This window comes from Mesorhizobium sp. M0058, assembly GCF_040323095.1.
Taxonomy (GTDB): domain Bacteria; phylum Pseudomonadota; class Alphaproteobacteria; order Rhizobiales; family Rhizobiaceae; genus Mesorhizobium.
The window spans coordinates 113,212-167,669 of the sequence record NZ_JAMYUQ010000005.1 but is presented as its reverse complement, the minus strand read 5'-3'; the positions used below and the strand labels follow the sequence as shown (position 1 = coordinate 167,669).

Below are 54,458 nucleotides of genomic sequence, written 5' to 3'. Positions count from 1 at the left end.
TGCCGTCTCTCCCGATTGGATGGCTCCAGCTCTCGGGGTTTGCTATGGCCCTGTCTGGTTCGCGCAGTGGTTCGGCTTCGTCCTTTTTGCAGCCTTTCTGCGCAATGACAGACTGAGAATCCGTTACCTGCTGTCGTTTGCCGCAACGTTGCTTGTGCTCGGCACCATCCTGCGCGCCGTGGGTGCGTCGGCTGGTCCGATCTTTTACGACCGGATGTTCGGCGGAGATCGGTTTGCCGATCTTTCGGCGGCACTTGCGTCGACATCGTCAGGATCAGCAGCGCTTGGCGCCTCAAACTACCTCTATGCCTCCTACATTGATGACACGGCAGTCTTCGGCGTTGGGATTTCGGCAATGCCGAGCATCCATGTCGCGATGGCGTTTCTTAACGCCCTGTTTCTGTCCGAACTCAATCTCCGGCTGGCTATTGTCGGATGGTTGTACGCTGCGTTGATCCTGTTTGGCTCAGTCTATTTTGGCTGGCATTATGCGCTGGATGGCTACGTCTCAATTATCGGAGTGCTGTTGATATGGCGTTTGGCGGCGCAATCTTTTTTCTTAGAGCCAGCTTGCCGCGCACACCCGCTTCACATTGCTGGTGGCAGCAGAGAAGCCAGCATCGTTGGTCTTGACGTATTCGGTCGTCAGGCAGGAGAACAGACCAACGCCAGTTGTGGCCTCCAGCGAAAGCTGAGAATCCTTCACCAGCGTGTCAGCGCCGTTGTAGACCGCGCTCATTGTTTCAGTCGCCGGCTGGACGCCAACGACGATCAGGAAGCCGCCATTGCGGACTTCGACATCGGCGCCGGTGATCGAGGTCGTGGTGGTATTGTCGGTTCCGGTATCGACTGCCGTCAGCGTGCCGCGAGGCCGCGTGTCGTAGACGCCTCCACCGAGGCGCACACAAGTGCCGCTCATGTTGATGACGATATTACCCGTCGTGCCGGCCGCCACGGCATAGCGATAGATCGCGCAGCCGCCGGTGCCGCTGCCGGAGAAGGCAACCGCTGTTGCGGCATTGCCGTCGACGGTGACGCTCGTGACCGTGCGCCCTGATCCTGACGCCCAACCGAAGCAGATCAGGATTTGCCGATTGACATTGGCCACACCAATGCCTTGCGCATTGAACGTATAGATCGAGCCGTCGGTGCCATCGGAAAATGTCGAAGCGAGATTGGGCGCGTAGGCCGAGCCGGTAAGCGGGAAATACGAAACGCCACTCAGCCAGAACGCCTGATTCAGCGCCGTTGTGAAAGTAAAATCGTTGGTATCGACGTTTTCCGTGGTCCGAACCGAGCACGAGGAATAGCGGTTGCCCTCGCTGTTTCTCTCGTCGTCGACAACCAGCGGGTCGGCTCCATTATAAGCCTCAGTCGTTCCAGCAGTCCCGGTAGTTCCTGCGAACACCAAGGCCACACCGCCGGGCCTGACCGCCAAATCCGCCAGCGTGAGAGTGTTGACGGAGCCCGTCCCGACAACGTTGGAAGCGGTGTCCAGGAGCCCCAAGCTGGCGATCGTCGTCCTGTAGAGCGACAGCAGGCATTCGTTTGATGTGCCGCTCGCCGTTACCACAACCGTCGCCGTCGCACCGGTCGGTACATCAGCAACGAATATCGCGCCAGAACGATTGCTAGTGTTGGCCTCGATGATCTTGACAGCTGCGACCCCACCGATGATGACCGACGACACCGTGATGCCGGTGTTGTTGACGCCGACGCAGGCAAAGACCTTGCGATTGGCATCTGCCGTGCCGACATCGAGGTTGGAAAATGTGTAGATGTTGGTGTTGGTGTTGTCGGTTTGCGTCGACAGATATTGCACGGGCAGCGCATCGACGAACTGGTCGATGACGATCGAGAACGGCCCCGCATCGGCGTTGTTGAACCAGAGCGCGATGCCGAATGTGGTCACGCCGGAAACGTTGGTGAAGGGGTCCGGCGTCGAGCCGGAATATTCGACGTTCCAGGCCGCCCCGTTGCTGCTGGTTTCGAAAAGATAGGTCGTGCCATCAACCGATGTCGTCAGGCGGATGTAGTTCGGCCCTGCCTGCGTTCCGGCGGCCGCCGCACCACCGTCTGATGTCGTGTGGCCGCTATCCTTGTTCCAGCCATTGGGCGGCGTGCCATAGACCTTGTATTTGTGCAGGCCAGTGGTGCCGTCTCCACGCAGGCCGACGATGTGGAAATCGTTGGAATTCTTCAGCCCGAAGCCGACCATCGCCAGCTTGCCCTGCTGGGACAGCCGGGAGAAGTCCGGCGTGTAGCGGAAGGTGTATTGCCGCCCAGCCTGGATCGTCGCCAGCGGGAACACGAACTTGCCGAATGATCCCGGCTTGACCTGGCCCTTGATCGTGGTGTCGCCGGTCGATGTGGTGGTGACGACCGGCGGATCGACAAAGCCGCCGTCTCCATCCCCGGCGCCGCCGCCGATGACAATGGCGCGACCGCGTGGAACGCCGCCACTGATCATGTGAACAAACATCGGGTTCTCCTAAAAAGGCCACCAGGCCAACACGAGGATGGCGGTGCTTGCGGCGGTGAAGGCGAGGTGATCGGCGGTCATGCGTTGCCGTCCAGTTCCTTAGCTGCAAGCTGACGCTGCCCCATCTCTTCAATGCAGCCGGCAAGCTCGGCAAAGAACTGCTCCACCATCTGATCGGACAGCGCGAACTTGTGCGTTGAGCCGTCCGGCCGCTGGAGTTGGAAAGCGAGGTGCTTCCCGTCCATCGACGTGCCGAGCCAGTACGAATCGAATTCGACCGCTTCGAAGCTGCCGAACTGCGCCTTGAACTTGAGCCGGTTCTGTTCGGCCCGGCCTTCATGTTCCGGCGGCGGTCGCCACCATGCGAGCTTGTCGGTCATTTGCCACGCCCCGGCTTTCTTCCGGTGGTTTGGAGTGCGCTCTTGACCGCAAACCGATGCAGCTTGTTGACCACGTGGCTTTCGCCGATCAGATCGAACACGTCTTGTGCGCCGAGACCGAAGTCGAGCCGGACATTTGTCATGCCGGACGCGCTGCCTTTTGATGCGGCAGCAATACCTACCGAGCCGCCGCCGGCAAAGCGCGGGACCGACATGGTCTGTTGAAGTTGTCGACCGCGCCGCCGATGCTGAAGCCGCGCATTGCCCGGAGCGGGTCAGCACCCTGGTTCAACGCGTGAAGGAAATTCACGCCCAGGCGCCGCACCGCCTTCGCCTGCAGAACGAATTCGCCGACTGAAAGCCGAGCCATGATCGAATCGGATGTCGACGTGCCTGGTCCGTTGGCGAGATAGCCTCCGCGTGCGAAGCCTTGGCCGCCGCCACCACCGCCAGACGATCCCGCGCTGTTGCCGAGCCCGACGAGTTCCTTGAGCCGGGCAATAGCGGCCGAGATCCTGGAAATCATCCCGTCGATAAAACTGCCGATGCGCCCGAAGGCTGCTCTCGCGGTTTCGGCGATTGAGTTCCAGATTCCGGCAATGCGTTCCTTCAGGCCAGAGAAGGAACCGAAAATTCGGTTCACGATAGCATCGGAAATCTGCCCCAGGCGGTCGCGCAATGCGTCCCATGTCTGCACCACGGCATCGACCACTGCATTGAAGGCGTCCAGAGCGGCTTGCTGGCCTTCCTGGAAGGCGCCGACGATCTGCCCCCACAAGTCAGTTGCGCCCTGTACGATGGCGCCCCAGGCCACCGCAGCACCATCCTCAATGAACTGCCATGCGGCAGCGGCACCCGCTTGGATATCGGTCCAGAACACGCCGATCAGGACGCCGGCCGTAACTGCCGCCGCCGCAATGGCCAATGGGATTCCGCCGACCAGCGTGGCCAGGAGGCCTATACCGGCCACAACGACGCCAACGGCTGATCCGAGCAGAGTGAACGCCCCCGCGGCAGAAAGGATGGCAGCGCCGAGGGCCAATTCCCCCGCGGTGATGTCGGTTCCGAAAACCCGGTTGATCTGGTCGGCAACGAATTTCGCGCCTTCCCGCAGCGCATTGAAGGCCGGCAGCACCAGCCCGTTGAAGACGCCCGCGACATCGTTGCCGAATTGCTTGATCGCGATCGACCACTGCAAAATCCAAGGATTTTTTATGGCTGCGGTGTTGCCGCTCAACAGGTGCAGCAGATCGCCGAGAACGCTTGCCGTTATCCTCGCGGCGGCAGCACCGAGTTGCAGGATTGCGTCCTTGTTCTGGACGATGATGTCTGTGAGCGCCTGCGCGCCGGCCAGCACGATCGGCGCGAACAGCAGCCCGAGTTGAACCTTGATGGCCTTGATGGCGGTTGACACAGAATCAAGCGAATCGCCCAGCGCGTCGCCGAGCTTGAACTGCTCTGGAGTGAACAGGATTCCGAGCTTCGCGGCCTCGTCGCCGAGTTCGCGCAGACCTTGTTTGCCCTGGTCGAGGAACGGCAGAAGGTTGGCGCCTGCCTTGCCGAACGCCTCAATTGCCAGCGCCGACTTTATGGCGCCGTCCGGCATTCGGGCGAAGGCTTCGGCTATGTCTTGGACGATCGCCTCGTTCGAGCGCAGTTTGCCATTTGCGTCTTTGATCTTGACGCCGAGTTTGGTGAAGATGTCGCCAGCGGCCTTGACCGGCTTGGCAGCGTCCTTGGTCTTCTGGCCGAAGCGCGTGACGTGCACGCCGGTATCTTCGAACGCCTTGCCAGCCGCTTCGGTGCCCTGTGCCGCCTCGCCGATCGCCTTGTTCAACTTGGACATGCCGGCGACGAATTCCTCTTGGGAAACGTTCGCCATCTTGGCCGCGAACTCCAGTCGCCCGTATTCATCGATCTGAAGTCCGGTCTTCTGCGCTGCCTTGCCGGCCGCGTCCGCAGCGTCCGCGCCGGATTTGGCCAGACCTAGAACGGCAGCGCCGGCACCGGCAGCAGCAGCCGCAATGCCAGCACCGAACAGTGCGAAGCGTTGGCCGACTGCGGCGAGGTCAGAGCCGAAGGTCTTCACACTGGCGCCGAATTTGGCGAGGTCAGCCTTGATTGCGGCGGCGCGGATCTTGGCGAATGCCTTCTCGCCTTCAGCGCCGAGATCTTTCAGCTGCTTCTCTAGGTCCTTGCCGCCGTCGAGTGCTATTCTTTGTCGGATTGTTTTGCCGGCCATGCTGGCTTCCTTCTAGGGACAGGCGCGTCGTCACGAGGGGCCGAATTGATGTGAGCTATTTGTTTCGGCGGGCGTAGATGCCGGCAGCCAGGTCGTTGAAGCCCTCGTTCGTTTTTGCGATGGCCTTGTCCCACGCCTTCGAAATGGTCGTGACTGGTTTGCCCGGTTCGGCAGCATCGAAGGGCGCCCGCTTCATGGCTTCGGACGTTTCGAACTTGGCCCGATCTTCGGCCCGAGCCTGAGCCAGGGCAGCGGCGTATTGCTCTGGATGACGGTCTGCCAGGTCGAGATAGTGCTTCTCTTCCTGGGAAAAGAGGGCGGTGACGAAGCGCGCCTTGTAGAAAAAGCTCACCATGTCGCCGGCGGTGCGGAAGCCCGTGGCGGCACCCGTGGCGAGCGCGCTTTTCCAGTGGTCGGGAAAGTGGCTTGGAATGGTCAATGTAGTTCTCCTATGGCGGAAGCCGCGCGGGCTTCGAAAATTGCAATTGTGGTTGGCATCGCGCCTTCGAGCGCATGGCGAATCAACATCTCGGCGAGCTCGAAATCGCCCGAGCGCTGTGCTTTCCGGATTGACGGCCAGACGTGGGAAATCGCGTCTTGCAACGGCGCCGCCAGGACCGAAGGAAGATCGGGCCCATTGAGCATTTGCTTCAGGTGTTTCATGCCTTCGCCTTTTTGGTCTGGCGCCGGGTGGGCGGTTCGCCCTCGTCCGCGCTTTCGTTGTCGGTTTTGGATTCAGCGCCGATCAGTCTGACGAGCGTGTCGTAGCCATCAATGACGATGCCTTGCCTCCGTGCCTTGGAGGCGGCGCCAAGCATCATCACGTCGCCTTCATGGCGCAGCGAGATGAGCCATGCTTGAACCTCGCCCGCGATGAGATGGTCGTCTTTCACTCCCCGGCGGCGAAGGTCTTCAAACAGCCATGTGGCAATCGGTCGAATGTGCAGGAACCACCAAGTCGAGATGGTGCCGATAAAAATGTCCTGAAAATCAAGATCGGCCTCGGTGCCTTCGCGGACCAGATTGTCGAGTTCGATGCGGCGCCGTTGTGCACGCATGAGCGCGATCTTCTCCCTGCGGAGTTCGTCGGACTCGTCGGTTTCCTGTGCTGCAATGTAGGCTTGCACGGAACCGGCAAGCGGGTAGCGGCCACGGCCAGCGCGTTCGAAGACGCCTTCCTCGGCAAGCTGCCGGATGCGCCGATCGGTGAGGTTTAAAACATCCCCGAGTTCCGCAGCAGTGACTGTCGAGGTCAAGAAATCCAAGGGCTTGCCCTCGAACCGGAAACGGAAATGAAACTTTCGAAGCTATGGCTGGAGGCGTTCCACGCTGTCGCATTCCCCTCATACGTCAGCCGCCCACTGGGACCCGTTGACTTGCTGGGCATCGGTGCGGGCCGAGCAGTCGGCATACCGCCCGACCCGCGACGCAAGACCATGCTCTCCGAGGACATGGCCGCGCCTTTCGTTGAACTGCCGAGCCGGACAGTAACCGCTGTGAAACTGCCCGGCTCTTTGCCATACCCAGACTGACAGGAAGGGGCAGGCAATAGGTTGAGGCCGGGCAGCCGAAGCCGTCCGGTCTCTTTGTCGTCAAGGTGAAGGGTCGTGTCCATGCTCACAAATTCACAAGGGGAGGTATTCGGTCTTGGGCTCCCGCTGTTGCGGGTTGCCTGGCTTCATGCTGGCGATCTCGGCCAAGCGAGAGAGGATGAAACGTGACTCCATCGCGTATCCCTTGGGGGACCAGAACGGGGGATCTCCGTCCATCAGCCCAGGCAATGCAATCTCAGAGAGGGGCTGCGGCCTTGAGGCGTTGACGCGAGGCAGAGTGGTTCTACGGATGAACCGGCGCTTCACGGCGGCATAGCCATGCATCGGGACTTGGACGATGCCGTTGTCGTCTGCGCGGTAGCCTGCGAGCTTTTGCTGCACGTCATCGCTTAGGATTGAGTTGCTGCCGCTACCGTTGGCATGGCACCAGAGCTCTACCTCGTTCTCCTCAAGGATCTGCTCCGGAAGCTCAGGCAGGCAGCGCGCCATAGGCTCTGGAGGAGTGAGTGGAGCGGCGTCGGCCGGCAGGTGTTCATTCGCGGCGTGGACCGCCATGTCAGCCTCAGCGACAAGGCGAAGGAGATCGGCAAAGCGGCGCCCGAGTTCGGGGTATTCCTTCCTCAGCATCTTGGCTGCGGCGTCGGCCTTGGCCTTGGCGATCCTGTAAGCGTCTGCACGTTCCGTCTCGGTCGCGGTCGCAGCGGCGTCTTCCAGGCGTTTGGTCAGTTCGACCTTCGCAGCATAGGCGCGCTCGACGTCGCGGTTCGCTGAGGCGATCTTGGCCTCTATCGCCTCGACATCCTTGTCGGTTCCGTCGAGCAGGACGCGCCGTCGGTCAGCTTCTAACTGTTCAGCGGTCTTTTCGAGACTTTCTATGTCGATGCCGTCAAGCGCTTGTCGAAGCTGGTCGACAGAATTTGGCTGACCGCGAAGCTGCTTGATGATGGTCTGCATGTTCATTGGTTCGAACCTTCATGGCTGACTGATGCAGGGAAGATCGCAAACCAAAACCGACAGACGAAGCCATTGAAAACCGACAAAACCGCCAAAGCCGACATCCTACCAAATGTTGAGCCTTGCCCGCACTTTCGTGATTGAGACGAGCCAGCGACCACCGTACTTCCAGCCGAAAGTGCGATCGCGATCACACCAGCGCCAAATCGAATCTTTGGACCGTTGAAAACGGGTTGCGGCCACTCCGATGTCGACCCACTCGATGCCTATCAAGTCGACCCGCCTCTCTGGTTCGACGATGATCCGAGCGGCGGGTTGAGGAGGCGCCGGCAAAAGAACATCCTCTCCTTGCAGGCCTCGGACATCCGCCAAGGTGCGATCAACGTCCTGGGCGATCGCCGTGAGCCGAACAATGATGCTGGCGAGGTCGCTCATGCCGTCTCCACGAAGCTTGCGAGGCTGGGGACGGTGGGAACAAACGTCGCCGGCCGCCGTTTGTTGGCATGACGATGCTGTTCCAACCTTTGGATTCGGACGGTCGCAAGCGCAGCCAACTTTACCATGCTGCGCGGTTGTCGATGCTCCAGTGTCGCGTGCTGATGCGCTTCGATAGGGTCGAAGAGGCCGCCGACAAGGTCCAGGCAGCGGCCGAGTTGTTCGCTGAGGCGGCTCGACCCGTAGGAAGCACTCAAACGTTGGGCATGTAAGCCGCTTTCTATGGAAAGTTCTTGGCCTGAAGCTTTCTTCTGAACCTTCCTTCCTTCCAAAGCGGACGGGTTTAAATTCTGTTTTTTGTTCTTTTTCAGTTCGGTGTCAGGTCTATGTTCTGGTCTCTGTATCCGTTCGGTCTCTGTCTCTGTGTGTCGAGAGGCTGTGCACAGGGCTGTAGACAGGGCTGTCATAGCCTACCCCCTCCACCCCGCATTAAGCGGGTATTGGCCAGCCTATCGCCGCCGATCACGTTCGTAGGTTGGTCGGGCTGGTCGGGATCGAAGGTCCGCTTCGCCCATTCGGTCGCCATGAAATCGGCCTCGACGATCTCTCTGATTTCATCGCTGTCGATATGCTCGATGATCTTCATGGTCCCTTTGGCGTGATCCTTGTTCGTCGGGATGTTGCCTTTGTGCTGGAACCATTTTTTCACATAGGTTTCTTCCGTCGCCGGATCATGCGCGACCAGATCGGCCGCCACGACATTGGCGAGAGCTCGCCGGTATTGCGCGGGCTCCCAAATCAGATCGGCCAGAACATAGCCCTCACGAATCCGGCAGCAGCCGGCGCTGTTCTGATGAGGTCCGCAGATGAAAAACAGCATCAGTTGCCGGCCATCGCTGTCGAGCGACAGGAACGACCGGGATCCCCAGACTGCGGGTGCGACGGGCGCGAAGTCGCGGCTCATGCGGCCCTCCCGTACATAAGCCGGGCAGTGACCAGCGCTACCGGGACGGACATGGGAAAGCGGCGAAGGAGGCGAGCCGCTTGCAGGTGGGTGAGACTTTCGGTATTCTCGCCGATATCGATTGCTGCCAAGCTTTTCGACATTTCCAGCGAGCCGACCTTTGCCGAGGTCGGCTTTGCCGTATCAGGAAGCAACATAGGCGGCCTCCTCGTCGGAGGTATTCGGCCAATCCAAACGCAAGTTGGCGAGGCGCATCACGCTTACTGCGTCGAGCGCACTGAGGCCGAACCGGCGGCGGATCGCCGGGACGAACGGTCGCTCACATGTCGTTTGATGCTCAGCGAACCAGGCCACTGCCTCTTCGAGATAGCCAGCATCAACATGGTCGGTTGTTGGGAAAGAGCGACCCATTATGCAGCCTCCCTGACTTCAGGATTGCAGTTGATCGCTATGAAGCGGCGAAGTTCAGGGGTATCGAGGAACCACTCGCAGCTAGGATGACGTGAAGTCTTGTAGAGCCTGAAGCGCGCATGAATGCAGGCCTCGACCTCGATGTCGCCGGGGATGGTGCCCAGCAACTCGATTGGGCGACGACCACCAGGAGCCGGCCGGATGTATTTCAACTGGTTCAGCCGCCCCGGTAGGTTGGCGCTATAGCCAATCTTGATTGTCGGGCCGGACTTCGCGAAATAGACGACGCTCTCCATTACGCCGCCTCCGACTTTGCGGAACCGGCTTCGCAGGCCTTGCGCCAGTCAGACGCGGCATCCTTCGAAATCAGGACGCGCCCGCCCACCTTCATAGTGCGCGGTGCGTGACCGTCATGGATGAGGTTGTAGAAAGTCGCGCGGCTGATCCTGTGCGCTGCACAAAATTCAGGAATGCTGTAGGCTTCGAACGTGTAGTCCATTTGGGTTCTCCTGTGTTGCTACAGGCCCAAGATGGACGCGGCTTTTCGGTGTCGCTAATTGTCGATGGTTGGAGTTAGTTTTAGTGTAACTCCGACAATTCTTTCCGGGCGCGCCGGCAAGTGTCGCGCGATGCGTTGAACTCCGCCACCATCTGCTCCTCCTTCATCCCGTTGAGAACGCTTCGGTCAAGACGCAGCATCTCGGTCTTGACGCGCATTAGCTGTTTGGGTTCGGGTCCTCGCTTTCGAGAAGCCTGTAGCTTTGGCGGCTGGCCGGCGGCAGTCGACACCGAATTGGCGACGCGAACTCTGGCGCGAATTGGATGGTCGGCAGGCACATCTTTCTGGAACGCACACCGGACAGCTCGAAATTCGCCCGCCTCGCCTTTTGCGGTCGCGTGTTCCAGATCAAGGGTTAGGAATGGCCAATAGCGACGAGGAATGACTTCCTCACCCGCTTCGATGCTCCGGTATCCAACGGCAAACCAGTTGCCCCCAACGGCTTGGGCCATCATAAGCCGGTGAACCCCAACTTGGGCTTCATCAATTTTAGACCGCCACGCGGCCAACCGTGCCTCATAAACCGGCCTATCTTCGGGGGATTGGTCTGAAGTGCTCCAGGCGAGATCCTCTAACTTCAGCATTTCTTTGCAGCGGGCAATCAGATCGACAACAGATTCGCCGCCGATAATTTTTTCCGCCTCCTCAAGGATTGCCAGAAATATCTCGCTCGGTGATTTCCAGAAGGAAGCCATTTTTATGCCTCCCCCTGCATCGAAACGACGTTGCTCTTCGTGACCGTTCCGAAACGTGGCGCCCCTGCCCTGACGGCGTCGGCGACGTAGGACGGCGAAAGATGGCCATAGTGTTTCTCGACCATCCTCGTGTCGGTGTGGCCAAGGTTTCTCGCAACGACCATCAGCGGCATACCGTTCATTACGGACAGGCTGGCCCACGTGTGGCGAAGGCCATGGAAGCCGATCGCTGGGATGATCTTCGCGTTCTTGCACGCCTCGTTCATCGGCCGGAATTGGTGAGACTTCTCCCAAGTCCCGCCGGCTGGCGCTGTCAGCAGCAACTGATCGCCGCGCTTCCCGGCTGCCAGTTGGCCGAATAGTTCGCTGCCCTCGTCGGTCAGCACGACGTGACGGGCCTTGCCGGATTTGCTCTCCCGAATTGTCAGTGTGCCGACATCGGTGTTGAAGTCCTCGACGCGAACCCGTGCTAGTTCGCTGTACCGGGCGCCTGTCTGCAAGGCTGCCTGGACAAGATCCCGGAAGCTGCCGCTGGAGGCGTTCACCAGTCGTTGCGCTTCGGTGATCGTCAGATAGCGGACGCGGGCACTCTCGACATCTTCGAACGGCTCGACCCGGCGCCATTCCTTATCCGAAGCCGCCTTGCCCTCCCGCCATGCGTAATTTAGCGCCGCCTTTAGGATCGTCAGGACGCGGTTTGCGGTGGCGCGGCGCTGCCGGATCGATTCGGCATCGGTTCCGAGTTCCTGAAATTTCTGCTCCGCATCCTTCTTGCTACGGAGACGCGGCGCCGTGGCGGCAACTTTGCTATGCCATTTCCGAATCTGGGTGGCTGTCAGCTTGGAAACGTCAACGGTGCCGAGCTCCGGCAGGATCAACGCCTCGGCGCGGTAGCGGGCATCCTTGGAAGATTTCCGGTTGCCTTCCATCCATAGCAGGTAATCAGCCATGGCCTCATTGACGGTGAATGCGCCGGCCACCCCGCCGCTGTCCCCAGACAGGCGCTTGTGAAGCTCCCTGGCCTTGTCCTGAGCCTGCCAGAACGAAAGCACGGCCTTGCCGTCTGCGTCCGCTCTGTCGTCAGCACTAGCGATCGTCTCGACACGGTAGTCCTGATCGCCGACATACATGCGGACGACCCACCGGCCAGCTTCCTTGCCCTTCCGGTATCCGACATGGAGCCCAGGGCCGATGCTCTTGTAATACGGCTTGCCGCGCGCCTTCAGTTTCGCCCGAGCTTCCTTGCTGTCGAGCGTCGCGTCACGAACTCTCTTTGCCATGCCCCTGCCCTGCCGTGTCCAACACTTTGTCCAATATACCGGCGTAGACGCCATTGGACAAGCACAAACGCAACTGGGCACGAGACCATGGCCTTCAAGGGGTTCAGTAAATATGGCTGGACGGCGTTGGACGGATTAGAAGCTCTTTCACGGCGGTAACAGGGGTTCGATTCCCCTTGGGCGTACCAGATCTTTCAGGAAAACAAGAAGCCTCGCGGCAGCCGCCGAACTAGCAGCGGCTGGAACGGTGGCGCGGCGAATCGGTTGAAACGGCGAACAGCGGCTGTTTCCCTCGGCGCCTGCTCGCGGCAATCTCCGGCCACTCATCCCTGGTCGTGCGCCACCTGTGGCCAGCGCTGCAACGCCGCATGGCCGCCTTCGGTCAGCGCGTAGACGCCGCGCTCGGCCCTGGCGAACCAGCCATAGACATTGTCCAATAGGATGCTGGGGGCGCGCGGCGAAATCGCTTTCAGATCGCGCGGGCGTTTCGGCCCGTCGGTCATGGCTGCGGCGCAGGCCAGCGCATCCTGCCGGTAGGCGGTCATGATCGGCGCGCGCGAACCGCCGCCCACCACCGGGTCGCCGCGCCGGCGCCGGTGTTCCTCCATCAGCCGCGAGCGCCGCTTTGGATCGCGACGCGGCGGCAGAGCGGCCGGGCTGAGCAGCAATTCGACCTCCCCCTTGCCGCTGACAGCCAGAAGCCCGAAGCCGAGCCGCCGGCACAGCGCGCGAAAACGGCGGTCGTGCTCGCGGCCTTTGCCACGCGCCGACATGCGCGCGGCCAGCCACACTTCGTCGCATGCCGCGGCGCGATCGACACCTTGCAGCACCAGTTCGAGGTTGAACTGCAATTTCAGTTCGCAGATGACCAGCACAGGCGGCTCGCCGTCGCGCACCGCCACGATATCGCAGTGCCCGACTTCGCCCTTGACCGTGAATTCCAGGCTCTCGAGAAACCGCTTCACCGGGATGTAGAGAGACGTTTCCTGCATCGCGCAGGCATAGCCGATTCGGATCGGGTCGGCACAGGGATCGCCGAGAGGCCGACGCCTTGCGCTAAGCCGCCTTGAGACCCACTGTTTGCAAGGCGGCCGTCAGGCAGGTCTCCGGCATGATAGTCCCGCCATAGCGCTCGACGATTTCCTTGGCGATGACCGACGTCGCCAGGGCCGAGCGCGACCAGTATTTCATCGCCTGTCTCGCGTTCAACAAGGCGCTCGCCGTGGCTGGGACGGCACAATCGACAGCGTAAGACCCGAGATCCGTCGACGCCAAGACCGGTCCACGGTTGGCCACACAATGATGAGCGCGTGTGTTTTGAGGCTAAGGGCGGGTGCGCGTCCGGCGCTGCCCTGGTGCGGCATCGTCCGCCTTGAAATGCATCTCGTCCTGGACCGCGGCGAAAAACCGGCGGACATCGTTGGCCGCCGAAGCCGCATCGCAGCCGGCCGCGACCGCCTTGTCGAGGAGTTCGCGCGCCGTGGCCTTCCAGAACGACGTGGCCGTGTCGCCGTGCAGTCTGCCCAGCCTTGCGGCGACCTCGCGCACCAGCACGGTCTGCCGATCTAGCGGGAAGGTACGCACATTGGCTGAAGACATGTTCTGCACCATGAAACCGACGCAACGAATCAGACGCTGCTCTATGGCTCATGCCTAGCTGTGAAGTCGGAAACGGAACCTTAACGCCGCGGAGTCCGCGCCGATTGGAACGAGTCGGTTGGCCGGCCTCCAGGCCAAGCAGAACTCTAGACCCTCAGGCCCCTCGCCTCGCCGGCGCGCTTGGCCGTAACCATCATATCCCTGGCCAGCAGCCCACTGACCCGGCAAAACGCCATGAAGGCGCGCCAGGCGTCCTCAGTCTTGACCACATCCACCGTGGCCCCGAAGCAGGCATTGAACGCCGCTTCATAGACCTTGCCCTGTCGCTTCTTTGGCCAGTCATGCAGGATATCCAGCGCCTGTTCGACGCTGTATATTTCCTCTACCGGCAGCCCGGGCGCGGGCGCGATGCGCACCGGCACCTCGAATTGCAATCTGTCCATTCTATATCTCCCGAACTGGCGTCGACCACAGCAACGCCGTTCGTCGTCAAAAGTTGCTTTGGCTGCTTTTGCGCGAAAATGTGTCGTCAGTGCGATCTCGGCATTCGGAGGAGATCGCGCACCTGGATGTCATCTGAGCGGCCGCGCAAGCCAGGAATATCGCCAGTATCAGTCCATTGCCGGCAGTTCTTCCTTGAACCTTGCGGCTTGCAGTGCCAAATCTGGGGAAATTTTCTAACGGGCTGGTATGCGCCGCCCGCTTACAGGCAAACGGACACTATGGTCACCTATCTCGACGCCGCCACGGCACCCCTCAGGAACACCGGCCAGATCCGCCTCTACGGCGAAGAAGGATTTGCCGGCATGCGCAAGGCCTGCGATCTCACCGCGCGCTGCCTTGATGAACTGGTGCCGATGGTCCAGCCGGGTGTCACCACCGAGACCATCGACCGTTTCGTCTTCGAATTCGGCATGGACCAAGGCGCGTTACCGGCGACGCTCAACTACCGCGGCTACACCAAATCGTCCTGCACCTCGATCAACCACGTCGTCTGCCACGGCATTCCAGACAACAAGCCGTTGAAGGATGGCGACATCGTCAACATCGACGTCACCTACATCCTCGACGGCTGGCACGGCGATTCCTCGCGCATGTATCCCGTCGGCACCATCAAGCGCGCCGCCGAACGCCTGCTCGAAGTCACCCACGAGTGCCTGATGCGCGGCATCGCGGCGGTCCGGCCCGGCGCCCGCACCGGCGCCATCGGCGCCGCCATCCAGACCTATGCCGAGGCAGAGCGCTGCTCGGTGGTGCGCGATTTCTGCGGCCACGGCGTTGGCCAGCTGTTCCACGACGCACCCAACATCCTGCACTATGGCACCGCCTCGGAAGGCGTCGAGATGCGGCCGGGCATGATCTTCACCATCGAGCCCATGATCAATCTTGGCCGGCCGCATGTGAAAGTGCTGTCGGACGGCTGGACGGCGGTGACGCGCGACCGCTCGCTGTCGGCGCAGTACGAACACACGATCGGCGTCACCGAAACCGGCTGCGAGATTTTCACCCTGTCGCCAAACAAGCTCGACCGCCCCGGCCTGCCGGCGGTCAGCTGAAAACAAGATCGCCTCAAGCCGCGGCTTTGAGGCGCCGTCGCCGAAAAAACTCGACCGCGCGCTGCTTACCGCTCTAATCTGCCGTCGAAGCCTTCGGGGAGTGTGGGGGGTCGATGGGGAAGAGTGGCGACGACGAACGGGGGTTCTTCTCCGAGCGGTGGCTTGAACCGCCGGCGAAGGACAAGGCGCCCAAGGACAAACTGACCGAGACGCCACACTATCACGGCCATCGCGACCGTTTGCGCGAGCGCTTCGTTGCCGGCGGCGCAGACGCCCTGCCCGACTACGAGCTTCTCGAACTGCTGCTGTTTCGCCTGATCCCGCGCGTCGACACCAAGCCGATCGCCAAGGCGCTTTTGGCGCGCTTCGGCACTTTTGGCGAAGTGCTTGGCGCACCGGTGGCGCTGCTGCAGGAGGTGAAGGGCATCGGCCCCGCCGTGGCGGTCGACCTGAAGGTGATTGCCGCTGCCGCGCAGCGCATGGCGTGGACCGAGGTTCGCGACCGCGAGGTGCTGTCCAACTGGACGCAGCTTCTTGCGTACTGCCGCTCGGCGATGGCGTTCGAGAACCGCGAACATTTCCGCATCCTGTTCCTCGACAAGAAGAACGTGCTGATCGCCGACGAGGTACAGCAGGTCGGCACCGTGGACCACACGCCGGTCTATCCGCGCGAAGTGATCAAGCGCGCGCTCGAACTGTCGGCCAGCGCCGTCATCCTGGTGCATAACCACCCTTCAGGTGATCCGACACCATCGCGCGCGGACATCGAAATGACCAAGCAGATCATCGACAGCGCCAAGCCGCTCGGCATAGCCGTCCACGACCACATCATCATCGGCAAGAAAGGCAACGCCTCGATGAAGGGCCTGCTGCTGATCTGAGCCTGATGGGCGCCGGTGCCGTCATCCCAAACGCCACCGCTCGCGAGCCAATCAGCAACATTCCGCTTTGGCTCAAATGCCCACGCTTGCGGTGTAGAAGTGATATTGCGACGGAAGCGCCCGCTTCGGCGACAATGTGGTAGACCCGCGAATACGAAGCAGCCACAGCCATTGCAGGAGATCTATTCAATGACGCTCGAATGCATAAATCCAAATGATCTGCCGATTCCGGAAATGTACTCCCAGGTCGTCGTTGCGACAGGAAGCAAGCTGGTGTTCGTCTCGGGCCAGCAGCCAGAAGACATACACGGCAAGCTCGTTGGCCATGGTGATTTCGCAGTCCAGGCGCGCCTGGCGTTCGGGAATCTCGGCCGAGCGCTTGCTGCCGCCGGCGCTCGGCCCGAGCAAGTCTGCAAGATCACGATCTACATCGTCGATTACAAACGCGACGAACACGTGCCGATCATCGAAGCGGCCCAGGTCGAGCTGTTCGGCGATCACAAGCCAGCAAACGTAGTGGTCGGGATAGCAGTGATGTCTCCCGGCTACCTGATAGAGATCGATGCGATCGCGGTCATCGACCCGTAGGCCAAGCGAGGACGCGTCAAGTCGCCCAAACAAATCCCGGCACTCGCTGCGAGATTGCCACGACCTTGATCTCTCCATCCATCCACGATCACATCGTCATCGGCAGGAATTGCGATGTCTCGATGAAGAGCCTGCTGCTCACCTGATCAACGTCGGAAACAGGAAACACGCAATGCCCCAGCCCGGCGACGAACCATGGGCGTTCGACAAGCAACGCGCAGCCCTCCTGGTCATCGACATGCAAAGCGACTTCGTCGATGAGGGCGCCGTCATGGAAGTGGCCATGGCCCGCCATCGCATTCCGGCGATGCGGCAGGTGGTCGAGCTTTGCCGCGCGCAAGGCGTCCCGGTTATCTACACCCAGCATGTGCTCAGCGACCATTTCGATATCTCGCCGCTGGAAACCGGCTATCAGCCGAAGCTGAAAACCAAAGGAATGCGGGAAGGCAGCGCCGGCGCCGAAATCGTCGCCGCGCTTGCGCCCTTGCCTGGGGATGTCGTCATCAAGAAGCACCGCTACGATGCCTTCCACAACACGCAGCTCGAGACGGTGTTGCGTAACATCCGTGGCGCAGGCCGGGTCGACACGGTGATCATCATCGGCACCGTGACCAGCATCTGCTGCGAATCCACCGCGCGGAGCGCCTTCATGCGCGACTACAAGGTGGCTTTCATCAGCGACGCCAATGGCGGACTGGACGAGCCATCGCACAATGCAACCCTCGACATCATAGGCAAGGTGTTCGGGCGCGTGATGACCGTCGCAGAGCTTGGGAGCTTGTTGCGGAGTTGAGCCCGCGCGTCAGCTGGCGTGCGTCTCGAGCCTACCGCCGCCGAGCCTGCCCTCAAGAAGGTCGCGCCGCTGCTGCAATTCGCCGGAGACGAATTTGGTGAAGGCGTGGACGCGCGCCGTGCGGCGCAAATCGTCGTGCACCAGCACCCACAGCGCCGAGCCAATCTCCTCGATCAGCCCTCCGACCCTTACAAGCCCGGGCAGGCTGTCGCCGAGATAACAGGGCAGCGCCGCAACCCCGATACCGGCGCCCGCCGCATACGACATCGTCACCAGGGAATCGGCGCGCATGGCGACCTCGACATCGGGCAGCGACGACCGCATCCAGCGGGCGACGCCGGTGTTGGCCAGGCTGTCGTCGGGCGCGATCCAGCGCAGCGCACCCAATCTCGGCTCCGGGGGTAGCGTTTCGGCATAGGAACGTGTCGCGTAGGCGGCGAAGGCGACGCCCGAAATGCGCCGGCCGACCAGGATTTCCTGCGGTTGCGACACCGGCCTGATCGCCACGTCTGCATCCCTTTGCGTCAGGTTGGCGATGGAATTCTGCGTCATCGCCTCGACCCGTATGCCGGGATGGAGCTTATGAAACGCCGCCAGGATCGGCGGCAGCACCGACGCCATCAGCGTATCGGTGGTGGTGACCCGCAACCTGCCTTCGAACCTGAGATCCTGCCCCGACAGTTTGCGCGCCAGTTCATTGACCGTCTCGGCCATTGTGCGTGCCGCGCCCAGCAGTTCCTCGCCGCCCGCGGTGAGGGCATAGCCAGTCGGCAGCCGATCGAAAAGGCGGATACCCAGCCGCGCCTCGAAGGCGTTGACGCGCCGCAGCACAGTCGTGTGGTTCACGCCCAGGATCCGAGCCGCCGCCGCCAGCGAAGCGCCATCGGCGACGGCCAGCACCATGCGCAGATCTTCCCAGTCGATATCGCGTGAGCTGTGCATTCTTGCAGAAAGATAAAAGAAAGCGCTGCGCTCTGCGAGCCAAAATGACGCTTCGCTGTGCAAAAACGCAGAGCAAGCGGGCGAATCGGCATGTCGATCTACGCATGCACGCACGCCATATGGAGTCCGACGACGAAAGAACGGTCGCGGAGAAGAGCCATGACGCCGATAGAACTCTACACCTGCCAGACACCCAACGGGCACAAGGCCTCGATCATGCTGGAAGAGGTCGGCCTGCCCTACTCGGTCCGCTTGGTCGACATCGAAAAGGGCGACCAGACCAAGCCTGATTTCCTGGCGCTCAATCCCAACAACAAGATCCCGGTGATCGTCGACCGGGACGCCGGCCGCACGGTCTTCGAATCCGGCGCCATCCTGCACTACCTGGCGCGACGGTCGGGCAAGCTTCAGCCGGTGGGCGCGCAGGAGGCGGACGATACGCTGACCTGGACCTTGTTCCAGGCGGCCCATGTCGGCCCGACGCTTGGCCAATTGTGGAATTACAAAATCTTCGCGCCGGAAAAAATCCCTTATGTGATCGAGCGTTTTGAGCGCGAAACCGGACGCGTCTTCCGAGTGCTCAATAGCCGGCTCAAGAACTATGAGCACATCGTCGGCAAAAGCTACGGCATCGCCGATGTGATGACATGGCCATGGATCAACGCGGCCGTCACCAGGCTCGGCCTCAGCCTCGATGACGCGCCAGACCTGGCGCGTTGGTATGCCGCCATAGGCCGACGCTCCGCAGTTGTCAGAGGCATTGCCGTTCCCGCCCTGCCCGAAGCATCGGCTGCCGCTTAGATCATGATGAGATTTGGTTGAAATCTCATTATGACCTAACCCTTTGTTGTAGCATGATTTTTTCCAAAAACCGGCACCCACTTTTTGGGATCATGCCCTAGCCGCCGCACCTCGCATTCAAGGAATACGATCGTGGAAATCCTCTTCATCCCTCTGGCGCTTGTCGCCGGTGGCCTGCTTGCGGTGCAAGCCGGCGCCAATGCCCAACTTTCAAAGGCGGTCGGCTCACCCTTTGCCGCGACCACGCTTCAGCTCGCGGTCGGCGCCATCGTGCTGTTGTCGATCACGGCCCTCACCGGAACGACACCGGCTCTGCTTGCCGTTCGGCAAGCCGAATGGTGGCATGCGATCGGCGGCATGGCTTCGGCCTTCTACGTCGTTTCGACCATTCTTGTGTTCCCTCGCCTTGGCGCCGTCGTGTCCGTCGGGCTCTTCATCGCCGGGCAGATGCTTGCATCCTTCGCCCTCGACACGTTCGGCTGGCTCGGGATCCCCGAAGCAGGACTGCGAGCCGGGCCTGCCTTTGGCATGCTGGTCGTGCTTGCCGGTGCTGCCCTCATCGTTCTGGGACAAAAGGGCGCGGCGGACAATCTGGCGCCCTCGAAACTCGGCTGGATCGGACTGGCGCTGCTGGCAGGCGCCGTGCTTCCGGTGCAAGGCGCTGTAAACGCCTTGCTTCGGCACGACCTTGGCGGCGCGCCGTTTGCGGTCGGCACCATCTCGTTCCTGGTGGCGATGCTGGCCATGGCCGCGGTGCTTCTGATCGCGCTTGCCCTGACGAAGACGCCCCGCCCTCGCCTCGCCGGCCTGTCGTCGATGCCCTGGTGGGGCTGGCTCGGAGGTTTTGCCGGCGCCACCTATGTCACGACCGTGTTCACCGCCATCCCCGTCATCGGAGCGGCAGCTGCCGTCAGCCTGACGGTGGCCGGCCAGCAGGTCGCCGGCATCTTCGTCGACACCTTCGGCTGGTTCCGCCTGCCGCAGCGGCTTGTCTCCGGCATGCGGCTCGCCGGCGTCGTGCTGCTTTTGGCCGGCTGCATCATCATCAAGGCGCTTTGATCCCGCTGGAACAAGGCAAGCCGAATCAAACCAGCCCCTGCCCTCCCTGATTTGGGGGGTCAGGTGTCGCTCCGGCGTCACCAACGAAGCAAGGTCCGGGCGCCGCAGAAGCAATTTTTCGCTCCTTCCACAACCGGCTCTAGAATTTCGATCGCAAATCACGCATGATGCACTTGGTATTTTCCCGGGACGGCTTCGCGCCCCCTGAAATACCGGGAGGAACGGGACATGCCCATAGTGGTTGTACTCGTTTTGATCGTCGTGGGCTCGGTGTTGTTCCACTTCCTGAGCCCATGGTGGTGGACTCCGATTGCCTCGAATTGGGACTATATCGACAACACCATCATCATCACCTTTTGGATTACCGGCGTCGTCTTCGCCGCAGTCGTCCTATTCATGGCCTATTGCGTTTTCCGCTTCCGTCACCACGAAGGCAACCAGGCGGCCTACGAACCGGAGAACAAGCGGCTCGAATGGTGGCTGACGATCGTCACCGGAGTGGGTGTTACCGCCATGCTGGTTCCCGGCCTGTTTGTCTGGAGCCGGTTCGTCAACGTTCCAAGCGACGCAACCGTGGTCGAAGTCGTCGGCCAGCAATGGCAGTGGAGCTTCCGCTTGCCCGGCAAGGACGGCAAACTCGGCACATCCGACACCCGCGACGTCACCGCTGAAAATCCGCTGGGCGTGATCGCCAAGGATCCCAGCGGCCAGGACGACGTCGTGGTCGAAGCGGCCGACCTGCATCTGCCGGTCGGCAAGCCGGTCAAGATGCTGCTGCGCTCGATCGATGTGTTGCACGATTTCTACGTTCCGGAATTCCGCGCCAAGATGGACATGATACCGGGCTCGGTCACCTATTTCTGGTTCACCCCCACCAAGACCGGGACCTTCCAGGTTCTGTGCGCCGAACTGTGCGGCCAGGGGCATCCGATGATGCATGGCATCGTCATGGTCGATACCGAGCAGGACTATGTGGCCTGGCTCGACCAGCAGCAGACGTTCGCGCAGTTGTCGGCGCCGCAGCAGACGGGCTCGGTGGAACAGGCGCCGGGCAACGCGACGGCGTCAGCTCTAGAAGTTGCGGCAAAACTCGAAACTGTCGGGTCCCGCTGAAGGGCACGGAGGTGCTCCGCCTATGGTCGATATCACGCCTGCAGATGCCGTCCCGCCCGCCGAAGTCGCGGAAATGGAGCTTTACCATCCGCACAGCTGGTGGACGAAGTATGTGTTCTCGCAGGACGCCAAGGTCATCGCCATCCAGTATTCGGCGACCGCAACGGCCATCGGCCTGGTCGCGCTGGTGCTGTCCTGGCTGATGCGGCTGCAGCTCGGCTTCCCCGGCACGTTCGATTTCATCACCCCCGAGGCCTACTACCAGTTCATCACCATGCACGGCATGATCATGGTGATCTACCTGCTCACGGCACTCTTCCTCGGCGGCTTCGGCAACTACCTGATCCCGCTGATGGTCGGAGCCCGCGACATGGTCTTTCCCTATGTCAACATGTTGAGCTACTGGATCTACCTCCTTGCCGTGCTGGTGCTGGTGTCGAGCTTCTTTGCGCCCGGCGGACCGACCGGCGCCGGCTGGACGCTCTATCCGCCGCAAGCCATCATGACCGGCACACCTGGCGGCCAGGAATGGGGCATCATCCTGATGCTCGTCTCGCTGATCCTGTTCATCATCGGCTTCACCATGGGCGGTCTGAACTATGTCGTGACGGTGCTGCAGGCCCGCACGCGCGGCATGACGATGATGCGCCTGCCGCTGACCGTCTGGGGCATCTTCACCGCCACCGTCATGGCGCTGCTCGCCTTTCCGGCGCTGTTCGTCGCCTGCGTGATGATGCTGCTTGACCGCGCGCTTGGAACCTCCTTTTTCATGCCCGCGGTCGTCGAGATGGGGGAACAGCTACAGCACAATGGCGGCAGCCCAATCCTGTTCCAGCATCTGTTCTGGTTCTTCGGCCACCCGGAAGTCTACATCGTGGCGCTGCCGGCCTTCGGCATCGTCTCCGATCTGATCAGCACGCATGCGCGCAAGAACATTTTTGGCTACCGGATGATGGTCTGGGCCATCGTTGGCATCGGCGCGCTGAGCTTCGTGGTCTGGGCGCACCACATGTATGTCAGCGGCATGCACCCCTATTTCGGCTTCTTCTTCGCCACCACGACACTGATCATCGCCATCCCGACGGCGATCAAGGTCTACAATTGGGTGCTGACGCTGTGGCGGGGCGACATCCATCTCACCATACCGATGCTGTTTGCCATGGCTTTCATCGTCACCTTCGTCAATGGCGGGTTGACCGGGCTGTTTCTCGGCAACGTCGTCGTCGACGTCCCGCTGTCGGACACGATGTTCGTCGTCGCTCACTTCCATATGGTCATGGGTGTTGCTCCGATCGTCGTCATCTTCGGCGCGATCTACCACTGGTACCCGAAGGTCACCGGCCGGATGCTGAACGAGACGCTCGGCCGGTTCCATTTCTGGGTCACATTTCTCGGCGCCTACCTGATCTTCTTTCCCATGCATTACATCGGCCTGATGGGCGTGCCGCGGCGCTATGCCGAACTGACCGACGTGACGGTCATGACGGAGTCGGCGCATCACCTGAACTCGTTCATCAGCATCATGGCGTTTATCGTCGGCTTCGCCCAGATCGTTTTCCTGTTCAATCTTATCTGGAGCATCCGCCATGGGCGCGAGGCCGGTGGCAATCCATGGCGAGCCACGACACTCGAATGGCAAACGCCGCAGACGCCACCGGCTCATGGCAATTTCGGCAAGGATCTGCCGATTGTCTATCGCTGGGCCTATGACTACAGCGTGCCGGGCGCCAAGGAGGACTTCATTCCGCAAAACATGCCGGGCACGTTCGGCCCCTCCAGGGAGCCGGCATGAGCGTCATCCTGGTCTTCCTTCTCGTGATCGCCGGCTTTGCCGGCTGGTGGCTCTCGCATCAGCGGCTGATGGCGAAACCATGGCTCGAGCAAGGTGTGGCAGGAGATTTTGTCGCCTTCGACCGATCGAGCCTGCCGACCGCCAAGATTGGCCTCGGTGTCTTCCTCGCCGTGGTCGGCTGCCTGTTTGCGCTGTTCACCAGCGCCTACTTCATGCGTATGGCGCTGTCGGACTGGCAGCCGCTGCCCATCCCACGCCTGCTCTGGCTCAACACCGGCATGCTGGTGCTGAGCAGCGTTGCGCTGCAATGCGCCTCGATCGCGGCGCGCAAGCGCCAGATGGACACGGTCAGGCTCGGCCTTGCCGCGGCTGGGCTCACCGCGATCGCCTTCCTCATCGGGCAGTTCATGGCATGGCGGGACCTGACCGCCGATGGCTATTTTCTGGCCTCCAATCCGGCCAACAGTTTTTTCTATCTGATAACCGGGATGCACGGCCTGCATATAGTGGGAGGGCTGGTGGGCCTGGGCAGGACAACCGCCGGCGCCTGGAACGGGGCACGGCCGGAACGGCTTCGCCTCAGCGTCGAATTATGCGCCATGTACTGGCATTTCCTGCTTTTCGTCTGGCTCGCCATCTTCGCTCTTTTAGCCGGCTGGGCCGCGACGTTCATCGATATTTGCCGGCAGTTGCTGACCTAGGAGGTCGAGGAGCATGGCAGAAACGACACTGACGCATACCGGCCAAACGGAGACGCGGCCCGCAGGCTGGCAAGGCATCGCCGCCGACTGGTCCTCGGATCAGCGCGCGTTCAAGAACGTGTCCTGGGGCAAGGCCATGATGTGGATCTTCCTGCTCAGCGACACCTTCATCTTCGGCTGCTTCCTGCTCTCCTACATGACCGCGCGCGTCTCCACACGTGTGCCGTGGCCCAATCCGAGCGAGGTCTTTGCGCTTCGCATCGGCGGTTCGGACATTCCACTGATCCTGATTGCCATCATGACCTTCGTGCTGATATCGAGCAGCGGAACGATGGCCATGGCGGTCAATTTCGGCTATCGCCGCGACCGCCGCAAAACCGCAATCCTCATGCTTCTGACGGCAGCGCTAGGAGCCACCTTCGTCGGCATGCAAGCCTTCGAATGGACCAAGTTGATCACCGAAGGGGTACGGCCGTGGGGCAATCCCTGGGGCGCGGCACAATTCGGCTCGACTTTCTTCATGATCACCGGCTTCCACGGCACGCATGTGACGATCGGGGTGATCTTCCTCATCATCGTGGCGCGAAAGGTCTGGCGTGGAGACTACGACGTCGGTCGTCCCGGCTTCTTCACCAGCCGCAGGGGTCGCTACGAGAACGTCGAAATCATGGGGCTCTACTGGCATTTCGTCGACCTGGTCTGGGTGTTCATTTTCGCATTCTTCTACCTTTGGTGAGAGGCTGACATGGCTGAAGCAACCGCAAACGGCCTCGGGCAACACGCGCTGCACTCTGATCATGCGCATGAAGGGCCATCGACCGGCGTCGCGGAGGTTCATCAGGAACATCCGATCAAGCTCTATCTGGTGGTCTGGGCATGGCTGTTCATCCTCAGCGCCTGCTCCTACATGGTCGATTATCTCGGCATCCACGGCTATCTCAGATGGTCTCTGATCCTGATCTTCATGATCCTCAAGGCCGGGCTGATCGTCGCCGTGTTCATGCACATGGCCTGGGAGCGGCTGGCCCTGACCTATGCGATCATCCTGCCGCCGCTTCTGATATTGGTGTTCGTGGCGATGATGCTCTTCGAAGCGGACTACACGCTTCTCACCCGGTTGTCCTTCTTCGGACCGGGGCCCTGACGCACAGTCTTCATCTCCGGTCAAAGACCGGAGATGAAGCTTCCCATCAGCTGATCTGCAGGGTCAGAGGCCTACCCGCGTCGGGGACGATGGCGGCTCTACAACCTTGCGGTAGACATGCCAGGTGGCGTGACCCAGGATCGGCAGCACGACCGCCAGCCCGGCAAACACCGGCAGCGAGCCTATGATCAGGGCGACGGCGACAATCAGTCCCCAGACAGCCATGGGGATCGGGTTCGCCAGCACCGCTCGCACCGACGTGTGGATGGCTTCGTAGGCGCCGACGTCGCGGTCGAGCAGCAATGGGAAGGCGACAACCGTCGTGCACAACACCACCGCGGCGAAGACGAAGCCGATGGCGTGCCCCAGGACAATCAGAGACCAGCCGCGTCCGGTGGCAAATATTTCATTGATGAAGCCCGAAATCGATGCAGGCGGAGCCGGGCCGAAGAGATATTCGTAGAACACCTGCGCCGCCAAAAGCCAGGCGATGAAGATTGCAACCAGCATGATCCCGACTGCGGCGATGGCTGGCAGGGCCGGAGAATTCCTGACCTCGAACGCGTGCGTCCAGGAGGTGTCGAGCCCGGCTTCTCGTCTGCGGCTGATCTCGTAAAGGCCGATCGCCGCGAATGGACCGATAAGCGCAAAGCCGGACACCAGCGGAAACAACATCGGCAACGCATTGGCACCCGAAGTCCAGGCAGCGAGCACCACGCCGACAAGCGGATAGATCAGGCAGAGAAAGACGATGTGCGACGGTTTGACCATAAAATCGTCAACACCGCGCTTGAGCGCATCGAAAAGATCGGAAACACTGATTTTTCGGATTTTGGTGTGTTCCAGCGTTTCGCTGGCGCCTGCAATCACGTGAAAACTTGTCATGCCCGTTCCTCCAGACCAGGTCCGGCAAGGTCGCGGTATCACGGTGCTGCCGTTCTGCATGACTGGCCACGCGAACCGCGACCTGCACCGCAATCAATATACTCCATTGACTGGAGCTTGTCGCCCGTTCTTACAAAAGGCTCCCGGAAGGCGAAGTTTCCGAACACAGCGTCATGCCGTCACCCTCCGGCTGACATGAACGCGCGCATCGCGATGGTATCGGCAAGCAGCACGGCAAAGATCGCGAAAAGATAGAAGATCGAATAGGCAAACAGCGCCTTGGCCGGCTTCATCTCCTTGTCGAGGATGACCAGGGCGTTCCAGGCATGCCACATGAAACCCGCGCCCAACGCAGCCGAAACAATCCCATAGACCCCGCTCGTAAATTCGAACGCCCAGGGCAGCACTCCGATCGGTGCCAGAAGCAGTGAATAGGCGAAGATCTGCCTTCTGGTCGAGGCCTGGCCGGCCACGTTCGGCATCATCGGGATGCCGGCAGCGGCATAGTCGCCGGCCTTGAACAGTGCGAGCGCCCAGAAATGCGGCGGCGTCCACAGGAAAATGATCAGGAACAGGATCAGGCTTTCAATGCCGATGGCGCCGGTGGCCGCCGCCCAGCCGATCATCGGAGGAAGGGCACCCGCTGCGCCGCCGATGACGATGTTCTGCGGCGTCGAGCGCTTCAGCCACATCGTATAGATGACGACGTAGAAAAAGATTGTGAAGGCCAGCAGTGACGCGGCAAGCCAGCCCACCAGCACGCCGAGCGTCATGACCGAAAGTGCGGAAAGCACCAGGCCGAAGCCGAGCGCTTCGCCGGCCGTGACGCGGCCCGACGGAACCGGCCGCTTTGACGTGCGCGACATCAGCGCGTCGATGTCGGCGTCGTACCACATGTTGAGCGCGCCGGCCGCTCCCGCTCCAACCGCAATCGCACCTATGGCGATCACGGCGATGACCGGGTTCATCGCGCCGGGCGCCACCATCAGACCGACGAAGGCGGTAAACACGGCAAGGGCCATGACCCGAGGCTTCAAGAGCGCAAAGAAATCACTGGCCGTCGCTTCCGAGAGGCGGACGCCGGTATCCTTGAGGCTTTCCTTGACCGACATTTGAGACGACCATCGATGGAAACCGGGCAGCCTAGAGCAATTCCAGGAAAGTGTATGGGGTTCCGCCCGGAATTGCGTAAGAACAAAGAGATCGAGCGGATCGCCGTTTCCGTGAAACGGTGAAACGCTCTGGCCGGCCGAAGAGCCAGGTTACGGGGAAAATTGCTTCAGATAGGCGATGACGTTGGCGACGTCCTCGTCCTTCTTGAGGCCGGGAAACGCCATCTTCGTCCCTTTGACCATTGCCTTGGGGTCGTGAAGATACGTCGTCAGTGTCGGCTCATCCCATTTGACGCCGGATGTGCCGGCCGCGATCATGGCTTCGGAATATTTAAAATCCGGATGCGTGCCGGCCGTCCGGCCGATAACGCCATGCAACGAAGGGCCTATCTTGTTGGTGTCTTGGTCTGCGACGTGGCAGACCTTGCATTTGGTGAAGACCTTCTCGCCCGCCGCGGCGTCCTGTGCCCGCGATGGATTGGCGATGAAAGTTGCAACGGAAACGACGGCGAAAAACGCAACCAAGCGCATGGCATTCCTCCCTGATCGTCAAATTTGCCTGAGACGGTCTGCACATGCCGGTAGCACCAGCATGCGCCCTGCACGGCAGAATAGATTCTCCGCTCCTCCCCAGATGGAATTGCGGCACTTGTGTACCACAGAATCTGGCCGGTAGGTAGAACAGGTCGACCGTACAAAGGTTCAGGTGGGCTGCGGTGGCTCAAGGCACATCCGCCACAACGAAAAAGGCCGCCTCGAGGGCGGCCTTTTCTGATCTTGTCGTCAGGCGCTTATTCGGCGTCCTTGGCGGCCTTCTTCTTCGGGGCTGCCTTCTTCTTCGGCTCTTCCGCGTCGTCGGCCTTTTCAGCCTTGTCGGCCTTCTTGGCAGCGGCCTTCTTCGCCGGCTTGGCCTTGGCGGCATCGCCCTCTTCGTCGTCAGCCATCAGCTCTTCCTTGCTGACCTTGACGTCGGTGACAGAGATCTGGCTGAGCAGATGGTCGACGACCTTCTCCTCGAACATCGGCGCGCGCAGCGTGTTCAGGGCTTCCGGATTGCTGCGATAGAACTCGAAGGCTTCCTGCTGCTGGTTGGCCGGGTAGCGGCGCACCTGCTCGAACAGGCCGCGCTGCAGTTCCTCGTCGGAAACGGTGACGCCGGCCTTCTCGCCGATCTCGGCCAAAACCAGGCCGAGACGCACGCGGCGCTCGGCAAGCCGCAGATATTCGGCGCGTGCCTCTTCTTCCGTCGTCTCCTCGTCGGCGAAGGTACGGCCGGCGGCTTCGAGATCGCGGTTGACCTGGGTCCAGATGTTGTTGAACTCGGCATCGACGAGCTTCGACGGCGCCTCGAACGAATAGGCCGCGTCAAGCTGGTCGAGCAGCTGGCGCTTGACCTTCTGGCGGGTCATCGAACCGAACTGGTTCTCGATCTGGCCGCGCACCACGTCGCGCAGGCGCTCCAGCGATTCCAAGCCGAGGTTCTTGGCCATTTCGTCGTTGATTTCCAGCGCGCCGGGCTTGGACACTTCCTTGACGGTGACGTCGAAGGTGGCTTCCTTGCCGGCCAGATGCGCTGCCTGGTAGTTTTCCGGGAAAGTGACGGTGACCTGCTTCTCGTCGCCGGCCTTGGCGCCGATCAGTTGGTCCTCGAAGCCCGGAATGAATTCCTTGGACCCCAGAACCAGCGGCTGGTCGGTGCCGGCGCCGCCGGAAAAGGCCTCGCCGTCGATCTTGCCGACATAGTCGATCGAAACGCGATCGCCTTCGGCGGCCTTGCCGGTCTTCGGCTCGAAGCTTCGCGCCGATTCGGCAACGCGCTGGACCTGCTCGTCGATCTCGCTGTCCGGCACTTCGAATACCTGGCGCGTCACCTTGATGTCGGAGAAATCCTTGATCTCGATCGCCGGGATGACCTCGTAGTTGAGGCGGAATTCGAAGTCGGCGCCGCCGGCCAGGATCTTCTCGGCCTCTTTCTCGTCTTCCGTCATGATCACTTCAGGCTGCATGGCGGCCTTTTCGCCGCGCCCCGTGATGATCGAACGGGTCGAATCGTTGAGGATTTCGTTGACCACTTCGGCCATGAACGACTTGCCGTAGACCTTGCGCAAATGCTGCACAGGCACCTTGCCGGGACGGAAGCCGTTGATGCGGACCTTGTTCCTGGCGTCGGACAGCCGCGCCATCAGCTTGGCTTCCATATCACCGGCCGGCACGGTGATCTTGATCTCGCGCTTGAGACCGGAGTTGAGCGTTTCGGTGACCTGCATCGTAAAACCTTTATCTTCACCAAAGAGGCTGCCACGGCGTCTTGCCGTTCACAGCCTGCCGGTACAATCTTGCCGGGAATGGCTTTTGGTACGGAACCTGGCGATTTGACCGAAATTACGGCTCAAATTGTTCCAAACTGCGTTCCAAGATGTGAATAAGTTCTTGTTTTTCCTACTTCTTATCACATTCTGCAGAAGCGGATCGGCGCGTCCCGTCACATTTGACACGCCTTTTGTCACAGGCGAGGCCAATTTTCAACCATCTTCGCGTTGCAGCGAATGACCGCCCCAACGGCAGACATTTTCGCCCCGACATTGACAGAATGATGGCTACATGGGATTGCCGACAAATGCGGATGTGGCGGAACTGGTAGACGCCCTGGATTTAGGTTCCAGTGCCGAAAGGCGTGGGGGTTCGAGTCCCTTCATCCGCACCACCCTTCGCTCTATCGAGCTTCGGGTGGCAGGCCACCCAGGAGCTTGATAAAGCGAAGGGTGTCCTCCGAAGCCGTGGCGTAGGAGGACTGGCGGCGACGGCCTACACTTCAAACACTTGACCGGTAAACCACTCCGCCAATTTCGCCAGCTCCGGACCCAGCACCCGGTCGGCGTCGACCGGCGGCACGATCTTCCTGATATCCGCGACAAAATCCTGCAATGCCGGCGGCGCGGCGCGTTCAGTCACGTACAGGGCCTGCGAGGCGATCATGGCCAGCATCGCCATTGCCGCATCGAGGCAGCGGCCGGCCGTCGCTTCCTTGGTCCAGGCGAAGAATGCGGTGGTGGCGACGTCGTCCTGGCCGGCGCCGGCCGATTCGGTGCCCGGAATGAAGGTGCGCTGCGCCGCGAGCTTGGCCTGTTCGAGATAGCCGGTGATCGCCATCGGGACATAGCCGACATTGCCATGGCCATCGCTGTCGGCCCAATGCCGCCCGGTCATCAACAGATCGGGCAGCAGCGACACCTTGCCGTTCAGCAGCTTTGAGGCGTGGCGGTCGCAAAGCAGGCAGAGATCGGCCCAGATCGCCGCCAGATCGTCCAATGCCGGTGTCGCCATGGCATTGTGGTAGCCGCCCGTGGAGATGCAGCGTCCCAGCGGATGCGCATCGTCGGGCGGGATATAGACCGGATTGTCCGAGATCGAGGCCAGCGACACGGTCGCCGCCTGCTCGGCGCCCGCCAGCGCCCGATGCGCATGGCCGAGCACGCGCGGCACGATGCGGTAGCTGACCGGCGCCTGATAGTTGCGCCGGCCGTCGCCGGCGCCAACCAGGTATTGCCGCAACCCTTGCAAGGCGGCCGCTTCGTGCGCGTCGCCCCACAGCCCGTCGAGCGCGGCATCATAATGCTCGAGCGGCGCACGAAAGGCTTCGATCGACAGCGCAAACACCTTGTGCGCCATGGCGAGGCGACGGCGTGCGGCAAGTGCTGCGTCCGCCACCAGTGCCGCCGCGCAGGGCGAGCCGTTGATCAGCGAACCGCGCTCCTTCACCTCAAGCTCAAGGCTGGCGGTAAGCGCAGCAACCAGCGGATAGAGCGCCAGGATCTCGCCGGCGCCACCCTGCCATTGCGACGGCACCACCGGCATCGGGCCGCCGTCGAGCATCGCCGCGACCGCCCGTGCGATGCGCGGCGTGGTCGCGGCATTGCCTTCGATAAAGTTGGTCAGCTGCGCCAACACGATCGCCCTTACGACGCGCTCAGGCAATGGCTCACCGAACGATGTGGCGGCGGCAAAAGCCTTGATGCGCGCATGGCGGTCGCGCTCGTCAAGTTCGAGCTTGCGGCTTGCCAGCTCGCCCATCGCGGTGGTGACGCCGTAGATGACCGGCGGCGGATCGGACTCAATGAGTTTCAGGAACGAGGCGCGGCATTCGGCAATGCGTTGCAAGGCCTTGTCGCCGATTTCGACCGTGTCGTTTCTCCAGGCGACGCGCAAAACGGCATCGAGATTGATATCTTCGCGCGTCGTCACCGTAATCGGCATTGTCTTCGCCCGTCTGGTTTGCATGAGGGCGAAGCGATCGATCGTTGCCGAAATCCATGCCCTGGGTAATGTCTTCTAGTAGAGCGGTTCCTCAAACAATGTCTTGTCGCCGTCCATCAGCGCCTTGATCTGTGCCTGGCCACTGGCGGCGAGCGCGATGCGCACGCCGAATGGCCGCACCCGCATGTCGTTCTGGATCGCCATGCCCTGGCCCTCAGGTAGGTAGAAGCGGTCGATGCCGTATTGCGGTGCGATCGTGGATTCAGGATCAAGCGTCCAGCCCGGCGCGACCTGGCCGACAATATCGGCTTCGTCGGCGGTCGCCGGCGTCGGAGCCTTGCCGAACCAGGCCGTGGTCGCATGCCAATAGCCGTCGGCACCCGGCTTCAGCCGGACCACGATCGGCGTGTTCTCGCTCACGAGCTGGCCGGCCGGGATGTTGGCGATCAGCTTCACCGGCAAGCGCGATATTTCATAGCCGAGGATAATATAGTCGCCGCGCAGCAGATCGCGCGGATCGACCGGCTCGACTTTCAGCAAGACCTCCTTGCCGTTGCGCAGGATCGCCGCGCGGCCGGCGATGATCCAGCTCAGGAAGCCGATCTGGACGAGCGCCAGGACCAGCGCCGAGATGACAAGTTTCTTTCCCGACATCATGCTGCCGCTCCTTCCGGGGCCTTCATGCGTTTTTCCACACGGATGATGACGAGAGCCAGGATGCCGAACAGCACTGCGGCAGCCAGGAAGAAGCCGGCCGTGCCGAGCATCGTCTGCAAGGTCACGACATAGATAATGGCAAGTTCGAAGGCAAAGCCGGCATAGGCAACCCAGCGCAGCCCCCTGCTCTCGCGCCCGCCCAGCATGATCGCCGCGGCAATGCCGGCCAGTGCGATGACCGACGCAATGGCAAAGCCGTTGCTGAAGGCGTTGTCATCGCCCAGTTCGATCTGCATCATCGCCAGCCCGGTGAGAAAGCCGATCAAGGCGTGCAAAGGCAACCGCCCGCCGAGCTGCAAGATCCGGTCGGCCGGCCCAGCGGCGAAGATCGAAACCGCAAACAGCAGCGCCGACACCACGACGAGAGGAATAGCCAGGGCGAGCGTGTTCTGGTCCAGGCCGCGCACCGCAATATAGAAAATGACCGAGACAATGATCAGGTGGCGTGCCGGCTGGCTGCGCGTCCACAACGAGACGACAAAAAGCACCGGCGCCATGATAACGAAGAAATCCGGAAATACGGGGCGGTCATAAAAGTCGAACGCGCGCACGAACAGCCAGGCAACGGATATGCCGACGGCAGCGACCGTCAGCGGGTTCGAGCGCAACGCCACCGCGGCTAATGCCGTGCCGATGCCCCAGGTGACGATGGCCGAGGCTTCGTCACCCGTGAGATGGTACATCTGGCCGATCAGCGCGATCGATCCGCCGAAGGCCGCGGCGGCCACGATCCACAGCGCCTCGCCGATCGCCGCATGGTCGCGCATCTTCAACACCGCGCCGCCGACATAGCCGGCGAGAATGACGGCAAACAGCGCCGCGACCCGCACCAGCCGCGGGATCGCGTCCCAGTTGGCGGCGACGAAGAGCAGGATCGCGGCGCCGAACAGCAGCGCTGCCATCATGGCCAATATAGTGCCGAAGCTCAGCGATTTGCGCTCGTTTGCGTCGATGTCGCGCTTAAGCGCATCGGCCGTCTTGGCATCGATCAGGCCGGCCTGCAGCCACCGCCCGATATCGGCCCTCGCCCGTGACGAATAACTCGCCATGCCGCTTCTCCCCCAGCTTGGTCTTTCTGACAGCCGATCCGCCCAAATCGTTGACGCAACGTCATTTTCCGATTCGGGTTTCTTCATGACGAAGCCGTGAACGCGCGTTAATGTTGCATTGCACAATTTGCATTGCTGCCATGCGCCAACAGCACTTTTAAATCGATATTACCCAGCCTATTTACTGTTCGTACACAAACGGAACGATCCGAAGAAAGACGAAACGAGCACTACCATGAACCTGATCCGCAACTACCGCAACTGGCGCCGCTACCGGGACACCGTCTCCGAGCTGAGCCGCCTTTCGAACCGTGAACTGACCGACCTCGGCATCAGCCGCAGCGACATCCACTACGTCGCCCGCAAGGCGGTCTAATCCTCTTCGGATCGCAAATGGTCCGAACCAGTTTTGAAAAAGAGAACGACAATGAACCTGATCCGCAACTATCGTAACTGGCGCGTTTACCGCGACACCGTTACCGAGCTGGGTCGCCTTTCGAACCGTCAGCTCCATGATCTCGGCATCGTCCGTGACGAGATCAAGATCATCGCCCGCAGGGCGACGATCTAGCCAGAATTTCGCCAGGGTCGACCTCCTCCCCGACCCTGACGGATACGGTCAGCCTTCACCTCCTCCCGAGGGTTGACCACCAAAACGGCGCCCGCCGCACCTCCTCCCGCGGCGGGCGCTGTTTCCAAACCGAACGCAGTTCGTCTCCAAAGTGAACGCAGTTCGCCTTCCAGGGATTTCGCCTCCCTCGATCCGGCGAAAAGAATTTCGTCAAAGCCGACCTCCTCCCCGGCGATGACGAATACGGCCGATCCCCACCTCCTCCCGAGGATCGGCCCCAAAAACGACACCCGCCGCACCTCCTCCCGCGGCGGGTGTTGTTGTTTTTGGGCAGGCTTTTCAATTGCGCATGCAGTCGATCGAGGCGCTTTACGCCGCCATCAGAGCGTCGCCGCGGACATAAGAAAGTCGAGCTCCGTCGTTGCACGACAATGACCCACGCTCGCACCGGCCAATTGCAAACGGCGCGCCAAGCGATTATTCCGGCGCTCATGAGCAAAAATCCTATCCACATCGTCGGCGGCGGCCTCGCCGGCTCCGAAGCCGCATGGCAGGCAGCACAAGCCGGTGTTCCCGTCATTTTGCATGAGATGCGCCCGGTGCGCGGCACCGATGCGCACAAGACCGATGGGCTTGCCGAACTTGTCTGTTCCAATTCCTTCCGCTCCGACGATGCCGAGAACAACGCCGTCGGCCTGCTGCATGCCGAAATGCGGCTGGCCGGCTCGCTGATCATGAGTGCCGGCGACGCCAACCAGGTGCCGGCCGGCGGCGCGCTGGCCGTCGATCGCGACGGCTTCTCCGACGCGGTGACGAAAAGGCTCGAAGCGCACCCGCTGATCACCATCGAGCGCGAGGAAGTGCCGGGCCTGCCGCCGGCGGAGTGGGACCAGGCGATCATCGCCACGGGACCGCTGACCGCGCCGTCGCTCGCCCAGTCGATTGCCGAGGCAACCGGCGCCGATGCGCTGGCCTTCTTCGACGCGATTGCCCCGATCATCCATTTCGACACGATCGACATGGACACCTGCTGGTTCCAGTCGCGCTATGACAAGGTTGGGCCCGGCGGCACCGGCAAGGACTACATCAATTGCCCGATGGACAAGGACCAGTATCTCGCCTTCGTACAGGCGCTGGTCGACGGCCAGAAGACCGAATTCAAGCAGTGGGAAGGCACGCCCTATTTCGACGGCTGCCTGCCGATCGAGATCATGGCCGAGCGCGGCGTCGAGACGCTGCGCTACGGGCCGATGAAGCCGATGGGGCTGACCAATGTCCACAATCCGACGGTAAAAGCCTATGCCGTGGTGCAGCTGCGCCAGGACAATGCGCTGGGCACGCTCTACAACATGGTCGGTTTCCAGACGAAGCTGAAGCATGCCGAGCAGGTGCTCGTGTTCCGCACCATTCCGGGTCTGGAAAACGCCGAGTTCGCCCGTCTCGGCGGCCTGCACCGCAACACCTACATCAACTCGCCGACCTTGCTCGACGCCTCGCTGCAGCTGAAGTCGCGGCCGGGCCTGCGCTTTGCCGGGCAGATCACCGGCTGCGAGGGCTATGTCGAGAGCGCGGCGATCGGCCTGCTCGCCGGCCGCTTCGCCGCCGCCGAGCGGCTCGGCCACACCCCGTCGCTGCCACCGCTCACCACCGCCTTCGGCGCGCTGCTCAACCACATCACCGGCGGCCACATCGTCTCCGACGACGAGCCGGGCAAACGCTCGTTCCAGCCGATGAACGTCAATTTCGGCCTGTTCCCGCCGGTGGAAGCACCGAAGACCGAAGGCAAACGCCTGCGCGGCAAGGACAAGACGGTGGCCAAGCGCCACGCGATCACCTCACGCGCGCGGGCAGATTGTCGGGAGTGGCTAGGGCTGCCGGCGCAAACAGCGGAAGCTGCTGAATAGCCAAGTCTCAGAGTCCTAACGCGATTGACGTTTACGTCAACTCGCTGTCCATCCCCGCGTTGCGCGCCTGAGCAACAGCCAATGCCGACGCAGAGCCGAAAGCCGGGCTGCGCCGCCAAGCGGCGAGCGACGACCACTCGCCATCTTGCCGAGATAGGCGCTGGTCAGCGCCAGCGGCAGGAACGCCGGACGCAGCGTTTCCGGAAGTGCGGACGCCCCTTGCTCGAAAGCGCGGAGATGCTCCTGCGCCAATGCAATCATCGCAGCCACCGCGCGCTGAGCGCCGGGGCCGCCGTCGCCGCCGACGAACTCTTCCGGCGATGAGCCTACCGCGGCAAGGATATCCGCCGGCACGAAGCATTGCCCGCGCCGGCGATGCAGCGGCAACAGCAGCAACAGGCCGGTCATCGCCTGGGCGCAGCCGGCCCTGCCCGCCAGTTCGGCAAAGCGCGGCGCCTGATTGGGATCGAGCACCATCGCCGCCAGCTGGATCAGCGCGGCCGCCGTCTCGCCGCAATATCCCTCGAGATCGGTGCGCGACGGCATCGGATCGTCATAGAGGTCGAAGATGCGGGCCTCGAGCATGTTGTCGAAGGCGGTTTTGGGCAGGCCATGGGCAGAAATCGTCGCCTTCAGCGCATCGGCGAGCGGGTTGCCTGTGGCTGCGGCTTCAGCAGCGATGACATCGCGCCACCATTGCAGCCTCACTTCGCCCGGCAATGCCTCGTGGATGCGGTCTCGGACAGACGCAATCTCGGCATTGAAGGCGTAAAGCGAAAACAGCGCCGCGCGCTTATTGGCCGGTGCATAGAGTGCGCTGACATAGCGGTCATGGTCGCCGGCGCGCACCGTCTCCATGACGATGTCAGCTGTATCGGTCACGTCAGTCGACGGCGATGAGCGCCGCGGCCACGGCGCGGTCTTCGGCAAGCAGAACATTGTAGGTCCGCACCGCTGCCCCCGTAGACATCGGGTCGGAGCCAATGCCAGCCGCTTTCAGCGCCGCCCGAAGTGCTGTCGGCAAGGGCCGCAAATCCTTGCCTGTACCGACCAGCAGGATCTCGACCTTGCCGGCCTCAGCCAGCAGCAGGTCGAAATCCGCCGCCGTCAGGGCCAGCGGATCGGCCGGCTCCCAGCCATGGATGCCGGAGGGCAGGCAAAGAAGCGAGCCGCGATGCGACATGTCGGCGAAGCGGAAGCCGCCATTGCCGTAGGCTTCGATCGGCGCCCGTCCGGGGAAATGCGCCTCGCGGATGACGATGCCTTTTGCCACCAGCGCAGCCGTCAGGTCGCCATGGCCTTGCCGCCACCAACCGGCTTCTCCTCATCGGCGCTCGCTCCCTGCGGCCTGAGCCTGAACAGGATCAGCAAGGGCGCTGCGATGAAGATCGACGAATAGGTGCCGAAGACGACGCCGAACAGCATCGCCATGGTGAACGAGCGGATCACCTCGCCGCCGAACAACACGAGCGCCAGCAGCGCCAGGATGGTCGTCACCGAAGTCAGCGTCGTTCTCGACAGCGTCTCGTTGATGGCGTTGTTCAACAATTGTGGGAGCGGCATTCGTTTGTATTTTCGCAAATCTTCTCGAACACGGTCATAGACGACGATCGTGTCGTTGAGCGAATAGCCGATAATGGTCAGGATCGCCGCCAGCGAAGACTGGTTGAACTCGAGCCCGGTGATGACGAAGAAGCCCAGCGTCATCACCACATCGTGCACCGTCGCCACGATTGCGCCGACCGCGAACTGCCATTCGAAGCGGAACCAGACATAGACCAGGATGCCGATCAGCGCGATGATCATCGCAATCGTGCCTTGCTTGGCCAGTTCGCCCGAAACGGTGGGACCCACCACCTCGACGCGGCGGAAATCGTAATTGTCCTGCAGCTCGCCGCGCACCTTGTCGATGACGGTCTGCTCGGCGTTCTCACCGCCATCCTGGGTGCCAACGCGGATCAGCACGTCATTCGGCGCGCCGAATTGCTGGACCTGCACTTCACCGATATTGAGCTCCGACAGCCGGCTTCTGATATCGCCAATATCGGCGTCGCCTTGCTTGGACTGCACCTCGATGATCGAGCCGCCCTTGAAGTCGATGCCGTAGTTGATGTCGATGGTCAGGAATCCGATAACCGACGCGATCGACAGCAGGCTGGACAGTGCGAACGTCCAGCGGCGGATGCCCATGAACGGGATTTTCGTGCCGGCCGGAACGAAGGTCACCGGCGCACGCGGCAATTCCTTCGGACGCGCACGGCGCAGCCAGATCGACACCAGCAGACGGGTGAAGGTGAAGGCGGTGAACACCGTGGTCAAAATGCCGATGGCATAGGTGATGGCGAAGCCCTTGACCGGTCCGGTGCCGAGATAGAACAGCACGACCGTGGCAATCAGCGACGTCACGTTGGAATCCACGATGGTCGCCAACGCCTTGGTGAAGCCTGTGTCGATCGACTGGATGACCGAACGGCCGGCCCGTCGCTCCTCTCGGATACGCTCATAGATCAGCACGTTGGAATCGACCGCCATGCCGATGGTCAGCACGATACCGGCAATGCCGGGCAAGGTCAGTGTCGCGCCAAGCAGCGACAAGACCCCGACGATCATCGCCACGTGCACGGCGAGCGCAATGTTGGCGAGGAAGCCGAGAAGTCCGTAGGCGACGAACATGAAGGCGACGACGAGAATGGAGCCGATGATGCCGGCGACCTTGCCGGCATGGATCGAATCCTGGCCGAGGCCCGGGCCGACGGTGCGTTCTTCGATCACGGTCAGCTTTGCCGGCAGCGCGCCGGCGCGCAGCAGCACGGCGAGGTCGTTGGCGCTTTCGGCGGTGAAATTGCCTGAGATCTGGCCGCTGCCGCCGAGGATCGGTTCGCGGATCACCGGCGCCGAAATCACCTGATTGTCGAGGATGATGGCGAACGGCTTGCCGACATTCTGCTGCGTCGCCTGGCCGAATCGTGTCGCACCGCGCGAGTTGAAGACGAACGAAACCACCGGCTCGTTGTTTCGGGAATCATAGGTTGCCGTCGCCTTGGCAAGATCTTCACCGGACACGATGACGCGATTTTCCACCAGATACGGAACCGGCGGATCGTCCTGCGAATAAAGCACCGAGGAGCCTGCCGGCGGGCGGCCGTTCAGCGCATCCTGCACCGACATCGAGGTATCGACCATCTGGAAGGTCATCTTGGCGGTCTGGCCGATGATCTCCTTCAGCCTTTGCGGATCCTGCAGGCCCGGCACCTGGACGAGTACACGGTCGTCGCCCTGCCGCTGCACGATCGGCTCGGTGGTGCCGAGTTCGTTGACGCGACGCTCGACGACTTCGATCGACTGCGCCAATGCGGCCGAGGTGCGGTATTTGATGCCGGCGTCGGTGACGGTGAATTTGAGCAGCCCGGCTTCGGAATCATCCAGGGACATCTCCTGGATGGAGCCACCGGTGAACAGGCCGGCGGCGACCGGATCGGTCAGCGGCTTAAGCGCCGCCTTGGCGGCATCGATCTGGGTTGGATCGGTGATGCGCACTTGTACGGTCCTGCCGGTGCCGCCAAGGCCGGTATAGCCCACCTTGGCATCGCGCAGCAGCGTGCGGATCTCGTCGCGCGTCGTTTCCAGCTGCGCCTTGACCAGGTCGTTCTGGTCCATCTGCAAGAGGATGTGCGAACCGCCCTGCAGATCGAGACCAAGCGTCATCTGCCGCTTCGGCACCCAGTTGGGCAATTGCGCCAATGTGCTGGCCGGGAAGAGATTTGGCGCGGCAAGGATGAATGTGACGGCCACGGCGATCCAGATCAGGATCATCTTCAGGCGCGAAAAATACAGCATATGGCGTTGTCCGTCAGGGCGTACTGGCGGATCGTTCCGCCGACAATTCGGTTATTTCTTGGCGTTCTTATTTGCCACCGGCTCGCCCTTAACCCGCACTTCGCCGATTGTCGAGCGCGCTGAGGTCAATTTGGCGCTGCCGCCGGCAGCGGTTTCGGCGTCAATCGCCTCTGTCGGTTCCATTCTAATTCTGATCACAGCCGGGCGCTATCGTGCGCTACTCGACTATTTTCAATTGTGCAGGCATCGGTCCGGAACGCAAAAGCAAGGCCAGATCATCGGCGTTCTCCTTTGTAAGGTTGCCCGATATCTGGCCGCGGCCGTTAAGAATTGGCTCGCGGACGACTGGCACCGAAAGCACTTGGTTGTCGAGGATCATCGCAAATAGCTTGCCGACATTCTGCGAGGTCGCCTGCGCAACGCGTGCCGTTGCCCTGGAATCGAAGGTGAACGAAACCGCCGGCTCATTTGTGACGGAGTTGGGAGTCGCCTGAGCATTGACAATGTCGTCACTGGAAACGATCGTTCGGCTCTCAACCAGATAGGGAACCGGTGGATCGTCCTTCGAATAAACCACCACCGAGCCAGCGGGCGTCCGGCCATTGATCGCATCAGCGACCGGCATCGACTCATCAACCCACTGAAAAGTCAGCATTCCGGTTCGGGTGAGAATTCTCCTCAGCCTTTGCAAATCCGCAACGCCCGAGGTCCGGACCAGCATACCGTCTTCGCCCTCTGGCCGCACTACTGGGTCGGCTACACCAAGATCACGCAGGCGATTCTTAATGACCACGATCGACTGCGCAAGCGCGATCGACATCCGATACTTGATACCTGTGTCTGTTACCGTGAACTTGAGCAACGCTGCTCCGGTATCATCCAGGATCACTTCCTGGACCGGACCAGCGCTGCCAAGGACAGGATCAGTCACCGCCTCCAATGCCATCTTGGCCGCGCCGACCTGAGCGGCGTCGGTGATATGCACCTGAACGGCCCGACCCGACTTAGCAAGACCAGTATAGCCGATCCTTGCATCGCGCAGCAGCGTCCTGATTTCGTCACGCGTCGCCTCCAACCGGCGATCGATCACATCGGTCGCGTCCAATCGAAGCAGCACGTCCGCGCCGGCAGCGTGAAGACTGGGCGCGTCGACGAGCATTGTGGCCATAGCAAGCCAGATCAGGATCATTTTCAGGCGCGAAAAATGGACCATACGCCGTCTTTTGTCAGAGCTCTGCCCGCGGATCGCTCCGCTTGGGAAACTGGCTTACTTCTTGGCGTTCTGGTTGGCCACCGGCTCGCCCTTGACCCGAACATCGGCGATCGTCGAGCGCAGCGCCGTCACCTTGGTGCCGCCGCCAAGGTCGATCTCAAGCTCATTGTCGTCGATCACCTTGGTCACCTTGCCGACGAAGCCGCCGCCGGTGATGACCGTGTCGCCACGGCGCACGGCCGAGATCATCTCCTGGCGCTTCTTCAACTGGGCGCGCTGCGGCCGGATGATGAGGAAATACATGATCACGAAGATCAGAACGAACGGGAGTATCATGCCGATATCCCCGAACGGACCAAGCGGAGTTCCGGTAGCTTGGGCGTATGCCGGTGTGACGAACATCAAGAACTCCTGGTTACGAAGAAGGCCGTAGGGCGGCCTCGCCAAATTTGGCCGGAATATAGTGGGTAAAGTTACCAATGCAACTGCGCGGCCGGGCTTTCAGCTGCTTTTCCGGCCGGTTGACCCGTGTTAGAGCATGCTCCCGGAATACGGGCGTGGTTTTCGCAAAAGATCATGCCCAAACAAAAGCTTGGAACCAGTTTCTATCTCGCCCGGATCAAGACGATTTCGGCCCCTACGCACGTTCGTGCGGAAACATAAAAGACGAGACATGACCGACAGCACCATCGAGGCCCTGAACCAAAAGCTCGACCGCCTGATCGAGGCGGTCACCCGCCTCGCCCCGCCGCCGGTGCCGCAAACCGATCTTGCGGTTGCCGATTGCTTCGTCTGGCAGGCCGACCCCGGCTATCTCGAGCCGGTGCGCAAGGTCAACCGCGTCGACATCGGCCTGATCCGCGGCGTCGACCGCGTGCGCGACATTCTGGTCGAAAACACGGAACGCTTCGCCGCCGGCCATGCCGCCAACAATGTGTTGTTGTGGGGTGCGCGCGGCATGGGCAAATCCTCGCTGGTCAAGGCCGTGCATGCGCAGATCAACGCCCAGGCCAAATCCGACCTGCCGCTCAAGCTGATCGAGATCCATCGCGAGGATATCGACACGCTGCCCAGGCTGATGGGCCTGCTGAAGGCGGCGCCGTTTCGCTTCATCCTGTTTTGCGACGACCTCTCCTTCGACCATGACGACACCTCCTACAAGTCGCTGAAGGCAGCCCTTGAAGGCGGCGTCGAGGGCCGCCCGGCCAATGTCATCTTCTACGCCACGTCGAACCGCCGGCACCTGTTGCCGCGCGACATGATCGACAATGAGCGCTCGACCGCCATCAACCCGTCCGAGGCGGTCGAGGAAAAGGTTTCGCTGTCCGACCGTTTCGGCCTGTGGCTCGGCTTCCACAAATGTTCGCAGGACGAATATCTCGACATGGTCAACAGCTATGCCAGCCATCACGGGCTCACTATCGACCCGGAGCAGCTGCGCGCCGAGGCGCTGGAATGGGCAACGACGCGCGGCAGCCGCTCGGGCCGCGTCGCCTGGCAGTTCACCCAGGATCTGGCCGGCCGGCTCGGCAAGCCGCTGAACGACTGATTGATTTGCGTCAGGTCACTGAAAAAGCCCGCCCCTTGCGGAGCGGGCTGAGCCGGCGGGCCGGACTGGAGGTCAGACGGCCTGCAAAACGTTTATTGTTCTATTCGAGATAGCCAGAGGGGTCGACCGGGGCCGAGTTCTTGCGCACTTCGAAGTGCAGTTTCGGCGAGTCGGTGGTGCCGCTCATGCCCGACAACGCGATTTCCTGGCCGCGCTTGACCTTCTGGCCGCGCTGCACCTCGATAGAACTGGCGTGGCCATAGACGGTGACCAGCCCGTTTTCGTGGCGCACCAGCACCGTGTTGCCGAATTCCTTGAGGCCGTCGCCGGCATAGATGACCACGCCATTCTCGGCCGCCTTGACCGGCGTTCCCTCAGGCACGGCGATGTCGACACCGTCCTTGCCGCCACCAAAATTGGAGATGACGCGGCCACGCACCGGCCAACGCATCTTGCCGATGCCGGTGGCATCAGGCGCGACAGCATCGTCGTCCTCGGCCTGCTGGATGACCTTGGCATCCTTCTTCGGCGGCGTGTAGGTGGCGAGCGTCTCCGTCGGCTTTGCCGCAGGCTGGGTTGCGGCCGTCGTCACCGGATCAACTTTGGCCGGCTTGGCGCTTGCAACCGTTGCGGTGCCACCGGCGGGAACCTTCAGCGTCTGGCCGATCTTGAGCAGACCGTCCTGCATGCCGTTGGCCTGCTTCAGCGCCACGATGCCAACGCCGGTCTTCCTGGCGATGGAGGACAGGCTATCGCCCGACTGGACCGTGTAGGTGCCCGCGCCGGCTTTTGGCGCGGCCGAGGCAGTCTGCGCCGGCTTGTCGGTCTTCGGCTTGTTCGCTGCCGAAGCGTCAACCTGCGCGGCGGACTTGCCGTCCTTGAGTTTCGGCTGCTGCGGCAGTACGGCGATCTTCTCCGGCGCCGGCGCCTTGGGGCTGTTTGCCGGCTTGCCGTCGGCAACTTTCGGCTCGGTCCCCTTGCTCGAATAGGCATAGGCCGGGATGACCAGCTTCTGGCCGGTCTTCAGCCCCTTGGTGGCGCTCAAGCCGTTGACCTTCATGATGACGTCGGCCGGCACGTGATAGCGATGGGCGATGCCGGAAATGGTCTCGCCGTCCCTGACGACGATCTCCGTGGCGTGCGGCGTGCCGGCGGCAACTGGTTTCGGATCGGAGTCACCGGCATTCTTGAACGGCCTTGCCGGCTGCACGGTGCCGGTGGTCGTCCTGTCGACATGCGGTGCCGGCGCAAGTGCAGGCGCGGAAGCGGTGCGCATCGGAGCGGCTTTGGGCGCGCTTGGCGGCGGCAGCTGCTGGACGGTGACCGGCTCCAGGCTGGAGCGGCTGACCGACTGGTTATGGCTGCCATTGACAGGTGCTGCAGCGATCGGCTCGGGCGCCACATCGCCCGGATAGGGCTGCGCGGTGCTCTGCTTGTCGATGATGGCGCGCTGATTGTTGGTCGAGGAGGTGAAGACGTCGTCGACACCGTTGAACCGCGAGACCTGGGAGCTACACCCCGCTGCCATTCCGGCTAGCATGAGGACAGCGCAGCCCCGCGACAGAGTACGCCCGTTTGCCTTCATAACACTGAATTGCATCGCACTAACCCGCAGACCCGGTACACACTGGTCATGATTAAAGCGCGTTAATGTTACTGGCGGGTTAACCCCATAGAATCAGACGCGAATTTTCTTAAAACATTTTGTAAGGCGCCTTCACCAACGTCGTCATCCCTGGGCGAAGCAGGCGCGAAGCGCCGTCGCGGAGACCCTGGGATCCATTCCGTGACATTGGCCGAAGAATGCAGCAGAGCAGAATTCTGCGCCGTAGCTACGCCTTGATGGCGCGGCATGGATCCTCGGGTCTGCGCTGCGTCGCTACGCTCCTTGCTTCGCCCGTGGATGACGAAACGATCGGCTTCGGCTTACCTTCGAAGCGCGTGACAGGCAGAATTCAGATAACCGCCGCAACGCTGCGCAGGATCGGCTGCAGGCGCACGGTGCCGATATCCTCGCGCTCGAAGCGGCTGCCGACCTTGGTCAGCTTGGCCAGCACCTGCTCGCCCTCCTCCGGCCCGATCGGGGCAATGACGATGCCGCCGCTCGACAATTGGTCGAGCAGGAAGCGCGGCAGGCTGTCGAAAGCCGCCCAGGCTACGATGCGGTCGAACGGCGCTTCGTTGGCAAGGCCGGTGGAACCATCGGCCTGGCGCACGATGACATTGCCGATGCCGAGCGCCTCGAAGCGTTGCCTGGCCTGCTCGGCCAGCGTCTTGTAGCGGTCGACGCTGACGATCCGAGCCGCGAGCCGCGACATCACCGCTGCCGTGTAGCCCGAGCCGGTGCCGATCTCGAGCACCCGGTTGCCGGGCTCTATTGCCAGGGCCGCAATCACCGCCGCCTGCAGATCGGCGCCCTCGATCGCCTCGCCGCATTCGATCGGCAGCATGCCGTCCGACCAGGCGATGGAATGGAACTGGCCGTTGAGGAAGCCGCGCCGCGGCGTCGCCTCGAAGGCTGCGATCAGCGCCTTCGGCACCGCGCCTTGGCCGCGCAGGCGCAGCAGGAAAGCGGCAAAACCCTCGCGATCGTCGAGCGGCAAGTTCATGCCAGAACCTTCTTCATGCGAACACCTTATTCAGACAGCGCCTTGGTCAGTTGGTCACGGATTTCATGCGCGGTGAGGTCAAGCTGCAGCGGCGTCACAGACACGAGCCGGTTGCGCAGAGCATGGAGATCGGTGCCCTGCTTGCCCTCGACCGGCTCGCGGCCGAAGCGCAGCCAGTAATAAGGCAGGCCGCGCCCGTCGCGGCGCTCGTCGACCCACAGGCTGTGCACCAGCTTGCCTTGCGACGTCACGACGGTGCCGGCGACCTCGTCAGGCAGACAGTTGGGAAAGTTGACGTTGAGCAGCACACCGTCCGGCAGCGGCATGGCGACGAGCTTTTTCAGCAGCGCCGGCGCCAGCGCTTCGGTGGTCTCGTAGGGAACGACGCGGTCCTCGCCGACATAGGAATAACCCTGGCTGAGTGCGATCGAGCGGATGCCGAGCAGCGCGCCTTCCATGGCGCCGGCGACGGTACCGGAATAGGTCACGTCGTCGGCGATGTTGGCGCCGGAATTGACGCCCGACAGGATCAGGTCCGGCGCGCCTGGCAGGATCTTCTTGACGCCCATGATGACGCAGTCGGTCGGCGTGCCGCGCACGGCGTAGTGTTTCTCGCCGATCTTGCGCAACCGGAGCGGCTCCGAGATCGACAGCGAATGCGCGTAGCCGGACTGGTCCTGCTCCGGCGCCACCACCCAGACATCGTCCGACAGCGTGCGGGCGATGCGTTCGAGCGACGCGAGGCCCTCCGCATGGATGCCGTCATCATTGGTCAGAAGAATGCGCATTATTTCGATTCGATCTTCGCCAGACCGCCCATATAAGGCCGCAGCACTTCAGGAATGGTTACGCTGCCATCCTCATTCTGGTAGTTTTCGATGACGGCAATCAGCGCACGGCCGACAGCGGTGCCCGAACCGTTCAGCGTGTGCACAAAGCGGTTGCCCTTGCCGTCCCTGTCCTTGTAGCGGGCATCCATGCGCCTGGCCTGGAAGTCGCCGCACACTGAACAGGACGAGATCTCGCGATAGGCGTTCTGTCCCGGCAGCCAGACCTCGATGTCGTAGGTCTTGCGCGCGCCAAATCCCATGTCGCCCGTGCACAGGACCATGGTGCGGAACGGCAATTCCAGTCGCTTCAGCACCTCTTCGGCGCACTGCGTCATCCGCTCGTGCTCGGCGAGCGAAGACTCCTGGTCGGTGACCGAGACCAGCTCGACCTTGTAGAACTGGTGCTGGCGCAACATACCGCGCGTGTCGCGGCCGGCGGAGCCCGCTTCCGAGCGGAAGCACGGCGTCAGCGCCGTATAGCGCAGCGGCAGCTTTTCATGGGCCGTGATTTCTTCGCGCACCAGGTTGGTGAGCGGGACCTCGGCGGTTGGAATCAACCCGAGCCGGCCATCGCCATGCTGCACGAAGAACAGGTCGTCCTCGAATTTCGGCAGCTGGTTGGTCCCGAAAAGCACTTCGTCGCGCACCATCAGTGGCGGGATGACTTCTTCATAGCCATGCTCGGTCGTGTGCAGATCGAGCATGAACTGGCCGATGGCGCGCTCCATCCGCGCCAGCCCGCTCTTCAGCACGGTGAAGCGTGATCCCGACAGCTTTGCCGCCCGCTCGAAATCCATCATGCCGAGCGCTTCGCCGATCTCGAAATGCTCCTTCACCCAGTTCGGCCGAGTCGGCACCTCGCCGACGATATGCTTGACGACATTGTCGTGCTCGTCCTTGCCGACCGGCACGTCGTCGAGCGGCACATTCGGCAGCACCGCCAGCGCATCGTTCAGCGCCTTGTCGAGCTCGCGCTCGCGCGCCTCGCCATTCTGGATGAAGGTCTTGATATCGCCGACTTCGGCCTTGAGCTTTTCGGCAAGTGCCGTGTCGCCCGAACGCATGGCGTTGCCGATCTCCTTCGAGGCGGCGTTGCGGCGTTCCTGCTTGGTCTGCAGCTCGGTGACGTGCTCGCGCCGCGCTTCGTCCTTCTTGATCAGCTCATCGACCGTGGACTGCGCCTCGTCAGCCGACCACGAGCGCTTGGCCAGCGCCTCGACAAGGGCCTTCGGGTTGTCGCGAATCCATTTGATATCAAGCATGGTTGGTTCGTCCTCAGAATAAGGCTGAGGGGGTAAACCGCATCCTTCATCGATGCAAGATGAGGGTCAGCGGCTGTCGCGTTTTTCCGCTAACGCGGATACCCGAACGCGACAGCCTATGAACGAGCCTGCTTTGAGGACGCGTCCGCCGCCTTTTCGGCCACGGCTTCGGCGGCTTCCTGCTTCTCGCGCGCCAGCTTCTGCTTGACCTGATCGCGCTCGATCAGCCGGGCCGCCCAGATCGACACCTCGTAGAGCAGGATGGTCGGGATGGCCAAACCGATCTGGCTCATCGGATCAGGCGGCGTCAGCACCGCCGCGACGACGAAGGCGATGACGATCGCCCATTTGCGCTTCTCGGCCAGCGCCTTCGACGACAGCATGCCGACGCGCGTCATCAGGCTGGTCACCACCGGCAGCTGGAACACCAGGCCGAAGGAGAAGATCAGCGTCATGATCAGGCTGAGATATTCCGACACTTTCGGCAGCAGCGAAATCTGCACCTGGTCGTCGGTGCCGGCCTGCTGCATGGCGAGGAAGAACCACATCACCATCGGCGTGAAGAAGAAATAGACCAGCGACGCTCCCATCAGGAACAGGATCGGCGATGCGATAAGGAACGGCAGGAACGCGTTGCGTTCGTTCTTGTAGAGGCCTGGCGCGATGAATTTGTAGATCTGCGTGGCGATCAGCGGAAAGGCGATGACCATGCCGCCGAACATGGCGAGCTTGACCTGGGTGAAGAAGAATTCCTGCGGCGCCGTATAGATCAGCTCGACCTTGTGCGGATCGAGCCCGGCCCACTGCGTGGCCCACTTGAACGGAACGACCAAAAGATTGAACAGCTTCTTGGCAAAGAAGAAGCAGACGAGGAAGGCGACGAAGAAACCGCCGATCGACCAGATCAGCCGCCGGCGCAGTTCGATCAGATGCTCCATCAGCGGAGCCGACGACTTCTCGATCTCGTCCTTTTCGCTGTCCGTAATGCTCACTTGGCGGCCCCCGCCGTCTTCTTGGACGCGGGCTTCGTGGCCGGCGCAGGCTTCGGCTCAGCCTTTGCGACTGCCTTCGGTGCCGCAGCGGGCTTGGTGGCGGCTTTTCCGGGTGCAGCCTTGGCGGGCGCCGCTGACGGCTTGGCCGCAACCTTCGCCGCAGGCGCCGGCTTTGCCGGTGCTGCCTTGGCTGCCGTTGTTTTGGTTGCCGGGGCCTTTGATATCGCAGCCCCCTTGGCGCGCGCGTTTCGTGGCGCTGCTGTTGCTGCAGCCGGTGTCACCACGGCCTCGTCGGTCATCGCCGGAAGGATCGGCGCCGCCGGCGCTGTTTCCGGTCCGTTGAGACCCGGCATCACCGTCGCGCCGTTCTTGAGCGGCTCGGCCGCCTGTGGTGTTTCTGCCGCGGGCGTTGCGGGATCGACGGCGGGCTTCGGCTTCATCACCGCATCGACGCCGGAGCGAACCTCTGCTGCCGCCTGTTCGAACGGATTGAGCTGCTTGCGGATCTCGGCCGCCGGATTGAGGCCGCGCAGCGTATCGACCGACTTCTTGACGTCGTCGAGCTCGGCTTCCTTCAGCGCCTCGTTGAACTGCTTCTGGAAGTCGGAGGCCATGGCACGCAGCTTCGCCGTCGTGCGGCCGAAGGTGCGCAGCATATTGGGCAAATCCTTGGGTCCGACGACCACGATCATGACGATCGCGATCACCAGCATTTCGGTCCAGCCGACTTCAAACATGGCAATCAGTTCCGACTAGTGCTTGTCGCCCAAGAGTGCGAAGCGGCTTTTGGACACGACTTGCTCAAAAGCAACAACCTCGGGCTCAGCTCTTGCTGGCCTTTTCCTTCACTGCCGAAACGGTCTCGTCCGGGCGGTGCTCGACGGTGCGCTTGTCTTCGGCGGTATCGTCGTCGGCCATGCCCTTCTTGAAGCTCTTGATGCCCTTCGCCATGTCGCCCATCAGCTCGGGTATCTTGCCGCGGCCGAACACCAGCAGCACGATCACCAGCACGATCATCCAGTGCCAAATCGAAAATGAACCCATTGTAACTCTCTCTCGAATGTTTTCCCTGGCGATGATCTATGCGTTTTCGCGTTGGGATTCAAACACAACAGCGACAAAGTTTATGAAGGCGCGGCTTATGTCACGCATTTTCGGCAAAGCTGCCCGCTACCAATCGGCGCATCTACCGCAGCAATGCAGCTTTTTGACAGCGGCTTGCGGTCAATCTTCCGTGACGCGCGGCGTCAGCAGGCCGAGTTCCTCGAGATCGATGTCGGTCAACGCATCCTCGTCCTCGGTCAGCGCGTCCGGATCGGCCGGCGGCAACGGGATGGCGAAATTCGACGGCATGCGGCCGGAGAGCAGCCCTGCCCCCTTCAGTTCGTCCATCCCGGGAAGATCGCGGATCTCCTCCAGTGCGAAATGGTCGAGGAAAGTGTCTGTCGTGCCGTAGGTGACGGGACGGCCGGGCGTGCGGCGGCGGCCGCGCATGCGCACCCATTCCGTTTCGAGCAGCGTATCCAGCGTGCCCTTCGAGGTCTCGACGCCTCTGATGTCCTCGATCTCGGCGCGCGTCACCGGCTGGTGGTAGGCGATGATCGCCAGCACTTCGAGCGCGGCGCGCGACAGCTTGCGCTGCTGCACCGTGTCGCGGCTCATCAGGAAGGCGAGATCGCCGGCGGTACGGAAAGCCCAGGCATCGCCGACCCGAACCAGATTGACGCCGCGCCGCGCATAGATCTGCTGCAGCTCAGCCATGGCAGCGGCAATGCTGATGCCATCGGGCAATCTGGCTGCGAGCTGCTTTTCGCTGACCGGCTCGGCGCTGGCGAACACGATCGCCTCGGCCATGCGTATGGCTTCGGCCATATGCAGCCGTTCGCCAGGATTCAGAAGCAGGGTATCAGTCGGGTCCTGGGCGATAATGCCCTCCTCGGTCTCTTCTTCGACCTTGAACGGAATGACCGAAGCGTTGGCGCGTTCGCTCATGATGCCACCTCGACTGCCTTGATTGGCTGCGCGCGGCCGCGCAGATAGAGCGGCGCGAACACCTGGTCCTGCCGCATCTCGATGCTGCCTTCGCGCACCAGTTCCAGCGACGCCGCGAACGAGCTGGCAATCGCGGTACGCCGTTCGTCCGGGCTGGTCAGGTAATTGATCAGATAGCTGTCCAGCGCCGTCCAGTCGCGCAGCGAGCCGATGAGCCGGGTCAGGATATCGCGCGCATCCTTGAGCGACCACACGCCACGCCGGGCAATCGTCACATTGGTGATCGCCTGTTTCTGGCGCTGCTGCGCATAGGCGGTGAGCAAATCGTAGAGCGAGGCCGAATAGGCGTTACGCTTCTCGACGATGACCATTTCAGGCATGCCGCGTGCAAACACGTCGCGGCCGAGCCGGTTGCGGTTGACCAGCCTTGCCGAGGCGTCGCGCATGGCCTCCAGACGCTTCAGCCGGAACTGCAGCACCGCGGCCAGTTCCTCGCCGCTTTCGCCTTCTTCGCCGGGCTGCTTGGGGATGAGGAGCTTCGACTTCAGGAAGGCCAGCCACGCCGCCATCACCAGGTAGTCGGCGGCAAGCTCAAGCCTCAGCGCCCTCGCCGTCTCGACGAAGGTCAGATATTGCTCGACCAGCGCCAAGATGGAAATCCGCGACAGATCGACCTTTTGGTTGCGGGCGAGATGCAGCAAGAGGTCGAGCGGACCTTCGAACCCGGCGACGTCGACGACAAGCGACGGGTCGCCGGTCAGCCGGGAATCGTCGTTCTCGGCCCACAGACGATCCATCGGTGCGGCCTTCGCAGCCTTGCTGTCCAATGTCTCCGCCACTTGTTCCTTTACCTCTGGTTAGAGCATGATGCCGAAAAGTGTGAAGCGGTTTTCGGACGACATCATGCTCTCTCTGTCTAATTTAGAGACGGATTCAGATTTCAGGTCGAACAGACCTGAAATCATCCGTCTCTAGGCCACCGCATCGAAATAGGTGGCAAACTCGGCGCGTATCTCGGTTTCGTCGGCCCGGTCGCGATCCCTTATATAGGTCAGCGCCCGCTTGGCGCGCTCCAGCGACGTCCCTTCAAGTCCCGTGGTTCGCGATGCGATGCCCGCCATCTCCTCGAAATCGCCATTGCAGTGAAGGACCAGATCGCAGCCCGCCGCAAGGATCGAGGCCGCCTTTGTCGGGAAATCCCCAGAAAGTGCCTTCATCGAGGTGTCATCGCTCATCAACAGCCCGTCGAAGCCGATCTCGCGGCGGATGATCTCGTCGATGACCTTGCCTGAGGTGGTCGCTGGGTTGTTCGGATCGATGGCGCTGTAGACGACATGCGCCGTCATCGCCATCGGCAGATGGCTAAGCTCGCGGAAAGGGGCGAAATCATGCCGCTGCAGGTCGCTCAGGGAGGCATCGACCACAGGCAGTTCGAAGTGCGTGTCGGCAAAGGCGCGTCCATGGCCCGGAATGTGCTTCATGACCGGCAGCACGCCGCCCGACATCAGCCCTTCCGCCGCCGCGCGGCCGAGTTCGATGACCGGGCGCGGCTCCTTGCCATAGGCGCGCGCGCCGATGACGTCGCTGGCGCCCTCGATCGGCACGTCCAGCACCGGCAGGCAATCGGCAGAGATACCGTAGCGCAACAGGTCGAAGGCGTGCAGCCGCGCCATCAGCCAGGCAGCCCTGGTGCCGGCATCATGGTCCTTGCGCCACAATTCGCCGAGCGCGCCGCCGGCGGGATAGTTCGGCGCCAGCGGCGGCCGCAGCCGCTGCACCCTTCCGCCTTCCTGGTCGATGAACACCAGCGCATCGGGTCGCCCGATACAGTCGCGCATTTCGGCGACCAGATCGCGGATCTGCTCGGTCTCGCCGATGTTGCGCGCAAACAGGATGAAGCCCCACGGGCATTCATTGCGATAGAAACGGATTTCTTCGCGGGTCAGCGATTTCCCGGCACAGCCGAGGATCATGGATTTTGATTCGGTCATTCCACCAGTCTAGGGCTTCGCGCCTCCAAAGGGAATCACCCCGGACGGCAAGCGCCTGGACCTTTCGCCCATCCACATGAAAAAGGCCGGCGCGATCCAGGATCGCGCCGGCCTTGATGATTGGATCAGCTTTTTACCGCGACACGAAGCAGTTGCCTCCGGCAGCCTTGTAGCTGGTGCACAGATTGATCGCATCGTTGCGCGATTGCGCAGGCACCCGGACACGGTAGAAGGTGCCCTTGCCGGCGATCTCCGCCTTGACGATGTTGGCGGTGCGACCGGCGAGCACATTTCCATAGCGGCGCTGCAGGTCGGCGTAGTTGGCCTGGGCGCTTTCCACCGTCGGCTGCGAAGCGATCTGCATCGACCACGAACCGCCCGATGTCGAAGCCGTCGCCGGAATGGAGGCAACCTGGTCGGGCTTGACCTCGCCGACCACGTCGACCGGCTGGTCGGACGGGCGCTGCGGCGCCACGGCAACCGTCTGCGGCGTGTTGGCGGACTGGGTCTCAGCCTTCGGCGTGGCCGCCGGCTTCACCGGCTTGACCGGCTTGGCGGTCTCGGCACTTGCCTGGTCGCTATTTGCCTGATCGGCAGGCGCCACGGTGCCGGTCTGCTCGGCATCGGCCGAAGGGGCGACGTGCTGCGGCGCCGGGTCAAGCGGCTCAGTCGCCGCAACCTGTGGCGCGGCCGGCGTCGAGTCCTCGCGGGCCACCAACGAGCCGTCGGGCTTGACCACCATGGTCCGCACCTTGCGCGGGGCAACGGCGACGGTATCGGGGTTCTTGTCGGCTTCCTGCAGCACCTGCGCGATGCGGTCCTCGGATTTTGGCGCCGGCGCGACAGCCGCGTCGGGGTTGACGGCAGCGTCGGGGTTGCCGGCAGCGTCGGGGCCTGGGGCAGCGTCGGTATCGTCGGGCGACAGATCGACGACGCGGCTTTCAGGCTCCTGCGCCTTCACATCTACCGGCTCTTCGGTGTTGGTGACTAGCTTCTCCTGAACCGGCTCGGCCGGCTTGGTGCCCTTGGCGACCGCATCATAAACCTTGTTGTCCTGGTTCGGCACCACGGCGCCGCCCGGATTTTCGGGCTTGACCTTGATCGGCCTGTTGTCGGCCTTGACAATGACCGGCGCATCGCTGCCGCCCTTGCCGCCGAACGACAAGGCGAAGGCGCCAAGGCCGCCGGCAATCGCAACCGCAGCAACGACCCCCGCGACCAGCAGGCCGCTCCTGCGCGGCCGTGCGGCTTCCTGCTCGGCGAGGCCCGGCACCGCCATTGCCTCGTCCAGATCCGGATCGTAGTCGAGTTCGTCGACCGCGAAATCGTCGGCCTGCGAAACCGGCTGGCTGCCGGGCAGATCGTCCATGTCAAAGCCGCCGGCGGCATCGGCGTGGTGAGCTTGCGTGGCTGCAAGCACTTCGGCTGGCCGCGCCGCATAGGCGCGCTGGTCGAGCTCGTGGCCCGAACTGAAGCCGGAACTGTAGGAATCGTCATCATAGCCGGCACTGCGTGCGGCAGTGGGCGGCGCCACTTCCACCGCGTTCATGTCGTTGAGCATGCCGGCGAATTCGGCGTCGATGTCGTCATAGGCGGCCGGCTCGTCTTGCTCGAAGCTGAGCTCTGGAATGTCGAGGTCGTCGGCAATCGCCACCACACGCTCCGGCACATCGACCGTCTCGACATCCGGCATCTCGTCATAGGCCTGAGGCGGCGCCTGGCGCGATGGCGTCGGCGCCACATAGGCAGCAGCGGCAACCGGCTGGTCGCGATAGCTTGGCGCTGCCGCCGGCGGCATGGACGGCTTTTCTGCAAAAGAAGCTTGCGGCTGCGCTGCAAAAGAAGGTTGCGGCTGCGCTGCAAAGGAAGGCTGGGCCGGGGTGGGAGTCACGCGGCTCCACGAACGCGCCGGCTCCGGCGGCGTCGAGCGCCAATCGCCAGCGACCGGTGCTGCCGTATCGTCATGACCGAGATCGATGCCCTTGGCCAGCGCCGCGTCGAAGGCGTGATCATCGAACTCGATCTCGGGCACATGGCCTTCAAGTTCGCCGGCAAGCAGATCGTCGAAATCGGCATCGTCCGCCTGGGCCTCCTGAGGAGCAGGCGCGTGTTCGTCTAGGTCCCAGTCGAGATTATCGACCGGAGCGACCGGCGTCGCGACGGACCGCTGCACCGGGGCAACCGGCTCATAAGTCCTGGTGGGCTCGATGGCGGCAGCCCTGGTGGGCTCGGTGACCACCGGAATCGGGGCGACTGGCGCCGGGCGTGGTGTGGTCATGGCGCCAAGCAGCGCGTTGAGTTCATCTTCCAACGTCCGTTCGTCAGCGACCGGAGCGGCCGGGGTCGCCATATTGGTAGGCGCCACATAGGCTGGTGCGACCGGAGTTGGCTGAACCGGAGCGGGTGCGGTCTCGGCCACCGGCTCGTGATCGGCAAGCGCATCATCGATGCTCAGATCGAAATCGTCGAATGCTTCGTGCGCAGTCTCATGAGAGGGGCTGGCCTCCACGGTCCAGGCCGGCGTCTCGTCCACTTCCGGCGCATCCATCTCAACCGGCGCGCTGACCTGCAGATCGCTGACATCCAGATCGCGCTCTTCCGGATCCTCGGCCTCAACAGGCTGAGCCTCGAAAGCCTGAGGCTCGAAATGCTCGGCTGCAAAGTCCATGTCGACATCGGCCATCGCGTCATCGAAATGAACCGCAAAATCCTCGTCGGCAACAGCGTGGTCGGCGGCGCCGACGACCGGCGCCTCGGCTACTGGCGC

The 54,458-nt window shown here is 62.1% G+C and carries 59 protein-coding genes, 1 tRNA gene and 1 pseudogene (2 of these 61 only partly in view); 17 read left to right on the top strand and 44 right to left on the bottom strand.

Features of this window, described 5'->3' with window-relative positions; all coding sequences use genetic code 11:
- Nucleotides 1-475: pseudogene (locus NKJ75_RS10220) on the top strand (phosphatase PAP2 family protein); its annotated part reaches 44 nt to the left of the window's first position; the annotation flags it as partial.
- An 84-nt stretch (nt 476-559) separates the two neighbouring features.
- Here NKJ75_RS10220 and NKJ75_RS10215 read toward each other — a convergent pair.
- The 20 genes from NKJ75_RS10215 to NKJ75_RS10120 form a co-directional block, all read right to left on the bottom strand.
- Nucleotides 560-2,482 (bottom strand): hypothetical protein, encoded by a 1,923-nt coding sequence (locus tag NKJ75_RS10215; protein ID WP_352499620.1) that lies wholly within the window; start codon nt 2,480-2,482, stop codon nt 560-562.
- Nucleotides 2,483-2,559: 77 nt separating this feature from the next.
- Nucleotides 2,560-2,862 carry a hypothetical protein gene (locus NKJ75_RS10210; RefSeq protein WP_023833759.1) on the bottom strand — a complete coding sequence of 101 codons (303 nt, stop codon included), beginning with the start codon at nt 2,860-2,862 and terminating at the stop codon, nt 2,560-2,562.
- A complete protein-coding gene (locus tag NKJ75_RS10205; protein ID WP_023833760.1) occupies nt 2,859-3,077 on the bottom strand; it encodes a hypothetical protein in 219 nt (72 codons plus the stop codon). Before NKJ75_RS10205 ends, NKJ75_RS10210 begins: the two co-directional genes overlap by 4 nt.
- Complete coding sequence (locus NKJ75_RS10200) at nt 3,041-5,104, bottom strand: phage tail family protein (RefSeq protein ID WP_023833761.1); 2,064 nt, start codon at nt 5,102-5,104, stop codon at nt 3,041-3,043. The genes NKJ75_RS10205 and NKJ75_RS10200 overlap by 37 nt, the downstream gene beginning before the upstream one ends.
- A 55-nt stretch (nt 5,105-5,159) precedes the next feature.
- The gene (locus tag NKJ75_RS10195) at nt 5,160-5,543 is read right to left on the bottom strand and encodes a hypothetical protein (RefSeq protein ID WP_023833762.1); all 384 of its coding nucleotides are present in this window, start codon (nt 5,541-5,543) and stop codon (nt 5,160-5,162) included.
- A complete protein-coding gene (locus NKJ75_RS10190; RefSeq protein WP_023833763.1) occupies nt 5,540-5,767 on the bottom strand; it encodes a hypothetical protein in 228 nt (75 codons plus the stop codon). The genes NKJ75_RS10195 and NKJ75_RS10190 overlap by 4 nt, the downstream gene beginning before the upstream one ends.
- Nucleotides 5,764-6,369, bottom strand: a complete 606-nt coding sequence (locus NKJ75_RS10185; protein ID WP_023833764.1) for a hypothetical protein — start codon at nt 6,367-6,369, stop codon at nt 5,764-5,766. The genes NKJ75_RS10190 and NKJ75_RS10185 overlap by 4 nt, the downstream gene beginning before the upstream one ends.
- 360 nt (nt 6,370-6,729) lie before the next feature.
- Nucleotides 6,730-7,617, bottom strand: a complete 888-nt coding sequence (locus NKJ75_RS10180; protein WP_023833766.1) for a hypothetical protein — start codon at nt 7,615-7,617, stop codon at nt 6,730-6,732.
- A 99-nt stretch (nt 7,618-7,716) separates the two neighbouring features.
- A complete protein-coding gene (locus NKJ75_RS10175; RefSeq protein ID WP_023833767.1) occupies nt 7,717-8,046 on the bottom strand; it encodes a hypothetical protein in 330 nt (109 codons plus the stop codon).
- Nucleotides 8,043-8,513 (bottom strand): hypothetical protein, encoded by a 471-nt coding sequence (locus NKJ75_RS10170; protein WP_352499619.1) that lies wholly within the window; start codon nt 8,511-8,513, stop codon nt 8,043-8,045. The genes NKJ75_RS10175 and NKJ75_RS10170 overlap by 4 nt, the downstream gene beginning before the upstream one ends.
- Nucleotides 8,510-9,010 (bottom strand): hypothetical protein, encoded by a 501-nt coding sequence (locus NKJ75_RS10165; protein ID WP_352499618.1) that lies wholly within the window; start codon nt 9,008-9,010, stop codon nt 8,510-8,512. Before NKJ75_RS10165 ends, NKJ75_RS10170 begins: the two co-directional genes overlap by 4 nt.
- Before the next feature lie 183 nt (nt 9,011-9,193).
- Nucleotides 9,194-9,421 (bottom strand): hypothetical protein, encoded by a 228-nt coding sequence (locus NKJ75_RS10160; RefSeq protein WP_023833771.1) that lies wholly within the window; start codon nt 9,419-9,421, stop codon nt 9,194-9,196.
- A complete protein-coding gene (locus NKJ75_RS10155) occupies nt 9,421-9,717 on the bottom strand; it encodes a GIY-YIG nuclease family protein (RefSeq protein WP_023833772.1) in 297 nt (98 codons plus the stop codon). Before NKJ75_RS10155 ends, NKJ75_RS10160 begins: the two co-directional genes overlap by 1 nt.
- On the bottom strand, nt 9,717-9,920 hold the full coding sequence (locus NKJ75_RS10150) for a helix-turn-helix transcriptional regulator (protein ID WP_023833773.1): 204 nt from the start codon (nt 9,918-9,920) through the stop codon (nt 9,717-9,719). The genes NKJ75_RS10155 and NKJ75_RS10150 overlap by 1 nt, the downstream gene beginning before the upstream one ends.
- Nucleotides 9,921-10,000: 80 nt before the next feature.
- A complete protein-coding gene (locus NKJ75_RS10145) occupies nt 10,001-10,675 on the bottom strand; it encodes a hypothetical protein (protein WP_023833774.1) in 675 nt (224 codons plus the stop codon).
- 2 nt (nt 10,676-10,677) lie between these two features.
- On the bottom strand, nt 10,678-11,805 hold the full coding sequence (locus NKJ75_RS10140) for a tyrosine-type recombinase/integrase (RefSeq protein WP_245274129.1): 1,128 nt from the start codon (nt 11,803-11,805) through the stop codon (nt 10,678-10,680).
- A 473-nt stretch (nt 11,806-12,278) separates the two neighbouring features.
- Nucleotides 12,279-12,947: a DUF2161 domain-containing phosphodiesterase gene (locus NKJ75_RS10135; protein WP_023705981.1), complete on the bottom strand. Its 669-nt coding sequence runs from the start codon at nt 12,945-12,947 to the stop codon at nt 12,279-12,281.
- Nucleotides 12,948-13,011: 64 nt separating this feature from the next.
- The gene (locus tag NKJ75_RS10130) at nt 13,012-13,164 is read right to left on the bottom strand and encodes a hypothetical protein (protein ID WP_155923531.1); all 153 of its coding nucleotides are present in this window, start codon (nt 13,162-13,164) and stop codon (nt 13,012-13,014) included.
- 114 nt (nt 13,165-13,278) lie between these two features.
- The gene (locus tag NKJ75_RS10125) at nt 13,279-13,554 is read right to left on the bottom strand and encodes a DUF6074 family protein (protein WP_023681621.1); all 276 of its coding nucleotides are present in this window, start codon (nt 13,552-13,554) and stop codon (nt 13,279-13,281) included.
- 146 nt (nt 13,555-13,700) lie between these two features.
- Entirely contained in the window at nt 13,701-13,997 is a 297-nt protein-coding gene (locus NKJ75_RS10120; RefSeq protein ID WP_023667653.1) for a DUF982 domain-containing protein, read from the bottom strand.
- Nucleotides 13,998-14,276: 279 nt separating this feature from the next.
- Between NKJ75_RS10120 and map the strand changes: the two genes are divergently transcribed.
- The 4 genes from map (at nt 14,277) to NKJ75_RS10100 (ending at nt 17,372) form a co-directional block, all read left to right on the top strand.
- Nucleotides 14,277-15,110, top strand: coding sequence for a type I methionyl aminopeptidase (gene map / locus NKJ75_RS10115; protein WP_023744793.1), 834 nt, complete (start codon nt 14,277-14,279; stop codon nt 15,108-15,110).
- 113 nt (nt 15,111-15,223) lie between these two features.
- Nucleotides 15,224-15,991, top strand: coding sequence for a RadC family protein (radC, locus tag NKJ75_RS10110; protein WP_023744792.1), 768 nt, complete (start codon nt 15,224-15,226; stop codon nt 15,989-15,991).
- Between the two features lie 189 nt (nt 15,992-16,180).
- Nucleotides 16,181-16,579, top strand: a complete 399-nt coding sequence (locus tag NKJ75_RS10105; protein ID WP_023667656.1) for a RidA family protein — start codon at nt 16,181-16,183, stop codon at nt 16,577-16,579.
- 172 nt (nt 16,580-16,751) lie between these two features.
- A complete protein-coding gene (locus NKJ75_RS10100) occupies nt 16,752-17,372 on the top strand; it encodes an isochorismatase family protein (RefSeq protein WP_050591272.1) in 621 nt (206 codons plus the stop codon).
- Between the two features lie 9 nt (nt 17,373-17,381).
- Here NKJ75_RS10100 and NKJ75_RS10095 read toward each other — a convergent pair whose 3' ends face one another.
- Nucleotides 17,382-18,314, bottom strand: a complete 933-nt coding sequence (locus NKJ75_RS10095; RefSeq protein WP_023833777.1) for a LysR family transcriptional regulator — start codon at nt 18,312-18,314, stop codon at nt 17,382-17,384.
- Between the two features lie 159 nt (nt 18,315-18,473).
- Between NKJ75_RS10095 and NKJ75_RS10090 the strand changes: the two genes are divergently transcribed.
- From NKJ75_RS10090 to NKJ75_RS10060, 7 genes are all read left to right on the top strand, one after another.
- Complete coding sequence (locus NKJ75_RS10090; RefSeq protein ID WP_352499617.1) at nt 18,474-19,115, top strand: glutathione S-transferase family protein; 642 nt, start codon at nt 18,474-18,476, stop codon at nt 19,113-19,115.
- Between the two features lie 132 nt (nt 19,116-19,247).
- A complete protein-coding gene (locus NKJ75_RS10085) occupies nt 19,248-20,174 on the top strand; it encodes a DMT family transporter (protein WP_352499616.1) in 927 nt (308 codons plus the stop codon).
- Nucleotides 20,175-20,402: 228 nt separating this feature from the next.
- The gene (locus NKJ75_RS10080) at nt 20,403-21,287 is read left to right on the top strand and encodes a cytochrome c oxidase subunit II (RefSeq protein ID WP_023833780.1); all 885 of its coding nucleotides are present in this window, start codon (nt 20,403-20,405) and stop codon (nt 21,285-21,287) included.
- Between the two features lie 22 nt (nt 21,288-21,309).
- Complete coding sequence (gene ctaD / locus NKJ75_RS10075) at nt 21,310-23,079, top strand: cytochrome c oxidase subunit I (RefSeq protein ID WP_023681631.1); 1,770 nt, start codon at nt 21,310-21,312, stop codon at nt 23,077-23,079.
- On the top strand, nt 23,076-23,780 hold the full coding sequence (locus NKJ75_RS10070; protein WP_023744786.1) for a cytochrome c oxidase subunit 3: 705 nt from the start codon (nt 23,076-23,078) through the stop codon (nt 23,778-23,780). The genes ctaD and NKJ75_RS10070 overlap by 4 nt, the downstream gene beginning before the upstream one ends.
- A 13-nt stretch (nt 23,781-23,793) precedes the next feature.
- The gene (locus tag NKJ75_RS10065; RefSeq protein WP_023667664.1) at nt 23,794-24,516 is read left to right on the top strand and encodes a heme-copper oxidase subunit III family protein; all 723 of its coding nucleotides are present in this window, start codon (nt 23,794-23,796) and stop codon (nt 24,514-24,516) included.
- A 9-nt stretch (nt 24,517-24,525) separates the two neighbouring features.
- Nucleotides 24,526-24,924, top strand: a complete 399-nt coding sequence (locus NKJ75_RS10060; protein ID WP_023667665.1) for a cytochrome C oxidase subunit IV family protein — start codon at nt 24,526-24,528, stop codon at nt 24,922-24,924.
- A 63-nt stretch (nt 24,925-24,987) separates the two neighbouring features.
- Here NKJ75_RS10060 and NKJ75_RS10055 read toward each other — a convergent pair whose 3' ends face one another.
- From NKJ75_RS10055 to tig, 4 genes are all read right to left on the bottom strand, one after another.
- Entirely contained in the window at nt 24,988-25,809 is an 822-nt protein-coding gene (locus NKJ75_RS10055) for a DUF2189 domain-containing protein (RefSeq protein WP_023691119.1), read from the bottom strand.
- A gap of 179 nt (nt 25,810-25,988) precedes the next feature.
- A complete protein-coding gene (locus tag NKJ75_RS10050; protein ID WP_023710678.1) occupies nt 25,989-26,921 on the bottom strand; it encodes a heme o synthase in 933 nt (310 codons plus the stop codon).
- A 150-nt stretch (nt 26,922-27,071) separates the two neighbouring features.
- A complete protein-coding gene (locus NKJ75_RS10045; protein ID WP_023667668.1) occupies nt 27,072-27,452 on the bottom strand; it encodes a c-type cytochrome in 381 nt (126 codons plus the stop codon).
- A 260-nt stretch (nt 27,453-27,712) separates the two neighbouring features.
- Nucleotides 27,713-29,188, bottom strand: a complete 1,476-nt coding sequence (gene tig / locus NKJ75_RS10040; protein WP_023825709.1) for a trigger factor — start codon at nt 29,186-29,188, stop codon at nt 27,713-27,715.
- A gap of 352 nt (nt 29,189-29,540) precedes the next feature.
- Between tig and NKJ75_RS10035 the strand changes: the two genes are divergently transcribed.
- A tRNA-Leu gene (locus NKJ75_RS10035) sits at nt 29,541-29,625 on the top strand.
- A gap of 101 nt (nt 29,626-29,726) precedes the next feature.
- On the opposite strand, the gene NKJ75_RS10030 is transcribed toward NKJ75_RS10035, so the two are convergent.
- The 3 genes from NKJ75_RS10030 to NKJ75_RS10020 all read right to left on the bottom strand — a co-directional run bounded on the left by NKJ75_RS10030 (nt 29,727) and on the right by NKJ75_RS10020 (nt 32,941).
- The gene (locus tag NKJ75_RS10030) at nt 29,727-31,175 is read right to left on the bottom strand and encodes an aromatic amino acid lyase (protein ID WP_023833784.1); all 1,449 of its coding nucleotides are present in this window, start codon (nt 31,173-31,175) and stop codon (nt 29,727-29,729) included.
- 75 nt (nt 31,176-31,250) lie between these two features.
- Complete coding sequence (locus NKJ75_RS10025) at nt 31,251-31,832, bottom strand: GDYXXLXY domain-containing protein (protein ID WP_023697610.1); 582 nt, start codon at nt 31,830-31,832, stop codon at nt 31,251-31,253.
- Nucleotides 31,829-32,941 carry a DUF2157 domain-containing protein gene (locus NKJ75_RS10020; RefSeq protein WP_023833785.1) on the bottom strand — a complete coding sequence of 371 codons (1,113 nt, stop codon included), beginning with the start codon at nt 32,939-32,941 and terminating at the stop codon, nt 31,829-31,831. The genes NKJ75_RS10025 and NKJ75_RS10020 overlap by 4 nt, the downstream gene beginning before the upstream one ends.
- A 235-nt stretch (nt 32,942-33,176) precedes the next feature.
- Between NKJ75_RS10020 and NKJ75_RS10015 the strand changes: the two genes are divergently transcribed.
- From NKJ75_RS10015 to trmFO, 3 genes are all read left to right on the top strand, one after another.
- Nucleotides 33,177-33,317: a DUF1127 domain-containing protein gene (locus NKJ75_RS10015; protein WP_006335194.1), complete on the top strand. Its 141-nt coding sequence runs from the start codon at nt 33,177-33,179 to the stop codon at nt 33,315-33,317.
- Between the two features lie 51 nt (nt 33,318-33,368).
- On the top strand, nt 33,369-33,512 hold the full coding sequence (locus NKJ75_RS10010; protein ID WP_023667673.1) for a DUF1127 domain-containing protein: 144 nt from the start codon (nt 33,369-33,371) through the stop codon (nt 33,510-33,512).
- 491 nt (nt 33,513-34,003) lie between these two features.
- Nucleotides 34,004-35,416, top strand: coding sequence for a methylenetetrahydrofolate--tRNA-(uracil(54)-C(5))-methyltransferase (FADH(2)-oxidizing) TrmFO (gene trmFO, locus NKJ75_RS10005; protein WP_023833786.1), 1,413 nt, complete (start codon nt 34,004-34,006; stop codon nt 35,414-35,416).
- A gap of 36 nt (nt 35,417-35,452) precedes the next feature.
- Here trmFO and NKJ75_RS10000 read toward each other — a convergent pair whose 3' ends face one another.
- From NKJ75_RS10000 to yajC, 5 genes are all read right to left on the bottom strand, one after another.
- Nucleotides 35,453-36,274, bottom strand: coding sequence for a phytoene/squalene synthase family protein (locus tag NKJ75_RS10000; protein ID WP_023833787.1), 822 nt, complete (start codon nt 36,272-36,274; stop codon nt 35,453-35,455).
- Nucleotides 36,275-36,299: 25 nt separating this feature from the next.
- A complete protein-coding gene (locus NKJ75_RS09995; RefSeq protein WP_023688226.1) occupies nt 36,300-36,689 on the bottom strand; it encodes an Mth938-like domain-containing protein in 390 nt (129 codons plus the stop codon).
- Nucleotides 36,690-36,700: 11 nt separating this feature from the next.
- Complete coding sequence (gene secDF, locus NKJ75_RS09990; RefSeq protein ID WP_023667677.1) at nt 36,701-39,253, bottom strand: protein translocase subunit SecDF; 2,553 nt, start codon at nt 39,251-39,253, stop codon at nt 36,701-36,703.
- A gap of 217 nt (nt 39,254-39,470) precedes the next feature.
- Entirely contained in the window at nt 39,471-40,466 is a 996-nt protein-coding gene (locus NKJ75_RS09985) for a SecDF P1 head subdomain-containing protein (RefSeq protein WP_023688225.1), read from the bottom strand.
- A gap of 54 nt (nt 40,467-40,520) precedes the next feature.
- Nucleotides 40,521-40,868, bottom strand: coding sequence for a preprotein translocase subunit YajC (gene yajC, locus NKJ75_RS09980; protein ID WP_023667680.1), 348 nt, complete (start codon nt 40,866-40,868; stop codon nt 40,521-40,523).
- 271 nt (nt 40,869-41,139) lie between these two features.
- Here yajC and NKJ75_RS09975 point away from each other — a divergent pair, with 271 nt between their 5' ends.
- Nucleotides 41,140-42,015: an ATP-binding protein gene (locus tag NKJ75_RS09975; protein ID WP_023688224.1), complete on the top strand. Its 876-nt coding sequence runs from the start codon at nt 41,140-41,142 to the stop codon at nt 42,013-42,015.
- 100 nt (nt 42,016-42,115) lie between these two features.
- On the opposite strand, the gene NKJ75_RS09970 is transcribed toward NKJ75_RS09975, so the two are convergent.
- The 11 genes from NKJ75_RS09970 to NKJ75_RS09920 form a co-directional block, all read right to left on the bottom strand.
- Entirely contained in the window at nt 42,116-43,615 is a 1,500-nt protein-coding gene (locus NKJ75_RS09970) for a peptidoglycan DD-metalloendopeptidase family protein (RefSeq protein ID WP_352499615.1), read from the bottom strand.
- 355 nt (nt 43,616-43,970) lie between these two features.
- Nucleotides 43,971-44,624, bottom strand: coding sequence for a protein-L-isoaspartate(D-aspartate) O-methyltransferase (locus tag NKJ75_RS09965; protein ID WP_023681647.1), 654 nt, complete (start codon nt 44,622-44,624; stop codon nt 43,971-43,973).
- Between the two features lie 26 nt (nt 44,625-44,650).
- Nucleotides 44,651-45,412 carry a 5'/3'-nucleotidase SurE gene (surE, locus tag NKJ75_RS09960; RefSeq protein ID WP_023710683.1) on the bottom strand — a complete coding sequence of 254 codons (762 nt, stop codon included), beginning with the start codon at nt 45,410-45,412 and terminating at the stop codon, nt 44,651-44,653.
- Complete coding sequence (gene serS / locus NKJ75_RS09955; protein WP_023825717.1) at nt 45,412-46,716, bottom strand: serine--tRNA ligase; 1,305 nt, start codon at nt 46,714-46,716, stop codon at nt 45,412-45,414. Before serS ends, surE begins: the two co-directional genes overlap by 1 nt.
- 116 nt (nt 46,717-46,832) lie before the next feature.
- Complete coding sequence (gene tatC, locus NKJ75_RS09950) at nt 46,833-47,708, bottom strand: twin-arginine translocase subunit TatC (RefSeq protein WP_023667686.1); 876 nt, start codon at nt 47,706-47,708, stop codon at nt 46,833-46,835.
- Complete coding sequence (gene tatB / locus NKJ75_RS09945; RefSeq protein WP_023825718.1) at nt 47,705-48,445, bottom strand: Sec-independent protein translocase protein TatB; 741 nt, start codon at nt 48,443-48,445, stop codon at nt 47,705-47,707. The genes tatC and tatB overlap by 4 nt, the downstream gene beginning before the upstream one ends.
- Nucleotides 48,446-48,530: 85 nt before the next feature.
- On the bottom strand, nt 48,531-48,752 hold the full coding sequence (locus NKJ75_RS09940; RefSeq protein WP_023681650.1) for a twin-arginine translocase TatA/TatE family subunit: 222 nt from the start codon (nt 48,750-48,752) through the stop codon (nt 48,531-48,533).
- A 180-nt stretch (nt 48,753-48,932) separates the two neighbouring features.
- Nucleotides 48,933-49,700 carry an SMC-Scp complex subunit ScpB gene (scpB, locus tag NKJ75_RS09935; RefSeq protein ID WP_023667689.1) on the bottom strand — a complete coding sequence of 256 codons (768 nt, stop codon included), beginning with the start codon at nt 49,698-49,700 and terminating at the stop codon, nt 48,933-48,935.
- Nucleotides 49,697-50,497: a segregation and condensation protein A gene (locus NKJ75_RS09930; protein ID WP_352499670.1), complete on the bottom strand. Its 801-nt coding sequence runs from the start codon at nt 50,495-50,497 to the stop codon at nt 49,697-49,699. Before NKJ75_RS09930 ends, scpB begins: the two co-directional genes overlap by 4 nt.
- Nucleotides 50,498-50,671: 174 nt before the next feature.
- A complete protein-coding gene (gene nagZ, locus NKJ75_RS09925) occupies nt 50,672-51,691 on the bottom strand; it encodes a beta-N-acetylhexosaminidase (RefSeq protein WP_352499614.1) in 1,020 nt (339 codons plus the stop codon).
- Between the two features lie 133 nt (nt 51,692-51,824).
- Nucleotides 51,825-54,458 carry the 3' portion of an SPOR domain-containing protein gene (locus NKJ75_RS09920; protein WP_352499613.1) on the bottom strand. Its footprint extends 744 nt past the window's final position, so 2,634 of the gene's 3,378 nt are visible here — the last part of the coding sequence; its start codon lies off the right edge, out of view; it ends in the stop codon at nt 51,825-51,827.

What these genes read in the sequence shown, in the direction of transcription:
- NKJ75_RS10215 (WP_352499620.1), bottom strand. Translation starts at nt 2,482, where the DNA reads ATGTTTGTTCACATGATCAGTGGCGGCGTTCCACGCGGTCGCGCCATT.
- NKJ75_RS10210 (WP_023833759.1), bottom strand. Translation starts at nt 2,862, where the DNA reads ATGACCGACAAGCTCGCATGGTGGCGACCGCCGCCGGAACATGAAGGC.
- NKJ75_RS10205 (WP_023833760.1), bottom strand. Translation starts at nt 3,077, where the DNA reads ATGTCGGTCCCGCGCTTTGCCGGCGGCGGCTCGGTAGGTATTGCTGCC.
- NKJ75_RS10200 (WP_023833761.1), bottom strand. Translation starts at nt 5,104, where the DNA reads ATGGCCGGCAAAACAATCCGACAAAGAATAGCACTCGACGGCGGCAAG.
- NKJ75_RS10190 (WP_023833763.1), bottom strand. Translation starts at nt 5,767, where the DNA reads ATGAAACACCTGAAGCAAATGCTCAATGGGCCCGATCTTCCTTCGGTC.
- NKJ75_RS10180 (WP_023833766.1), bottom strand. Translation starts at nt 7,617, where the DNA reads ATGAACATGCAGACCATCATCAAGCAGCTTCGCGGTCAGCCAAATTCT.
- NKJ75_RS10175 (WP_023833767.1), bottom strand. Translation starts at nt 8,046, where the DNA reads ATGAGCGACCTCGCCAGCATCATTGTTCGGCTCACGGCGATCGCCCAG.
- NKJ75_RS10170 (WP_352499619.1), bottom strand. Translation starts at nt 8,513, where the DNA reads ATGACAGCCCTGTCTACAGCCCTGTGCACAGCCTCTCGACACACAGAG.
- NKJ75_RS10165 (WP_352499618.1), bottom strand. Translation starts at nt 9,010, where the DNA reads ATGAGCCGCGACTTCGCGCCCGTCGCACCCGCAGTCTGGGGATCCCGG.
- NKJ75_RS10160 (WP_023833771.1), bottom strand. Translation starts at nt 9,421, where the DNA reads ATGGGTCGCTCTTTCCCAACAACCGACCATGTTGATGCTGGCTATCTC.
- NKJ75_RS10155 (WP_023833772.1), bottom strand. Translation starts at nt 9,717, where the DNA reads ATGGAGAGCGTCGTCTATTTCGCGAAGTCCGGCCCGACAATCAAGATT.
- NKJ75_RS10150 (WP_023833773.1), bottom strand. Translation starts at nt 9,920, where the DNA reads ATGGACTACACGTTCGAAGCCTACAGCATTCCTGAATTTTGTGCAGCG.
- NKJ75_RS10145 (WP_023833774.1), bottom strand. Translation starts at nt 10,675, where the DNA reads ATGGCTTCCTTCTGGAAATCACCGAGCGAGATATTTCTGGCAATCCTT.
- NKJ75_RS10140 (WP_245274129.1), bottom strand. Translation starts at nt 11,805, where the DNA reads ATGTATGTCGGCGATCAGGACTACCGTGTCGAGACGATCGCTAGTGCT.
- NKJ75_RS10135 (WP_023705981.1), bottom strand. Translation starts at nt 12,947, where the DNA reads ATGCAGGAAACGTCTCTCTACATCCCGGTGAAGCGGTTTCTCGAGAGC.
- NKJ75_RS10125 (WP_023681621.1), bottom strand. Translation starts at nt 13,554, where the DNA reads ATGTCTTCAGCCAATGTGCGTACCTTCCCGCTAGATCGGCAGACCGTG.
- NKJ75_RS10120 (WP_023667653.1), bottom strand. Translation starts at nt 13,997, where the DNA reads ATGGACAGATTGCAATTCGAGGTGCCGGTGCGCATCGCGCCCGCGCCC.
- map (WP_023744793.1), top strand. Translation starts at nt 14,277, where the DNA reads ATGGTCACCTATCTCGACGCCGCCACGGCACCCCTCAGGAACACCGGC.
- radC (WP_023744792.1), top strand. Translation starts at nt 15,224, where the DNA reads ATGGGGAAGAGTGGCGACGACGAACGGGGGTTCTTCTCCGAGCGGTGG.
- NKJ75_RS10105 (WP_023667656.1), top strand. Translation starts at nt 16,181, where the DNA reads ATGACGCTCGAATGCATAAATCCAAATGATCTGCCGATTCCGGAAATG.
- NKJ75_RS10100 (WP_050591272.1), top strand. Translation starts at nt 16,752, where the DNA reads ATGCCCCAGCCCGGCGACGAACCATGGGCGTTCGACAAGCAACGCGCA.
- NKJ75_RS10095 (WP_023833777.1), bottom strand. Translation starts at nt 18,314, where the DNA reads ATGCACAGCTCACGCGATATCGACTGGGAAGATCTGCGCATGGTGCTG.
- NKJ75_RS10090 (WP_352499617.1), top strand. Translation starts at nt 18,474, where the DNA reads ATGACGCCGATAGAACTCTACACCTGCCAGACACCCAACGGGCACAAG.
- NKJ75_RS10080 (WP_023833780.1), top strand. Translation starts at nt 20,403, where the DNA reads ATGCCCATAGTGGTTGTACTCGTTTTGATCGTCGTGGGCTCGGTGTTG.
- ctaD (WP_023681631.1), top strand. Translation starts at nt 21,310, where the DNA reads ATGGTCGATATCACGCCTGCAGATGCCGTCCCGCCCGCCGAAGTCGCG.
- NKJ75_RS10070 (WP_023744786.1), top strand. Translation starts at nt 23,076, where the DNA reads ATGAGCGTCATCCTGGTCTTCCTTCTCGTGATCGCCGGCTTTGCCGGC.
- NKJ75_RS10065 (WP_023667664.1), top strand. Translation starts at nt 23,794, where the DNA reads ATGGCAGAAACGACACTGACGCATACCGGCCAAACGGAGACGCGGCCC.
- NKJ75_RS10060 (WP_023667665.1), top strand. Translation starts at nt 24,526, where the DNA reads ATGGCTGAAGCAACCGCAAACGGCCTCGGGCAACACGCGCTGCACTCT.
- NKJ75_RS10055 (WP_023691119.1), bottom strand. Translation starts at nt 25,809, where the DNA reads ATGACAAGTTTTCACGTGATTGCAGGCGCCAGCGAAACGCTGGAACAC.
- NKJ75_RS10050 (WP_023710678.1), bottom strand. Translation starts at nt 26,921, where the DNA reads ATGTCGGTCAAGGAAAGCCTCAAGGATACCGGCGTCCGCCTCTCGGAA.
- NKJ75_RS10045 (WP_023667668.1), bottom strand. Translation starts at nt 27,452, where the DNA reads ATGCGCTTGGTTGCGTTTTTCGCCGTCGTTTCCGTTGCAACTTTCATC.
- tig (WP_023825709.1), bottom strand. Translation starts at nt 29,188, where the DNA reads ATGCAGGTCACCGAAACGCTCAACTCCGGTCTCAAGCGCGAGATCAAG.
- NKJ75_RS10030 (WP_023833784.1), bottom strand. Translation starts at nt 31,175, where the DNA reads ATGCCGATTACGGTGACGACGCGCGAAGATATCAATCTCGATGCCGTT.
- NKJ75_RS10025 (WP_023697610.1), bottom strand. Translation starts at nt 31,832, where the DNA reads ATGATGTCGGGAAAGAAACTTGTCATCTCGGCGCTGGTCCTGGCGCTC.
- NKJ75_RS10020 (WP_023833785.1), bottom strand. Translation starts at nt 32,941, where the DNA reads ATGGCGAGTTATTCGTCACGGGCGAGGGCCGATATCGGGCGGTGGCTG.
- NKJ75_RS10015 (WP_006335194.1), top strand. Translation starts at nt 33,177, where the DNA reads ATGAACCTGATCCGCAACTACCGCAACTGGCGCCGCTACCGGGACACC.
- NKJ75_RS10010 (WP_023667673.1), top strand. Translation starts at nt 33,369, where the DNA reads ATGAACCTGATCCGCAACTATCGTAACTGGCGCGTTTACCGCGACACC.
- trmFO (WP_023833786.1), top strand. Translation starts at nt 34,004, where the DNA reads ATGAGCAAAAATCCTATCCACATCGTCGGCGGCGGCCTCGCCGGCTCC.
- NKJ75_RS10000 (WP_023833787.1), bottom strand. Translation starts at nt 36,274, where the DNA reads ATGGAGACGGTGCGCGCCGGCGACCATGACCGCTATGTCAGCGCACTC.
- secDF (WP_023667677.1), bottom strand. Translation starts at nt 39,253, where the DNA reads ATGCTGTATTTTTCGCGCCTGAAGATGATCCTGATCTGGATCGCCGTG.
- NKJ75_RS09985 (WP_023688225.1), bottom strand. Translation starts at nt 40,466, where the DNA reads ATGGTCCATTTTTCGCGCCTGAAAATGATCCTGATCTGGCTTGCTATG.
- yajC (WP_023667680.1), bottom strand. Translation starts at nt 40,868, where the DNA reads ATGTTCGTCACACCGGCATACGCCCAAGCTACCGGAACTCCGCTTGGT.
- NKJ75_RS09975 (WP_023688224.1), top strand. Translation starts at nt 41,140, where the DNA reads ATGACCGACAGCACCATCGAGGCCCTGAACCAAAAGCTCGACCGCCTG.
- NKJ75_RS09970 (WP_352499615.1), bottom strand. Translation starts at nt 43,615, where the DNA reads ATGCAATTCAGTGTTATGAAGGCAAACGGGCGTACTCTGTCGCGGGGC.
- NKJ75_RS09965 (WP_023681647.1), bottom strand. Translation starts at nt 44,624, where the DNA reads ATGAACTTGCCGCTCGACGATCGCGAGGGTTTTGCCGCTTTCCTGCTG.
- surE (WP_023710683.1), bottom strand. Translation starts at nt 45,412, where the DNA reads ATGCGCATTCTTCTGACCAATGATGACGGCATCCATGCGGAGGGCCTC.
- serS (WP_023825717.1), bottom strand. Translation starts at nt 46,716, where the DNA reads ATGCTTGATATCAAATGGATTCGCGACAACCCGAAGGCCCTTGTCGAG.
- tatB (WP_023825718.1), bottom strand. Translation starts at nt 48,445, where the DNA reads ATGTTTGAAGTCGGCTGGACCGAAATGCTGGTGATCGCGATCGTCATG.
- NKJ75_RS09940 (WP_023681650.1), bottom strand. Translation starts at nt 48,752, where the DNA reads ATGGGTTCATTTTCGATTTGGCACTGGATGATCGTGCTGGTGATCGTG.
- scpB (WP_023667689.1), bottom strand. Translation starts at nt 49,700, where the DNA reads ATGAGCGAACGCGCCAACGCTTCGGTCATTCCGTTCAAGGTCGAAGAA.
- NKJ75_RS09930 (WP_352499670.1), bottom strand. Translation starts at nt 50,497, where the DNA reads ATGGATCGTCTGTGGGCCGAGAACGACGATTCCCGGCTGACCGGCGAC.
- nagZ (WP_352499614.1), bottom strand. Translation starts at nt 51,691, where the DNA reads ATGACCGAATCAAAATCCATGATCCTCGGCTGTGCCGGGAAATCGCTG.